This is a genomic window from Paracoccus maritimus (genome assembly GCF_025195095.1).
Classification (GTDB): Bacteria; Pseudomonadota; Alphaproteobacteria; order Rhodobacterales; family Rhodobacteraceae; genus Paracoccus; species Paracoccus maritimus.
Genome location: NZ_JANAVZ010000009.1, coordinates 56,615 through 113,838, shown reverse-complemented (window position 1 = coordinate 113,838; position 57,224 = coordinate 56,615). Strand labels below are relative to the sequence as shown.

Below are 57,224 nucleotides of genomic sequence, written 5' to 3'. Positions count from 1 at the left end.
CGCCCGATGCGGCCTGCCTCGACGCCCTTGAATTCGGCCTCGGTCGCGGCGACCAGCGGCAGCACCTGTTCGGCCAGCCGCAACAGCCGCATCCCCGCCGCCGACAGCCGCATCGGCTTGGCGCGCCGCACGAACAACTCGACCCCGGCCTGTTCCTCAAGCGCCTTGATCTGGTGCGACAGGGCCGACTGGGTGATGTGCAGCATGTCGGCGGCGCGGGCCAGCCCGCCCTCCTGATGGATCGCGCGGACGGTCCGCAGGTGACGCAGTTCCAGGTTCATATGAGCCGTTTTCAAGTTGATCTTGAAGATTATGAATTTGTCTCACGACGCCTGCCATGGCACAAGGCCCGAAAGGAAAGGAATCGTCATGCCCCGCCAGACCCCGAAGATCAGCTTCGAGTTTTTCCCGCCGAAGACGCTGGATGCCTCGTTCCGGCTGTGGGAAACCGCGCGCGCGCTGGCGCCCCTTGCGCCCGATTTCGTGTCCGTTACCTATGGCGCAGGCGGCACGACGCGCAAGCTGACGCACGAGGCGGTGACGACCATCAATCGCCATTACGGCCTGAACGTCGCCGCCCATCTGACCTGCGTCGAGGCGACCCGCGACGAGACCATGGAGATCGTGCAATCCTATGCCGACGCCGGTATCCGCGAAATCGTGGCCCTGCGCGGCGATGCGCCCAAGGGGCAGGACCGGTTCACCGCCCATGACGGTGGCTTCGCCAATTCGATCGAACTGATCGAGGCGATCCGCGCACGCGGCGACATGACCATCCGCGTCGGCGCCTATCCCGAACCGCATCCCGACAGCACCGGCACCGACGCCGATGTGGCGTGGCTGAAGCGCAAGATCGACGCCGGCGCGACCAGCGCGATCACGCAGTTCTTCTTTGAACCTGAAACCTTTTTCCGTTTTCGCGACAAATGCGAAAAGGCCGGCATCGACGCCCCGATCATTCCGGGCATCCTGCCGATCCAGGGCTGGGCGGGCGCGCGGCGTTTCGCGCAAAGCTGCGGCACGCAGATCCCGCAATGGGCCGAGGACGGGTTTGCCGACGCGATCCGTCAGGGCGGCGATGCGGAACGCAGCCTGGCCACCCGGATCTGCGTCGATCTGTGCCAGAAGCTGATCGAGCGCGGCGTGGACCGCCTGCATTTCTATACCCTGAACCGGCCCGACATGACCCGCGACGTCTGCGCCGCGCTTGGCATCCGTCCGTCGCGCGCGCTTGGCGAGGTCGCCTGACCGAGGGACCCTGGTCGTCATCAGACCGGCGTGACCGGTTCAGGCCCGCCCAACCTCGGTTCCATGCCGTTCGGACGCCGAAGCCGTATCGCGATCCTCGTCGATATCCGGTCGCACCGCCTGACCATTCCCCGGTCCCGCGCGCCGCCGGAACGGCAGCAGGCGGCGCTTGCGGCCCGTGTCGGGCGCCAGATGGCCGACCAGCAGCGCAGGCCCGTCATAGGTTTCTGGCGACAGGCCGGGATGCAGGGATTCTGTGGCATGACGCCCCGCGGTCCGCGGCGCGCGGGCCAGAAACAGCTTGCCCCAGAAACGCCAGCTTCCGATCGACGGCGCCTCCGGGTCGCAGTCCAGCCCCTCGCGCCACCCGGCGGGCAAGGGCAATCCGACCGCCTCGGCGTTTTCCAGCATCCAGACCAGCGGAATATTGGCCAGCGGGCGCGCGAATTCCAATCCGCGCAACTGGCCGCCGATATCGGAATGCGCGCCACGGAACCACATCTGTTCGATCCGGACGGCCTGACAATCGTCGTCCCACAGGATCGGCGCAAAGGCCGCCCGTGTCTCGTCCAGCGCCAGCGCCTGAAAGCCGTGTTCGACATCGCTGACCAGATGTGCGTCGTGAAACCGGAAACGCGGCTCTGACAGCATCCACAGGATCGGCAGGCGAACACCCAATGCCATCACCGTGTCGAAACAACCCAGCATCCGGATCGGCACAGCGGGCTGGCAGCGCCGCTGGCGGAACTGTTCAAGATAGCGGGGCGAACCGCCGCCGCGATAATAATTCCAGGCGGTGCGGATATGCCGTTCGGTGGCGGATTCCGCCCGCAGCAAACCGACCCGACCGATCATTCCCGCAAGGCTGCGCACCGCAAACGCACCGCGTGAATATCCAAGCAGAAAGATCAGGTCGCCGGGACGATAGCCCGAGGCAAGCCATCCATAGGCATCGACGATGCGCCGTTCCAGGGTGCGGCCCATCAGCAGTTCCGGCACCGTGCGCCAGCGGTTCCATTGCTGGCCCATCCCGTAATGCAGGCGCAGGCGCGGGCGCGTCGTCCCGCCGCCCTCCTGCGTGCCCACCGGTGCCTGCCGCGCGACGTCACGCAGCAGGCGGTGGATTCGTCCGATCGAACTGCGGCGGCCGTCCGCCAACGAGGCGAACGTGCCGTCCATCAGCACCACATGGATCGTCTTCGGGCGAATCGTTGACATCACCCAAGGCTAGCACGACGGGCTGAGGAAATGGTTAGCGCAGCGACATCACGGTCGCGTTGGTCAGTTCGCCGAACCCGTTGAAGCGGGTATTCGTCACCGTTGAATAGGCGCCCGCCCCGTGGAAGATGACATAGTCGCCCTCGGCGATGTTCTCGGGCAGGCTGAGCTCGCCGGGCAGGCGGTCCACCGAATCGCAGGTCGGACCGAACACGACCCGGCCCGCGGCCGCGCCGTCGCGCGGGCGGCCCTGCGGGTCCAGAACCTCGATCCGGTCCAGATTGCCGACGATCGGCATTTCCGCCAGACCGCCATAGACGCCGTCATTCAGGAAAACGCTGCCGCCGTCGCGCACCCCCTTCACCCGGGTGATCAGCGAGAACGCGTCAGCGCACATGCCGCGCCCCGGCTCGCAGACCAGCGCGGGCGCGTCATCGCCGAACGCCTCGGCCACCGTGTCGCCGATCTCGGTGAAGATCGAGGTCAGGTCCGGCTCGACCCCGCTGACGCGATGCGACGGAAAGCCGCCGCCGACATTCAGGCGTTTCGCACGCACCTCTGCGCTGTCGCAAATCTCGCGCGCCACGCTGATATAGCTTTCCCAGGCGATCGGATCGACGCATTGGGTGCCCGGATGGAAGGTCAGCGACGGGACATAGCCGCGATCGGCCACCAGACGCAGCAGGTCGGCGGCCAGTTCCGGCGTCGCGCCGAACTTCGATCCGAAATCATAGACCGCGCCCAGCACCGGCAGCTTGAAGCGCGGCGAGATCTCGACGCCCTGTCCGCCGATCTGCGTCGGGACCAGTTCGAACAGCTTCTCCAGCTCGCTGCGGCTGTCCACCGACCACGACGTGACGCCGGCCTGCACGGCATGAGAGATCTCGGATCTGGCGCGGACGGGGTTGTGGTAATGCCGGGCGGCCCGCGGCGCCATGCGGCCGATCAGGTCGATCTCGAAGGGCGAGGCGACGTCGAACCCGGTCACGCCTGCGGCCAGCAGGTTCTGGATCACGGCCTCGCCGGGATTGGACTTCACCGCATAGGTCACCAGTCCCGGAAACCCGTCCAGAAACCGCCGTGCCGTGTCCTGCAGGACTGTCGGGGCAAGGACCATCACCGGATTCTCGGGCTGAGTTTGACGGATCATTTCGGCCGGATTGTCCCAAACGGTCTTGTGATGTCCCATTGCGGTCCTTTCGCGCGTGCAGCTTCGTTTTGGCCGGATCGGCAGAAGCGGCCTTCTCAACCCAGAATGACGCTTTTGGTTTCCGATTTCACCGATGAAAAGGATGGAATCGCCATTCTGTCCGGTTAATATGCCGCAACCGATGACGATTTGACGAAACTGCCGGGGACCAAGCGCCGTGGACGAACTGGACCGCAACATCCTGACCCAACTTGCCCAGGATGCCCGCATGTCGGTCGCGGTCCTGGCGCGGCGGCTGAAGGTCGCGCGTTCGACGGTGCAGGCGCGGTTGGAACGGCTGGAAGGCTCGGGCGCGATCGCGGGCTATACGCTGCGCCTGGGCGAGGCGGTTCGCGCCAGCCGGATCCGCGCGACGGTGATGCTGGTGATCGAACCGCGCAGCCTGCCCGGCATCCTGGCGCGGCTGAAGACGCTGCCGCAGGTCGAACGGATCCATACCACCAGCGGTCGGGTCGATCTGCTGCTGCAGCTTGCGACCTCATCGACAGCCGAACTGGACGATCTTCTGGACCGGATTGGCGCGCTGGACGGGGTGCGGTCGTCGGAAAGCCTGATCCATCTGTCAACCAAGCTGGACCGTGCCGTTTAGGCCTCACGCCCAACGCTAACGCAGCCGGAACAGATCCACGAAACCCTGCGCCGCCGCCCTATCGCCAGCCAGCGCGACCACGCCGGACGCCACCAGTTCGGCCAGCGGCGTCGCGCCATAGACCGCACGCGCCAGCGCGTTGCCGCTGCCCTCCAGCACGAAATCGGCGTCGATCCGGCGCACCGCCTCGGGCCGGGCCACCCCGTCGCCCTGCAGCCGCATGATGAAACGATCCGACCCCAGCTGAAATCCACCGGTCGCCACCCGGCCCTGCGCGGCCGTCGCGTCGATCATCGCCGTCATCGACAGCATCAGCGCCGTCGGGCTGATGAAGCGGCGCGGATCATGGCCGGGATGCAACGCGCCCCATCGGCACATCGCCTGCAGCACCGGCAGCAGCGCCTGCCCTGAAGCTGTCAGCGAATACACCCCCAGATCCGGGTCATGGTCCACTACATCCGCCGCGCGCAGCTGCGTCAGCCGCTGGGTCAGCACCGCCGCCGTGATCCCCGGCAGCCCGGCGCGGATGGCCTGAAACCGCCGTGGCGTCAGCATCAGTTCGCGCACCACAAGCAGCGCCCAGCGGTCGCCGATCACGTTCAGCGCATGGGCGGCAAGACAGCCTTCGTCATATCGGATGCGCGTGGAGTCGCCAGTTTTGGTCATTTTTTAATACTATTAGTTGCTTTTAAATACTGCAAGCGCCATGCTGCGATTCGGATAAACCGATGGGAGGCCCAGATGACCTATTACTCCGGCTTCGTCGCAGCCGTTCCGACCGCCAACAAACAGGCCTATACCGATCGCGCGCGCGCATCCTGGCCGATGTTCAAGAAGCGTGGCGCGCGCCGCATGGTCGAATGCTGGGCCGAGGACGTGCCCCACGGCAAGCACACCGATTTCTACCGCGCCACGCAGGCAACCGATGACGAGACGCCGGTCTTCTCGTGGATCGAATGGCCCGATCGCGCCACCTGCGACGCAGCATGGCAGTCGATCATGGAAGACCCGGACATGCAGCAGATGGGCGACATGCCCTTCGACGGCAAGCGGCTGTTCTGGGGCGGGTTCGCACCGATCGTGGAAGTGGGCGAAAGTCGGCCCGGCAGCTATGTCCAGGGTTTCGTGCTGGCCGTGCCATCGGGCAACAAGCAGGCCTATATCGACATGGCGAAAAGCGCGACCGAGATGTTTCAGGGCTATGGCGCGACCCATCAGATCGAATGCTGGGGCGAGGATGTGCCCCACGGAACGCAGACCGATTTCTACCGCGCCGCCGACGCGAAACCGGACGAGGTGCCGGTCTTCTCGTGGATCGAATGGCCCGACCGCGCGACTTGCGACGACGCGGCCCGCAAGATGGAGGCCGACATGAAGGACATGGAATTTCCCGACATGCCCTTCGATGGCAAGCGGATGTTCTGGGGCGGCTTCACCCAGATCCTGGATCAAAGCTGAGAGAGGGCGCACATGGTGAAGATACATGGACGCCCAGTCTGGTACGAACTGGCCAGCCGCCCTGACGACCGCGCCGCGGCCGAGGATTTCTATGCCGCGCTGCTGGGATGGACGATCGCTGATTCCGGGATGGAAGGGTTCGACTATCATCTCGCGACATCCGGCCAGGACATGGTCGCGGGCATGATGCCGATGCCCGACGACATGCCCGACATGCCGCCGTTCTGGATGATCTATTTCGGTGTCGATGACGCCCACCAGGCGGTACAGGACGCGACCGAAGCCGGGGCAAGGGTTCACCGCCCGCCCGCCGACATTCCCGGCACCGGCCGCTTTGCCCTGCTGGCCGACCCGCAAGGCGCCGCGTTCGGCATCCTCGAACCGCTGCCGATGCAGGGTGAGGGTCAGGGTCAAGGCCATGCCTTCGACCAGGCAAAGGCCGGGCATGGCAACTGGCATGAATTGATGACCAGCGATCCGGACGCAGGGCTGAAATTCTATGCCCGCCTGTTCGGCTGGTCGAAATCCACCGCGATGCCGATGGGCGATATGGGAACCTATCAACTGTTCGCCCATGACGGCGCCGATATCGGCGGCATCCAGGGTCAGGGCAACGCGCCCTTTCCGCTGTGGCTGCCCTATTTCGGCCATGACGGCATCGACGACGCGGTGTCCCGCATCGCCGAACTTGGCGGCACCGTCGTCCACGGCCCGCAAGAGGTGCCCGGAGGCGCCTTCATCGCCATCGCACAGGACCGGCAGGGCGCGCATTTTGCCGTCGTCGGCCCGAAGGAGAAAAGCCGATGAACCCCACACAAGTCGTTCTGACGACCTATGACTGGGTGCCCGACATGCCGCGCGGTTATGTCCGCGACATCCGCATCCGTTGGCTGCTCGAAGAGATCGGCCGCCCCTACCGGGTCGAGACGGTGCCGCTGCGCGAAAAGACGGCCACCCATTTCGCCCGCCAGCCCTTCGGGCAGGTGCCGATGATTCAGGACGGCGACCTGTCGCTGTTCGAATCCGGGGCGATCCTGCTGCATCTGGCGCGGGGCACCGATCTGCTGCCCTCGGGCGATGACGGCGCCCGCGTCGCACAATGGGTGATCGCGGCCCTGAACAGCATCGAATCCTTCCTGATCCCATGGGCGGTCGCGAAATTCTTCGATCAGAACCAGGCCGCGGCGGCGCGGCAGGAGGAATTGCTGCGCCCCCGGCTGTCGCAATTGCAGGACGTGCTGCAGGATCGCGACTGGCTGGTGGGCGACAGGTTTACCGTGGCGGACCTGTTGATGGCCGAGATCCTGCGCATTCCGGCCGAGGCCGGTCTGCTGGACGATCTGCCGCGCCTGGCCGGGTATCTGGAACGCGCGACTTCGCGGCCCGCCTTTACCAAGGCACTGGCCGATCACATGGCGCATTGGCAGGCAGCCGATCAGACACAATCCGCCCCGGCATGATACCGGGTCTGGCGGCAATTTCGCTGATCCTCTGCGCGGCGGCGGCGTCGCTCGTGCCCGCCGCCGCCATGGCCGAGACGGTGACGATGGACGGGCACCGGGTCTGGTATCGCGTCGAAGGCGATCCCGCATCGGCGCACGCCCCGATCCTGCTGCTGCATGGCGGGATGATGAACACCGATCTGTCCTGGTCCGACATGATCCCTCGCTTGTCGCAGGACCGCGCCGTGATCGGGATCGACCAGCAAGGGCATGGCCACACCGCGGATCGCCCGACGCCGATCACGCTGGCCTCGATGCGCGCCGATACGCTGGCGGTGATGGACGCGCTTCAGATCGATCGGGCGCATGTCGTGGGATTCTCGCTTGGCGGCATGCTGGGTCTGGACATGGCGGTGAACGCGCCGGATCGGGTTGCCTCGCTCAGCGTCATCTCGGCCGGCCAGGACGGTGACGGCTTTCTGCCCGAACTGGTCCTGATGAACCGCGACCCCAGCCATGTCCCCTCGCCCGATCTGGTGCCGCTGCTGCCGTCGCCCAAGGATTTCCTGGACATGCGGCGTGGATATCAGGACCAGAACCCCGGCGGGTCCGGGGCGATGGTGCCGGTGATGCACAAGCTGGGCGCGCTGCTGAACTCCGACTGGGGGTTCAGCGACGACCAGATCGCCACGATCGGGATGCCGGTGATGGTGCTGATCGGCGATCGCGACTTCATCCGGCCCGCCCACGCCGTCCACATGGCCGAAACCATCCCGGACGCCTGGCTGGCGGTGCTGCCCGACAGCACGCATCTTGGGGTTCTCGACCGTCCCGAACTGCCGGGCCTGGTTCTGGACCTGATCACATCCGCGGAAGGAGACTGACATGATCGAACCCGGCAGGAACATCGCCATCAAGGTTCCGGCGCATCAATGGCAGGAGACGGTCGAATTCTATCGCGACCGTGTCGGCCTGCCCATCGCCCGGACGGTGCAGGACAGCGTCGGTTTCACCTTCGGCGCGCTGACGTTGTGGATCGACCGCGTGTCGCATCAAAGCCGCTCGGATGTCTGGCTGGAATTTTTCAGCGACGACCCGGACGCGGCTCTGGACCAGCTGCAAGGCCCGACCCGCGACGAACTGGAACCGCTGGACGGCGTGACGGGTCACTGGACCTCCGACCCGTCCGGCGTCGTGCTGCTGGTTCGCCAACCACGAAAGGACGAAAGATGGGCCTGACTTTCTACGGCCACCCGCTGTCCAGCTATTGCCACAAGGTGCTGATCGCGCTTTACGAACTGGGCGCCGACTTCACCTATCGCCAGATCGACCCGTCATCGCAGGCGGACCGCGACCTGATGGCCACGCTGACGCCGATGGGCAAGATGCCGGCGCTGCGCGATGACGCGGCGGGGGTGACGCTTGCGGAAACCTCGATCATCATCGAATGGCTGGACCGACATCACCCCGGCCCCGCCCCCTTGCTGCCACGCGACGCCGACGCGGCGCTGACGGCGCGGCAATGGGACCGGTTCTTCGACATCCACGTGATGAACACCGCCCAACCGATCGTCGATGCGCGGCTGTTCATGGCCGATGGCGCGGTCGATGTGGTCGCCCCTTGGGCACACAGCCAGCTTGACCGCGCCTATACCGCCGCCGACCGGCAGCTTACCGGTCGCGACTGGATCGCCGGCGATTTCGGCATGGCCGACTGCGCCGCCACGCCCGCGCTGTTCTATGCGGGGTTCCTGCACCCGTTCGACGCGCATCCGAACCTGTCGGCCTATTTCGAACGCCTGCTGGCACGGCCATCGGTCGCGCGGGTGCTGTCGGACGCCAAACCGTTCCTGCACTGGTTCCCGTTTGCAGATCTGATACCGGCACGGTTTCGCTGACACTTGGCCTTTGCCCCTGCTTTCGCTAATCCATCCCCCAAGTGAAGGGGATCTGCCGCGATGAGCATGGACAAGAGTTTTGACGCACGGGCCGCCGAGGCCCGGATCAGCGCCGAATGGGAACGCACGAACGCCTTCGCCGCCGGGGCGAATGCCTCGCGCAGCGAGACTTTCACGGTGATGATCCCGCCGCCCAACGTGACGGGCAGCCTGCATATCGGCCACGCCTTCAACAACACGCTGCAGGACATCCTGGTCCGCTGGCACCGCATGCGCGGCTTCGACACGCTGTGGCAGCCGGGTCAGGACCATGCGGGCATCGCCACGCAGATGGTCGTCGAACGGCGGATGGCGGAACGGCAGGAACCCGGACGGCGCCAGATCGGGCGCGAGGCCTTTGTCGAAAAGATCTGGGCCTGGAAACAGGAATCCGGCGACACGATCATCAATCAGCTGAAGCGTCTTGGCGCCTCCTGCGACTGGTCGCGCAACGCCTTCACCATGTCCGGCGCCCCCGGCGCGCCCGCGGGCGAGGAAGGCAATTTCCACGACGCCGTGATCCGCGTCTTCGTGGATCTCTATGACAAGGGCATCATCTATCGCGGCAAGCGGCTGGTGAACTGGGACCCGCATTTCGAGACCGCGATCAGCGATCTGGAAGTCGAGAACCGCGAGGTTCCCGGCCATATGTGGCATTTCAAATACCCGCTGGCGGGCGGCGAGACCTATGAATATGTCGAACGCGACGAAGACGGCCGCGTCACCCTGCGCGAGACCCGCGACTATATCGCCATCGCCACGACCCGCCCTGAAACCATGCTGGGCGATGGCGCGGTGGCGGTTCACCCGGGTGACGCACGCTATGCGCCCATTGTCGGCAAGCTGTGCGAAATTCCGGTCGGCCCCAAGGAACACCGCCGCCTGATCCCGATCATCACCGACGACTACCCCGATCCCGATTTCGGCTCGGGCGCGGTCAAGATTACCGGCGCGCATGATTTCAACGATTACGGCGTCGCAACCCGCAACGGCATTCCGCTATATGCGCTGATGGACACCAAGGGCGCGATGCGCGCCGACGGCCTGTCCTATTCCGAAAGCGCCGAAATCGCGGCGCGTGCCGCGCGCGGCGAGGATGTGGGCGATGTCAGCAACGTCAACCTGGTCCCCGAAGACCTGCGCGGACTTGATCGTTACGAGGCCCGCCAGCGGGTCATCGACCAGATCACCGCCGAGAAACTGGCCGTGACCTATCTGCACAAGGAAATCGACCAGGAAACCGGCGCCGAGCATCTGGAAAAGCGTCCGCTCGTCGACAACAAGCCGATCATGCAGCCCTTCGGCGACCGTTCGGGCGTGGTGATCGAACCGATGCTGACCGATCAGTGGTTCGTGGACACCCAGCGCATCGTCGGCCCCGCGCTGCAGGCCGTCCGCGACGGCCGCACGCAGATCCTGCCGGAACAGCACAAGAAGGTCTATTTCAACTGGCTGGAAAATATCGAACCCTGGACCATCTCCCGCCAGCTGTGGTGGGGGCATCAGATTCCGGTCTGGTACGGTCTGGATCTGCGCCCCCAAAGCTTCACCGATGACGAAGGCGACGGCGCGCTGGACGAGGTCGAACTGTTCGGCCTTCTGGTCGATGGTCTGGTCCATGCCGGTCACCGTCAGCATTGCGCCGCGGATTTCGACGCGGTCCGCAAGAAGTTCAGCGACGATATCGCGGGCCTGCCGCAACCGCTGGAAATCAGCCGTGTGGTCGAGGTCGCGGATCGCGAGGCCGCCATCGACATGCTGTCGCAAAGCCTGGCCGACTATAACCTGTCGCAGGACCCGACCCATCTGGTCTATCCGGTCTGGCGCGACCCCGACGTTCTGGACACCTGGTTCTCGTCGGGCCTGTGGCCCATCGGCACGCTGGGCTGGCCCGAAAAGACGCCCGAGATGGAAAGATATTTCCCCACCGACGTTCTGGTGACCGGGTTCGACATCATCTTCTTCTGGGTCGCGCGGATGATGATGATGCAGCTCGAGGTGATGGGCGACGTGCCCTTCCACACGGTCTATGTCCACGGGCTGGTGCGCGACGAAAAGGGCGCCAAGATGTCGAAGTCGAAAGGCAATGTCATCGACCCGCTGACGCTGATCGACGAATACGGCGCCGACGCCATGCGCTTTACCCTGACCAGCATGGCGGCGATGGGCCGCGATCCCAAGCTGGGCCCGAAACATGTCGAGGCGAACCGCAACTTCGTCACCAAGATCTGGAACGCGACGCGCTTTGCCGAAATGAACGGGGTGCGCGGCGGCGGCGCGCGGCCCCAGCCGCAGCATACCGTCAACCGCTGGATCATCGGCGAGGTGGCGCGCATCCGCATGGCAACCGATGCCGCGCTGGAAACCTATCGCTTCAACGACGCGGCAACGGGACTTTACGCCTTTGTCTGGGGCAAGGTCTGCGACTGGTATGTGGAATTTGCCAAGCCGCTGTTTGACGGCGATCATGCCCAGGAAACCCGCGCGACGATGGGCTGGGTGCTGGACCAGTGCTATCTGATGCTGCACCCGATCATGCCCTTCGTCACCGAAGAACTCTGGGCACTGACCGGGGATCGCTCGGGGATGCTGGTCCATGGCGACTGGCCCGACTGCGGCGCCGATCTGATCGACGCCGACGCGGATCGGCAGATGAACTGGGTCATCGCCCTGATCGAGGCGCTGCGCTCGGCCCGTGCCCAGATGGGCGTGCCCGCCGGTGCGCGGCTGGACCTGATCGTGACCGAGGCCGATGCGGACGCGCGCGCGGCGCTGGCCGCCAATGCGCCGCTGATCGAACGGCTGGCGCGGGTCAATGCGCCCGTCGATGGCGTGGCGGGCAAGGGAATGATCGCGGTGGCCGCCCAAGGCGCCAGCTTTGCGCTGCCGATCGGTGACGTGATCGACGTTCAGGCCGAAACCGCCCGGCTGCGCAAGTCGCTGGCGAAATCCGAAAAGGATGCCCAGGGGCTGCGCAAGCGTCTCGAAAATCCGAAATTCGTGCAGAACGCCGAACCCGAGGTGATCGAGGAAACCCGCGACAAGCTGGTCGCGCTGGACGACGACATCGCCCGCCTGAACGCGGCGCTGGCGCAGTTGGCGGCGATGTAGCATCGCGCGGGTCGCGGCACCGGCCAGCGCCGCCGGTGTTGCGCGGATGGGCAATGCGGCGTGCGCAAGCTGTGTACAGGCTGTGCACGCCCGGTGCTGCCCCTGTGCACGCGCGGTGCGACGCGAAACCCGGCATTTTCAGGGAATTCGCATCAGCCCCGGCGCATCCTGCGCCGGGATCGGACTCGGGCAACGCGCGCCCGTGTTGCGCAACATCTCGGCGCAGTTCGCATCAGGTCCCGCGCGGCTTTGCCCGTGTCGTCGGATCGGCCTCGGTCGGGTCCTCGGGCCAGGGATGACGCGGATACCGGCCGCGCATGTCCTTGCGCACATCGGCATAGGATGACGCCCAGAATCCCGGCAGATCCATGGTCACCTGCACCGGCTTGCCACCCGGCGACAACAGGCTGATCCGCAACGGCCGCCCGGCAACCGTCGGGTGCCGCGTGACGCCGAAAAGCTCTTGCAGTTTCAGTTCGATCGACGGGGTTTCATGGTCGTAGTCGATGGCCACCCTGCGCCCCAGCGGGGTGGTGAAATGGGCCGGAACCTCGGCCGCCAGACGCTGCTGGCCGTCCCAACCGATTCGCGCCTTCAGCGGTTCCGACAGGTCCAGCCCCCGCAGATCGGCCAGCGTCCGCGCCTTTCCCAGCCACGGCAACAGCCAGTCGCCATCGGCCAGCAGGCTGTCGTCATCGACCGGCCCCAGACCCTCGACCAGCGCGATCCGCGCGCGCAACCGCGCCGCCGTCCTGGTCCATGGCAACCCGTCCTGCCGCAGCCCTTCCAGCGCCGCTTGCGCCACCGCATCCTCGGGGGCCGAAGCCCAGATCCGATCCGACAGAACCAGCGCCCCGAAGCGCTCCTGCAGGCGCGTCAGGACACGCCCTTCCCGGCGCGACCATTCGCAGATCTCGACCTCGGCGATCCTGTCGCCATGCAGTTCGCGCAGCTCCGCCTCGGCCAGCACCGCCGCCATCCGGATGCGCGCCTCGCGCTGATCACCGTCCAGATCGACCGCGACGATCAGGCGCTGCCCGGCCAGGGCGTCGCCCGCATCCAGCGCCGCCCCCTTGCCGCCGGACAGCACGAATCGTGGCGACTCGCCCTTGCGGCGCAGGCCGATCCGGTCGGGATAGGCCAGTGCCGCCATGGCGCCGGACGACGATCCGCAGCCCCTTGCCGCGCCAGCGGCCGCCGGGGGGGCCGGGGGGCTGGCCCCCCGGCCGTCGCGGGACGCAATCATCCGGCGCAGGCGTCGCGCCTCGTCCCGGATCGCGTGCAGCGCCGGGCGGATCACGTCGTAAGGGTGCCGATCGGCAAAGGCCTTGGGATCGCGCATCGCCGCCAGCCGCAAGGACAGATCGGCGGGCGCGCCGCGCAGCGGATCGCGGCCCGACAGCAATGCCGCAAGATCTGCCGCCTCTGCACCCGACACAAGCAGCATATGCGCCAGCCGAGGATGCAGCGGCAACGCGGCCAGCGCCTTTCCGTGACCGCTGACGCGCCCGGCGTGATCCAGTGCGCCAAGCTGTGTCAGCAATGCGCGCGCCTCGCGCAGCGCCCCCTCGGGCGGCGGGGTCAGAAACGCCAGATCGCCGGGTTCCGCCCCCCATGCGGCCAGTTCCAGCGCCATCCCCGTCAGGTCGGCCACCGCGATCTCGGGCGGCGCGAATGACGGCAGGGCACCCTCTTCGGGGCGCGACCACATGCGATAACAGATCCCCGGCGCGACGCGGCCGGCACGTCCTCTTCGCTGATCGGCCTCGGCGCGGCTGACCCGTTCGGTCACCAGCCGCGACATGCCGCTGCCGGGATCGAACCGCGCCCGCCGCGCCCGTCCGGTATCCACCACGACCCGCACCTGCGGAATGGTCAGCGAGGTCTCCGCGATCGCGGTCGCCAGCACGATCCGCCGGTGCGCCCCCGGCTCGGCCAAGGCCGCGCGCTGCGCGCCGGCATCCAGCGCACCGTAAAGCGGCAGCACCTCGCAGCCGGTCTGATCCAGCAATCCGCTGACACGCCGGATCTCTGCCTCACCCGGCAGAAAGGCCAGCAGCGTGCCCCCCGTGTCGCGTGTCGCCGCCTCGGCGGCGGCGATCAGGCGCGCGGCCTCGGGGACCAGTCGCGCGCCAGCAGGCAGCGGTCGATCCAGCCAGATCGTCTCGACCGGATACGCCCGCCCCTCGGATCGGATCACCGGTGCATCGTCCAGAAGAGCCGCGACGGGTTCAGCCTCCAGCGTCGCGGACATCACGATGACGGCCAGATCCTCGCGCAGCGCCCCGCGCGCTTCCCAGACCAGCGCCAGCCCAAGATCCGCGTTCAGGCTGCGCTCGTGAAACTCGTCGAAGATGACGCAGCCGATACCGTCCAGCGCGGGGTCCGACTGGATCATCCGCGTCAGGATGCCCTCGGTCACCACCTCGATCCGGCTGCCCGCCACCGCGTCGCCCCGGATGCGATAGCCGACAAGGCCCCCGACCGCCTCGCCCAGCCCTTCGGCCAGCCGTTCAGCGGCAGCCCGCGCCGCCAGCCGTCGCGGCTCCAGCATCAGGATCCGGCCGGGCACAAGATCCAGCAACGCCAGCGGCACCCGTGTCGTCTTGCCCGCACCCGGCGGGGCCACCAGCACCGCACGCCCATGCGACGCCACCGCATCGCGCAAGGCGGGCAGGATCTCGTCGATGGGCAACCTTTCTGACATCGCAGGGTTATGCCAAAGCGCCGGGTCGTGGGAAAGGCCCGGACGGCCTATGAAAATCCCCGCGGCGTCCCTATCTTCGGGGCAACCAGAACCACGAGGCAGGCAGAATGGGTATCGGCAGCGATCTGATGGCGGGGCTTGGCCTTGGCGATCCAGTGATCCGGCTGGGCGTCACGGGGCTGTCGCGGGCGGGGAAGACCGTGTTCATCACCTCGTTGGTCGCCAACCTGATGGATCGCGGGCGCATGCATGCCCTGCGCGCCGCAGCCGACGGCAGTCTGAAGACCGCGTGGCTGCAACCCCAGCCCGACGACACCGTGCCGCGATTCGACTTCGAACGTCACCTCGCGGCGCTGACCGGTCCCGACCCGCACTGGCCCGACGGAACCCGCCATGTCAGTCAGTTGCGCCTGTCGCTGCGGATGGACGGGCGCGGGTTGTTTTCGGGGCTGACCGGGCCACGGACGATCCACCTGGATATCGTGGACTATCCCGGCGAATGGCTGCTGGATCTGCGGTTGATGGAACGTGACTTCGCCGCATGGTCCGACGAAGTGCTGGCGCGGATCGAGGGACGTCCCGGCGCCGATATCTATGCCGCCGCGCTGTCCGGGATCGACGCGGCGCGGTTCGACGAACCCATCGCGCAGAAACTGGCCGAAACCTATACCGCGCATCTGAACGCTGCACGCGATGCGGGGTTTTCGGACTGCACGCCGGGCCGGTTCCTGATCCCCGGCGAAATGGCCGGATCGCCCGCGCTGACCTTTGCGCCGCTGCCCGCCGACCTGCGCGACGGCAAGCTGGGGCGCGAATTCCGGCGCCGTTTCGATGCCTACAAGTCGCGTGTCGTCAAGCCGTTCTTCCGCGATCACTTTGCCCGGATCGACCGTCAGGTGGTGTTGGTCGATGTGCTGGGCGCGATCCATCAGGGGCCGCAGGCCGTCGAGGACATGCGCCGAGCGATGGCCGACATCCTGACCGCGTTCCGCCCCGGTCGCGCCGGTTGGCTGGCGCAGATCCTCGGCACGCGGCGGGTCGAACGCATCCTTTTCGCCGCGACCAAGGCCGACCATCTGCACCACATCCAGCACAACCGCCTGACGGCTATCCTGTCCGCGATGCTGCGCGAGGCGCGCGACCGTGCGGATTTCAGCGGCGCACGAACCGAGGCGATGGCGATCGCCGCGCTGCGCGCCACGACCGAGGACATGATCGCGCAGGGCAGCGACCAGCTGCCTGCCGTGCGCGGCCGGCTGCTGGATGGCCGGCAGGCGGCGTTCTATCCGGGCGAACTGCCCGCCGATCCCGCCGTGCTGCTGCAGCCCGCGCGCGCTGGATCCGAGGCCTGGCTGGACGGCGACTACGCGATCATGAATTTCGCGCCCGCCGCCAGCACCACCCGCCCCGGCGATGGTCCGCCGCATATCCGGCTGGACCGCGCCGCCGAATTCCTGATCGGAGACCGCCTGTGAGCGAAGACCAGAACCGCAGGCGCGGCCCCGTGCTGATCGAACTGGACGCGCCCGAGAAACCGACGACGGGCACCGGACCGCGTCACGAAAGCCGCGGCGACGGCCCCAACCCCGCCGATGCGCCCCCCATCGACGAGGCCAGCCTGACCCTGCCGCGCCCCCGCACGATGGAGATGGTGACGCGGCTGGTCGGACGCCCGCCCTCGGCGCTGACGCGGTTCTTCATCAACTCCGGCGTCGCGCTGTTCACCTTTCTTCTGTCCATCGCGGCACTGGATTTCATCAACCGGCTGCTGGACAGCTATCCCGTGCTTGGCTGGATCGGGATCGCGCTGTTTGCGATGTTCACCCTGGCCGCGCTTGGCATGGCGTGGCGCGAATACCGGGCGTGGGCGCGGTTCGCGCGGATCGACGCGATCCAGCGGCAGGCGGGTGCGGCGCTGGCCGATGACAGCATGGACAAGGCCCGCCAGGCGACCGATCAGCTTCTGGCCTTGTATCGCAAGCGTCCCGAACTGGAATGGAACCTCAAGCGACTGGCCGAGGCGCGCGGCGATGTCTTCGATGCGCGCAGTCTTCTGACCCTGGCCGAAACCGAATTGCTGGCCGCGCTGGATCAGGAAGCCCGTCGCGAGATCGAGGCCGCCTCTCGCACCGTCGCCGCGGCCACGGCACTGATCCCGCTGGCGCTGGCCGATGTCGCGGCGGCGCTGGCAGCCAATCTGCGGATGATCCGGCGGATGGCCGAAATCTATGGCGGGCGGGCCGGCGCGGTCGGCGGCTGGCGTCTGGCGCGCACCGTGATGACCCATCTGGTCGCCACCGGCGCAGTGGCGGCGGGCGACGACCTGATTCACACGGTCGCGGGCGGCGGCGTTCTGGCAAAGCTGTCGCGCCGCTTCGGCGAAGGCGTGGTAAACGGGGCGCTGACCGCGCGGGTCGGCATCGCCGCGATGGAGGTCTGCCGCCCCCTGCCCTTCATGGCCCAGCCCCGCCCCAAGGTCGGCAATCTGGTCACGCGCGGCCTGCGCGGGCTGTTCGGCTCTGACGCGCCGGACCGCTGATCCGCGCTGCGTTTCCGGCCTGCCGATCGGCGCTAGATGTCCGCGCCGCGCGTCAGGCGGTCGATGTGGGCCAGTTCCTCATCCAGCGCCGGCGTGGCGACTGACATTGCCTGCGCGATCCGCTTCAGGCTGTGCCGCCAGTCAAGCCGCTGCAGCGCCATGCGATGATTGTGCCGCGCCTGTTCGGATGTCCAGGCCGTGACCGCCTCGGCCACCGCCTGCATGTTGTGGCGCAGATCGATCCGGTCGAATTCCAGCGTCGCGCCCGGCCACAGGATGTTGCGATAGCTGCTGTCGCGCACCGGCTGCACGCCCGCGATCGAACATCCCGACGCCAGCGCATCGGTCCAGCGCGCGGTGATGTATTCCTTGGTCTTGTGGGTGTTCGGATCGACCGAGGTCAGGTTGGAATGCGCCACCAGATATTTCGCGCGGCCATAGGCGTCCATGATCCCGCGCAGGTTCTGCATCGGATCGGGGTGTTGGGGCGGCCGGCCCGCGAAGCTCAGCCCCATCTCGCGCGCGATCTCGGAGCTGCTTGCGTCGTCGTTCCACGCCTCGGGCTGCCGGCCCACCCGCAGCAGGTCCACCGGGCGATCAGGATTGTCGGTCCCCAGGCCCAGCACGTCCGCCCCCCAGTTCAGCGCCATCACGTCGCGGCCGGTCAACCGGCTGTAATAGTCGCGCTCTTCCTCGCGGATCAGGCACAAAAGATCGATGCCTCCGAATTCGAACCCGCGGACATTCGCATCTTCCCAGAAGGAATCGATGATCCAGCCGACCACGAATCGGTAATCGTCGCGGAACGCGGCGGCCTGGCGCAGCTTGGCGATGTCGGACGGGCCATAAAGCAGCGCCAGCAAACCGGCATCCTGCCGTCCGCGCGGCCGTGGCCGCAAACCCCACGCCTTTTTCAGCTTGCCGGGATATTCGGTCGGATAGTGAACGATCTGACCGCCGAACAGGCGCGCGGCAAGATTGGCAAGCCCCACGATGGGGGCCCAACCGGCGGCTGCGCCGGGCGGAATGGCAACGTCGATTCGGGTCATGAACTGGCTCGGCCTGGCTCGTCGGTGTTTTTGGCGAAGGGTCGGGTCGCGCGGTCATGAACCGCCCGTCGCGCATATGCTTGCATTTCCCGCCGCCCGCGTCTATATGCCTGCCTAACAGCGGTGCAGGCTTCCACCCCCTGCCCACCGGACGCATTCGCATGGGCCCGCTGCGGGCCCTTTTTCGTATCCGAAGGACCCCATGTCGAACGACCTGATTGCCAAGACCGCCATTGACCGGCGCCTGGCCGAGATCATCACCCCGGTGATCGAGGATCTGGGCTTCGAACTGGTGCGCGTTCGCTTGCAGGGCGGCAAGACGGCGACGCTGCAGATCATGGCCGACCGTCCCGAGGGCGGCATCAACGTGGACGATTGCGGCGAGATTTCGGTCGCGGTCAGCGCCACGCTGGATGTCGAGGACCCGATCGAGGACAACTATCATCTCGAGGTCAGCAGCCCCGGCATCGACCGTCCGCTGACCCGGCTGAAGGATTTCGCCGATTTCGAGGGCTACGAGGCCAAGCTGGAAACGAATCAGGCCATCGACGGGCGCAAACGCTGGAAGGGCGTGCTTGCGGGCGTGGAAGGCGACGAGGTTCTGGTGAACATCGAAGAGGCCGGCGAAGTGCAGACCATCGGGCTGAACTTCGACTGGCTCAGCGATGCCAAGCTGGTGCTGACCGACGACCTGATCCGCGAAATGCTGCGCCAGAAGAAAGAGGCCGGCGTCGAGATCGACAATCTGGACGAAAGCGCCTTCGACGCGGTCGAGACCGACGGCGATGGCGACACACAAGAACAGGAAGGCGCGAACGGCGCCCATACCAAGGAGTAAGTGATGGCGATCACCTCTGCCAATCAGCTGGAACTGTTGCAGACGGCCGAGGCCGTCGCGCGCGAGAAGATGATCGAGCCCGAGCTGGTCATCGAGGCGATGGAAGACAGCCTCGCCCGCGCCGCCAAATCGCGCTACGGCGCCGAGATGGACATCCGGGTCAAGATCGACCGCAAGACCGGCAACGCCAGCTTCACCCGCATCCGCACCGTGGTCGAAGATGACGCCGTGGAAAATTACCAGGCCGAACTGACGGTCGAGCAGGCCCGCCCCTATCTGGACGACCCCAAGGTCGGCGACGAGATCGTGGACGAGGTTCCGCCCGTCGAACTGGGCCGGATCGCCGCGCAGTCGGCCAAGCAGGTGATCCTGCAACGCGTCCGCGAGGCCGAGCGCGACCGCCAGTACGAGGAATTCCGGGATCGCGCCGGAACGATCATCAACGGCATCGTCAAGCGCGAGGAATACGGCAACATCATCGTCGATATCGGCCGCGGCGAGGCGATCCTGCGCCGCAACGAGAAGATCGGCCGCGAAAGCTATCGGCCGAACGACCGCATCCGCGCCTATGTCAAGGATGTGCGCCGCGAGACGCGCGGTCCGCAGATCTTCCTGTCGCGCACCGATCCGCAGTTCATGGCCGAGCTGTTCAAGATGGAGGTGCCGGAAATCTATGACGGCATCATCGAGATCAAGGCCGTGGCCCGCGATCCGGGTTCGCGCGCCAAGATCGCCGTCATCAGCTATGACAACTCGATCGACCCGGTCGGTGCCTGCGTCGGCATGCGCGGCAGCCGCGTGCAGGCCGTCGTCGGCGAATTGCAGGGCGAAAAGATCGACATCATCCCGTGGAACGAGGATCAGGCGACATTCCTGGTCAACGCCCTGCAGCCCGCCGAGGTCAGCAAGGTCGTGTTCGACGAGGAAGCCAACAAGATCGAGGTGGTCGTTCCCGACGAACAGCTGTCGCTTGCCATCGGTCGTCGCGGCCAGAACGTGCGCTTGGCCAGCCAGCTGACCGGCCTCGACATCGACATCCTGACCGAGGAAGAGGAATCCAAGCGTCGTCAGGCCGAATTCAACGCCCGCACCGGCCTGTTCATGGAGGCGCTGGACCTGGACGAATTCTTCGCCCAGCTTCTGGTCGCCGAAGGCTTCACCGATCTCGAAGAGGTGGCCTATGTCGAGCAGGACGAATTGCTGACCATCGACGGCGTGGACGAGGGCACGGCCGCGGAACTGCAGGCCCGCGCCCGCGACGTTCTGGAAGCCCGTGCCAAGGCTGCGCTGGACAATGCCCGCGCCCTTGGTGCCGAAGACAGCCTCATTGAATTCGAGGGGCTGACCCCCCAGATGGTAGAGGCACTTGCCAAGGACGACGTGAAGACGCTCGAGGATTTCGCCACCTGCGCCGACTGGGAACTTGCCGGCGGCTGGACCACGGTGAATGGTCAGCGCGTCAAGGATGACGGCCTGCTGGAACCGTTTGATGTCAGCCTGGAAGAGGCGCAGACCATGGTCATGACCGCCCGCGTGATGCTGGGCTGGGTCGATCCGACCGAGATGGAAGCCGACGCCGCCGAGGACGAGGCCGAAATGGCCGACTCCGATGAGGACGGCGAAGCCGGCAAGGAGGCCGGGGCGTGATGCCCCGGATCTTCCGGCTTGAGCCGTGGTGGACGCATAAAGGAACGCGATGAGCCCGAGCGGCGTTGCATCGCCACTGGCGAGGTGCAGCCCAAGCGCGGCCTGATCCGTTTCGTGGCAGGGCCCGACGGCGTGATCGTCGCGGATCTGGCAGAAAAATTGCCGGGCCGGGGGATCTGGGTCGCCGCTGATCGCGCGGCGATCGAGAAAGCCGCCGCAAAGGGGTTGTTTTCCCGCGCCGCCAAGGCGCAGGTGAAAGCCCCTGACGGCTTGGCCGACCTGGTCGAGGCCGCTTTGGCCAGGCGGGTCGTGGAACTGGTCTCGCTGGCCCGCAAATCCGGTCGCGCGGTGGCCGGTTTCGAAAAGGTAAAAGGCTGGCTGGCCGAGGGGCGCGCAAAGGTGCTGCTGCAGGCCAGCGACGGGTCGGAACGCGGCAAGGGCAAGCTGTGGACGCCCACGGGCGGACGCTGGTTCGGCTGCCTGACCGCATCAGAATTGGGTTTGTCCTTCGGGCGCGATCATGTCATACACGGCGCGCTTGCGGCGGGTGGCCTGACGGACAAGGTGATCTTGGAAGCCGGCAGACTGACGGGTCTGCGCGGGCATGACGACGGCAATACGGCCGTCGGGAAGGAATGAAGACGCAGATGAGCGACAAAGACGGAAAAAAGACCCTTGGTGTCGGCGGCACGGGCCGCTCGGGCCAGGTCAAGCAAAGCTTCAGCCACGGCCGCACGAAGAACGTGGTCGTCGAAACCAAGCGCAAGCGCGTCGTGGTTCCCAAGGCGGGTGCCGCGCAGGGTGGTGGTGCCGGTGACAAGCCGAAATCGCCGCTGGTTTCGAAGCATGCAGGTGATCCGTCCAGGCGTCCCGCAGGCATCTCGGAAGCCGAGATGGAGCGCCGGCTGAAGGCGCTTGCCGCCGCGAAGGCGCGCGAGGCCGACGAGGCTGCCGCACGCGCAGCCGATGAAAAGGCCCGCGAGGAAGAACGCGAACGCCGCCGCGCCGAGGCCGAGGCCAAGGAACGCGAAGATCGCGAACGCGAAGAGGCCCTGAAGGCCAAGGCCGAAGAAGAAGCCCGTCGTGCCCGCGAGGCCGAGGAAGCAACGCGCCGCAAAGACGAGCCGAAGAAAGAGGTCGCCAAGAAGGCAACCGCCTCTGCAGCCGCGCCTGCCGCCCCCGATCAGGCTGCGATCGAGGCTGCCGCCGCGCGCGCCGAGACCAAGGGCGTGACCGCCGCCGGTCCGCGCAAGACCGACCGCGACCGCGCGGATCGCGGCAACGACCGCGACAGCCGTGGCAAGGGCGGACGCGACGACAACCGCCGCTCGGGCAAGCTGTCTCTCAATCAGGCATTGTCGGGCGAAGGCGGGCGTCAGCGCAGCCTTGCCGCGATGAAGCGCAAGCAGGAACGCACTCGCCAGAAGGCGATGGGCCAGTCGGTTCGCGCCGAAAAGCAGGTGCGTGACGTTCAGTTGCCGGAAACCATCGTCGTGCAGGAACTGGCCAACCGGATGGCGGAACGCGCCGCCGACGTGGTCAAGTCGCTGATGAAGATGGGCATGATGGTGACCATGAACCAGCCGATCGACGCCGACACCGCCGAACTGGTGATCGAGGAATTCGGCCACAACGCCGTTCGCGTCTCCGATGCCGATGTCGAGCAGGTCATCGATTCGGTCGAGGACAAGGCCGAAGACATGAAGTCGCGCCCGCCGATCATCACGATCATGGGCCATGTGGACCACGGCAAGACCTCGCTTCTGGATGCGATCCGGCACGCGAATGTCGTGTCGGGCGAGGCCGGCGGCATCACCCAGCATATCGGCGCCTATCAGGTAACGACCGAAAGCGGTGCGGTGCTGTCTTTCCTGGATACGCCGGGCCACGCCGCGTTCACCTCGATGCGGGCGCGCGGTGCCAATGTAACCGACATCGTCGTGCTGGTCGTGGCTGCCGATGACGCGGTCATGCCGCAGACCATCGAGGCGATCAATCACGCCAAGGCCGCCAAGGTCCCGATGATCGTGGCGATCAACAAGGTCGACAAGCCCGACGCCGATCCCGACAAGGTGCGCAGCGCGCTGCTGCATCAGGAAGTGATCGTCGAAAAGCTGTCCGGCGACGTGCAGGATGTCGAGGTATCGGCCAAGACCGGCCAAGGCCTGGACGAATTGCTTGAAGCGATCGCGCTGCAGGCGGAGATCCTGGAATTGAAAGCCAACCCCGATCGCGCTGCACAAGGCGCCGTGATCGAGGCACAGCTGGATATCGGACGCGGCCCCGTCGCGACGGTTCTGGTCCAGCACGGCACCCTGCATCGCGGGGACATCTTCGTCGTCGGCGAACAGTGGGGCAAGGTCCGCGCCCTGATCAACGACAAGGGCGAGCGCGTCGAAGAGGCCGGTCCCTCGGTTCCGGTCGAGGTGCTGGGTCTGAACGGCACGCCCGAGGCAGGCGACGTTCTTAACGTCGTCGAAACCGAGGCTCAGGCCCGCGAGATCGCCGAGTTCCGCACCCAGCAGGCCAAGGACAAGCGCGCCGCAGCCGGTGCCGCGACGACGCTGGAGCAGCTGATGGCCAAGGCCAAGGCCGATGAAAGCGTCGCCGAACTGCCGGTCATCCTGAAAGCCGACGTGCAGGGCTCTGCCGAGGCGATCGTTCAGGCGCTGGAAAAGGTCGGCAACGACGAGGTTCGCGTGCGCGTGCTGCATTACGGTGTCGGTGCAATCACCGAATCCGATATCGGTCTGGCCGAAGCAAGCCAGGCACCGGTCATGGGCTTCAACGTCCGTGCCAACGCCCCGGCCCGCAATTCGGCCAATCAGAAAGGTGTCGAAATCCGCTACTACTCGGTCATTTACGACCTGGTGGATGACATCAAGGCGGCTGCATCCGGCCTGCTGTCGGCCGAGGTTCGCGAAAACTTCATCGGCTATGCCGAGATCCGCGAAGTCTTCAAGGTCACCGGCGTTGGCAAGGTTGCCGGCTGTCTGGTCACCGAGGGCGTTGCCCGCCGCAGCGCCGGCGTTCGCCTGCTGCGCGACAACGTAGTGATCCATGAAGGCACGCTGAAGACGCTCAAGCGCTTCAAGGACGAGGTCAAGGAAGTCCAGTCCGGCCAGGAATGCGGCATGGCATTCGAGAACTACGACGACATCCGTCAGGGCGATGTCATCGAGATCTTCGAGCGCGAGGAAGTCGAACGGACGCTGTAAGACGCGCGCCTTCCGGATTGGAAATGCGAAAAAGGGCGGCCTATGAGCCGCCCTTTTTCATGGCATGATCAATAGACGGGCCGGCAGGCAGCCCTGATCTTCTCGCGGATGGGCTTCTCAGCCCGAAATCGGCTTGCCTTCGTAGAACCGGCTGCCCACGCGGATGATGATGTTGCCGTTCGGCGTCAACCGCTCGAACAGGCCCTGCACGGAAATATAGCGTCCCAAAGAAATGGTGCGAATCATGTCAAGCTCTCCCTCTCCTCAAGGATCAGCCTGTCATGAAAAAGTTAACAAAGGTGTATTTTTTGGCAGACCCGCGACCTTTTGGGGCAACGCCAGCATCATCAAGGCCCGATCAGAGACATCAAAGCCACATCTGAAGGATCGGAATCAACGGAATATCTGCCGGTGGCATGGGGTAATCGCGCAAATCTGCGGCCCGCACCCATTTCAGGCCCTGCCCCTCGCGCGGCTGGACGATCCCCTGCCATTTGCGGCAGGCAAAAAGCGGCATCAGCAAATGGAAATCGTCATAGCCGTGACTGGCGAATGTCAGAGGCGCAAGGCACGACGCCCAGGTGTCGATGCCCAGCTCTTCCTGCAATTCGCGGATCAGCGCGGTTTCGGGCGTCTCGCCGGGCTCGACCTTGCCGCCCGGAAACTCCCAAAGACCAGCCATCGACTTGCCCTCGGGGCGCTGTGCCAGAAGCACGCGCCCGTCGGGGTCGATCAACGCGACGGCGGCGACCAGAACCGTCTTCACGACCGGTAATCGGCGTTGATGTCGATATAGCCGTGGGTCAGGTCGCAGGTCCACACGGTCCGCGCGCCCTGCCCCAGCCCCAGATCGACCGAGATCACCAGATCCTGGTTCTTCATGTAGGCACTGGCGGCGGCCTCGTCGTAGTCCGGTGCGCGCCAGCCGTTCTGGGCCAGGATCATGTCGCCGAAACGGATCGTCAGCCGGTCGCGATCGGCTTCGGCGCCCGATTTGCCGACCGCGGCCACGATCCGGCCCCAATTGGCGTCCTCGCCCGCGATGGCGGTCTTGACCAGCGGCGAATTGGCGATGGCCATTGCGACCTTCCTGGCGTCCGCATCCGATTCCGCGCCGGTCACGCGCACCTCGACGAATTTCGTCGCCCCCTCGCCGTCGCGCACGACAAGCTGGGCCAGTTCGCGCATGACGCCGTGCAGCGCCTTGACGAAGGCGATCCCGTCGACGGAGTCCAGCGAGGTGATTTCGGCGGCCGCGCTGCGCCCCGTCGCCGCACAGATCAGCGCGTCCGAGGTCGAAGTGTCGCTGTCCACCGTGATCGCGTTGAAGCTGGTCTCAAGCCCTGACGACAGCGCGTGCTGCAGCAACGACGCGGCGATCCTGGCATCGGTGAAGACATAGACCAGCATCGTCGCCATGTCGGGCGCGATCATGCCGGACCCCTTGGCGATGCCCGAGATGCGGATCTCTCCGCCTTCGGTTGCGACGGTCGCGGACGCGCCCTTGGGGAATGTGTCCGTGGTCATGATGGCGCGGGCGGCGTCGGCCACGCCCCCCTCGTCCAGCCCGCGCACCAGATCATCCACCACCGCCACGATCCGGTCATGGGGCAGCGGCTCTCCGATCACGCCGGTCGAGGATGAAAACACCCGTCCGGCCGGAACACCGGTTGCCGCGGCTACGGCGGCCGTCACGGCATCGACCGATTCCTGTCCGCGCGCGCCGGTAAAGGCGTTGGCGTTGCCGGAATTGACGATCACCGCCGCACCGTCAGGCGCATCGCCGCCCTGCGCAAGCTTGGCCTGGTTGTCCAGCACACAGGCGGCGCGGGTCGACGACCGGGTAAATGCGCCCGCCACGGTCGATCCGGGGGCGATGCGGATCAGGGTCACATCCGTGCGACCCTGATACTTGACGCCCGCGGCGGCACTGGCGAACTCGACGCCGGCGATGACCGGCAGGTCGGGAAAGCCGGCCGGGGCCAGCGGCGAAACCGGAAGTCCCGCCTTTCCCATCACTCGGCTCCCAGCAGGTCGCTGTTGTTCATCAGCGCGGGATCAAGGTCTTCGGTCTTCTGAACCTCGGCCTCGGTCACGATCTTCTCGATCTGCGCCTCGACCTTCTCGCGACGGACCAGTTGCACCAGCTGGTCGCGAACCTCGTCCATCTTCGGCGCCTCCTTGACGCGCGTGTCGTTCAGCTTGATGACATGCCAGCCGAAATCGGTCTGCACCGGGTCAGACACCTGGCCCTTTTCCATGGCCTGCACAGCCTCGGCAAAGGGGGGCACCATCTGGTCCGCGGTGAACCAGCCCAGATCGCCCTTGTTCGGGCCGCTGGGTCCGGTCGAATTCTCTTCGGCCAGCGTGCCGAAATCGGCGCCGTCATCCAGCTGCTGCTTCAGTTCCTTGGCCTTTTCTTCGGTCTCGACAAGGATATGGGCTGCCGAAAACTCGGTGCTCGGCTCGGCATTGGCAAACAGCTTGTCATAGGCCGCCTGGATCTCGTCGTCGGTGGGTTCCGGCTCGGCGATCTGGCTGACGGCGGCGGTGGCCAGGGTGTTGCGCCGCTGCAGTTCCAGCTGCGCGCGGGTGCCGGCGTTTTCCTTGCCGGTTTCGGCCACGGCGGTCTGGCGGATCAGCTGATCCAGCATCATGTCCCACAGCGCCTGATCGGGCAGGTTCGCCATCTGCGGATCCTGCACCGACTGTTTCATGACGATCATCTGACCAAGGGTGATGTCCTGACCGTTCACCGTGGCCACGACGGTTTCGGCGCCCTTGTCCTGCGCCAGCACGGCAACGGGCGCGGTCAGCGGGGCCGCGATCACGACGGCGGCCAGAATCGAACGTTTCAGCATGGAAAATCCTTTGCAAGTCATGCCCAGCCCCAAGACGGGACCGGGCCAGCGTTGACAGTCAGGCAGACGAGGCATACATCCCGACGCAACCGTGGAAGGCGCCGCCGCCGCCGCTTTCGTTCAGGCCTCTGATACGGCAATGCGGAAGGCAGGGGCAAGTGGCCCCCCTCTGACAGGCTTTCCCAACAACGTGATCGCGAAGGTAATATGCTGGGCATCGGAAATATGGCGAAGAAGGTCTTTGGCACGCCCAATGACCGCAAGGTGAAATCGACCCGCCCGCTGGTCGCCCGGATCAACGCGCTGGAGGACCAGTTTACCGCGCTGTCCGACGAAGGGCTGATCGAGAAGACGCACGAATTCCAGAAGCGGATCGCCGATGGAGAGTCGCTGGACGCGATCCTGCCCGAGGCGTTCGCGAACTGCCGCGAGGGCGCGCGACGGGCACTGGGCCTGCGGGCCTTCGACGTGCAGCTGATGGGCGGCATGTTCCTGCATCAGGGCAATATCGCCGAGATGAAGACCGGCGAAGGCAAGACGCTGGTCGCGACTTTCCCGGCCTATCTGAACGCGCTGACCGGCAAGGGCGTCCACATCGTCACCGTCAACGATTACCTGGCCAAGCGCGATGCCGAATGGATGAGCAAGGTCTTCTCCCAGCTTGGCATGACCACCGGCGTCGTCTACCCGTTCCAGCCGGAACCTGAAAAGCGTCAGGCCTATGCCGCCGACGTCACCTATGCCACCAACAACGAACTCGGCTTCGACTATCTGCGCGACAACATGAAGGGCAGCGTCGAGGAAATGGTCCAGCGCGGACATCATTTCGCGATCGTGGACGAGGTGGACAGCATCCTGATCGACGAGGCGCGGACGCCGCTGATCATCTCGGGGCCCAGCCAGGACCGCAGCGAACTGTATGTCACGCTGGACAAGTATATCCCGCTGCTGGCCGAGGATCACTACAAGCTGGACGAAAAGACCCGCAACGCCACCTTCACCGAAGAGGGCAACGAGGCTCTGGAACAGAAGCTGTGGGCCGACGGCATCCTGCCCGAGGGTCAGACGCTCTACGATCCCGAATCCACCACCATCGTCCACCACGCCAGCCAGGCCCTGCGCGCGCACAAGCTGTATCTGAAGGATCAGCACTACATGGTGCGCGATGGCGAGGTGATGCTGATCGACGAATTCACCGGCCGGATGATGAAGGGCCGCCGCCTGTCGGACGGTCTGCATCAGGCGATCGAGGCCAAGGAAGGCGTCGAGATCCAGCCCGAGAACGTCACGCTGGCCAGCGTCACCTTCCAGAACTATTTCCGGCTTTATGACAAGCTGGCCGGCATGACCGGCACCGCCAGCACCGAAGCCGAGGAATTCGCCGAGATCTACAAGCTGGGCGTGGTCGAGGTGCCGACCAACCGCCCAATCCAACGGCTTGACGAACATGACCGCGTCTATCGCACGGCGATGGAAAAATATTCCGCCGTGATCGAGGCCATCAAGGAGGCCCACGCCAAGGGCCAGCCGACACTGGTCGGCACGACCAGCATCGAGAAATCCGAGATGCTGTCGGAGCTGCTGAAAAAGGACGGCATCCCCCACAACGTCCTGAACGCCCGCCAGCACGAGGCCGAGGCGCAGATCGTCGCGGATGCCGGCAAGCCCGGCGTGGTCACGATCGCCACCAACATGGCCGGCCGCGGCACCGACATCCAGCTTGGCGGCAATGTCGAGATGAAGGTCATGGAGGCGCTGAACGCCGACCCCGACGCCAATCCCGACCAGCTTCGGGCCCGGATCGAGGAAGAGCACGCCGCCGACAAGCAGGCGGTGCTGGACGCGGGCGGGTTGTTCGTGCTGGGCACCGAACGCCATGAAAGCCGCCGGATCGACAACCAGCTGCGCGGCCGTTCGGGCCGTCAGGGCGATCCGGGACGATCGCTGTTCTTCCTGTCGCTGGACGATGACCTGATGCGGATCTTCGGCTCGGAGCGGCTGGATTCGGTCCTGTCCAAGCTGGGCATGAAGGAAGGCGAAGCGATCGTTCACCCCTGGGTCAACAAGTCGCTTGAACGCGCCCAGGCCAAGGTCGAAGGCCGCAACTTCGACATCCGCAAGCAGTTGCTGAAATTCGACGACGTGATGAACGACCAGCGCAAGGCGATCTTCAGCCAGCGCCGCGAGATCATGGACAGCACCGAAGTGGGCGAAATCGCCGCCGACATGCGTCACCAGGTAATCGACGACCTGGTCGATGATTTCATGCCGCCGAAATCCTATGCCGACCAGTGGGACACCGACGGGCTGAAGACCGCGATCCGCGAAAAGCTGAACATGAACCTGCCGGTCGCCGAATGGGCCGACGAAGAGGGCGTCGATCAAGAAGTGATGCGCGAGCGCATCGAAGAGGCGACCGATACCTACATGGCCGAGAAGGAGCAGGGCTTCGGCGTCGAGAACATGCGCATGATCGAAAAACAGGTCCTGCTGCAGATGATCGACCAGAAATGGCGCGAGCATCTGGTGACGCTGGAACATCTGCGCAGCGTCGTGGGCTTTCGCGGCTATGCGCAGCGCGATCCGCTGTCGGAATACAAGACCGAGGCGTTCCAGCTGTTCGAACTGCTTCTGGACGGGCTGCGCGGCGATGTGACCCAGCGCCTGGCCCAGATCCGTCCCCTGACCGACGCCGAGCGCGAGGAAATGCTGCGCCAGATGGCTCAGCAGCAGAAGGCCGGGCAGGAACATCTGACGATGGAGCACGGCGCCGAGAAGCAGTCCGAGGACGACGCAGACCGCCCCGTACCGCTGGTCGAGGGATTCGACGAGGCCGATCCCGCTACCTGGGGCAATCCGTCGCGCAACGACCCCTGCCCCTGCGGATCGGGCAAGAAGTTCAAGCACTGCCACGGCGCGATCTGAACCCGGCATCCCGCCGCCGTTCCGATTGCGTCCCGCGACGGCGTTCGCGCCCGCCGGGCGGGGGTTACCCCCGCCACGGGACGGGCGCGAAGGGCGGCTGCGCCGCCCTAGCCCAGTTGCGCCGGCAGGATCAGCCCCCGCAGAAGTTCATCCGCCGACATCGGTCTTTTGCCCGGTCGCTGTGCCTGGGTGATCTCGACCGCGCCATCGCCGCAGGCGACGCGGAATCCCCCCAGCACATCGCCCGGCGCGCCGGCGCCCGGAGCCAGCCGCGATCGCAGCAACTTCACACGCTCGCCCGCGATCTCGCACCACGCGCCCGGGACGGGTGACAGGCCACGAATCTTCCGATCGACCTCTGCGGCGGGCCGCGCCCAGTCGATCCGCGCCTCGGCCTTGTCGATCTTGCTGGCGTAGGTCACGCCGTCCTCGGGCTGCGCGACAGCCGGCAGCGGCAGCCTGGGCAACACGTCGGCAATCAGGTCGGCGCCCATCACCGACAACCGGTCATGCAGATCGCCGGTGGTGTCCTCGGCCCCGATCACTGTGCGCGCCTCGGACAGCACCGGCCCGGTGTCCAGCCCGGCCTGCATCTGCATGATCGCCACGCCGGTTTCGGCATCGCCCGCCATCACCGCCCGGTGGATCGGCGCCGCACCCCGCCAGCGCGGCAGCAACGAGGCGTGGATGTTGAGACAGCCCAAGCTTGGCGCATCCAAGACCGGCTGCGGAAGGATCAGCCCATAGGCGACCACCACCGCGACATCCGCGCCCAGATCCGCGAACCCGGCCTGTTCCACCGGCTCGCGCAGCTTCAGCGGCGTGCGGACCTCGATCCCCAACGCCTCGGCCGCGCGATGAACCGGCGACGGGCGCGGCTTCTGCCCGCGCCCCGCCGCACGCGGCGGTTGCGAATAGACGGCGACGACATCATGCGCCGCCGCCACCGCCCGCAAGGCGGGCACCGAGAACTCGGGCGTTCCCATGAAGATCACGCGCATCGCTGGCTCCTTCCTATTTTGCCCAGATACCCATCTGACCGGCGGGCGGAACAGCGGGGGGTGGGCGACGGTTTCCTGCGTCGAACGCAGCGGCCCATCAGGCCCTGCGGGCAAGCTTCGCAGCTTTCTGCACCAGCATCTTGCGGCGCAGCGGCGACAGGTGGTCCACGAACAGCCGCCCGTCCAGATGGTCGATCTGGTGCTGCACGCTGGTCGCCCACAACCCGACGAAATCCCTCTCTTCGGTCTCGCCCGCCGCGTTCAGGAACGCGACCGTGACCGCCCGTGGCCGGCTGATCCGCGCGGACACACCGGGCAGATTCGGGCTGGCCTCTTCGTGATCGCGTGACTGGATGCTGGCATGCAGGACACGCGGATTGGCCATCCGGACCGCCTGACCCCGCTTGTCCGAAGCATCGACCACGGCCAGCCGCAACATGATTCCGATCTGCGGCGCTGCCAGACCGACACCGGGCATCGCCTCCATCGTGTCGATCATGTCGTCCCAGATCATCCGCAACGTCTCGTTGACCTCACCGACGGGATCGGCCGGGATGTGCAGGCGGCGGTCGGAATAGGGCAGGACGGCACGGACGGTCACAGGAAATCCACGATCAGGCGGCCGTCCAGATGGTCGGCCTCGTGTTGGGCAACGCGCGCCGCCGATCCGTCCAGCGCGGCGCGCTGATGGCTGCCGTCCAGATCATACCAGGCCATCACGATCTCGACCGGGCGGGTCACCATGACGGGCTGGCCGGGGATCGACAGGCATTGCTCTTCGCCCGGCGCGTGGCGGTCCGATCGTGCGACGATCTCGGGGTCCAGCATGACCAGCGGGCGGGACGCGCCGTCCTTCCAGCCGACATCCATCACGAACACGCGGCGCAAGACGCCGAGCTGCGGCGCGGCCAGCCCGCGCCCGCCGGCCTCGTACATGCTGGCCATCAGATCCCTGGCCAGCCGGTGCAGTTCGGGCCCGGGCATATAGCCCGCCGGCTGCGAGATGTCGCGCAGCATCGGGTCGGGATGGATCAGGATGCGCCGCACATCGCCACCCGCAAGCGCCTTGGGCAGCGCAGGTCGCGGCAGGATCGGGGTTGCGCGATCAGCCACGCGCCCGCTCGCGCTTAAGCTTGACCATCTTGCGGGTGATCATCTGGCGCTTGATCGCGGACAGGTGATCGATGAACAGAACGCCGTTCAGATGGTCCAGCTCGTGCTGGGCGCAGGTCGCCCACAGGCCGTCGAAATCTTCCTCGTGGGTCTTGCCGTCCAGCCCCAGCCAGCGCATCCGGACCTCTGCGGGCCGGGTCACATCGGCATATTGATCGGGGATCGACAGGCAGCCCTCGTCATAGGTGTTCAGATCGTCCGACGACCACGCGATCTCGGGATTGATCAGCACCATTGGCCGGCGCTCGGCTTCGGGGTCGCGGGTGGCGTCCATCACGAAGATCCGCGACATGACGCCGACCTGCGGCGCGGCCAATCCGACACCCGGCGCATCGTACATGGTGGCCAGCATGTCATCGGCCAGCGCCTCGATCTCGGGCGTGACTCGGGCGACGGGCTCACACATCTTCTTCAGACGCGGGTCGGGATGGATCAGGATCTGACGCAGGCTCATGACAGCGATTTAGGCGATGGCTTCACCTGACGCAACAAGCGGCGTATTGAGAACCCGCAACAATGACGAGGCCCGCCATGACACAACCCGATTTCGACGAGGTCATCGACCGCATCGGCACGCATTGCTCGAAATGGGACGACATGCAGGGCGCATATGGCGTCTGCCCTGACGAAGGGGGGCTGGCGATGTGGGTCGCAGACATGGATTTCCGTCCGCCCCGGTCCGTCCAGCGCGCGGTCGAGGACGCGGCACGGCACGGCGTCTACGGCTATCCCGGCAGCAACGCACCGTATCATGAGGCAATCGCCTGGTGGATGGAACACCGCCACGGCTGGAAAATCGACCAGGGCTGGATCCTGACCGCCTCGGGCCTCGTCAACGGCGTGGCGATGGCGCTGGACGCCTATACGCAGCCCGGCGACGGCGTCATCGTCATGTCGCCCGTCTATCATGCGTTCGGGCGGGTGATCCGGGCTGCCGGACGTGAACTGGTGGAACTGCCGCTGGCCATCCGGGACGGTGGTTACCGGATGGACTGGTCGCGCTGGGAAACCATGCTGAACGGCAGCGAACGAATGCTGATCCTGTGTTCGCCGCATAATCCCGGCGGGCGCGTCTGGACCGAGGAAGAGCTGCGCGATGTCGCCGATTTCTGCACCCGCCACGACCTGATTCTGGTGTCCGACGACATCCACGCCGATCTGGTCATGCCGGGTCACAGGCACCGGATGATCGCCACCGTCGTCCCCGAGATCCGCGACCGGCTGGTGACCCTGACCGCCGCCACCAAGACCTTCAACATCGCGGGCGCCCATATCGGCAATGCGATCATCGCCGACGACGATTTGCGCGCCAGGTTCAAGGCGGCGCTGATGGCGCGCGGCGTCTCGCCCGGCTTTCTGGGCATGGATATGGTCGCCGCCGCCTATTCGCCCGAAGGCGCTGCATGGGTGGATGCGCTGGTCGACTATCTCGACGGCAACAGGCGGCTTTTCGACGACGGGGTGAACGCCATTCCCGGCGTGACCTCGATGCCGCTGCAGGCCACCTATCTGTCATGGGTCGATTTCTCTGGCACCGGGATGAGCACCGCCGAATTCACCGCGCGCGTGGAAAAATCCGCCCGGATCGCGGCCAATCACGGCACCAGCTTCGGTGTCGGCGGCGACAGCTTCCTGCGCTTCAACCTCGCCACGCCGCGCACCCGCGTGGTCGAGGCCGTGGCGCGGCTGCAGGACGCCTTCGCCGACCTGCAATGAGGCAGCTGGCGCGGCTGTTCTCGGGGCTGACGCTGGTCTTGCTGATCTGGGCCGGCTGGCTGATGCTGGCCCCGCAGCAGCCGGTCGTCACCCCACCCCCGCCCGACAGCGCCGCGTTGACCGGCCCGGTGGACCGCATCGAGATCCGGAAATCGGCCCGGCGCATGACCGTCTTCCGCGACGGGCAGCCACTGAAAACCTACCGGATCGCGCTTGGCTTCGCGCCGGTCGGCGACAAACGCCAGCAAGGCGACGGCAAGACCCCCGAAGGGCTGTTTCGGGTCGACCGCCGCAACGCCGCCAGCGCCTATCACCTGTCGCTCGGCCTTGATTACCCACGCCCGCAGGACCGCGCCCGGGCGGCCCGTCAGGGCGTCGATCCCGGCGGCGACATCATGATCCACGGCCAACCGAACCAGCGCCCGGACGGCGAGGTTCTGGGCGGCGACTGGACCGCCGGCTGCATCGCCATCGCCGATCCGCAGATCCGCGAGGTGTTCGCCGCCACCGCGATCGGCACCCCGGTCGAGATCCTGCCCTGATCGCTGCCCCCCTTCTTCTTTGCCCAAATACCCGCTCGCGTGCGGCCCGCGTTGCATTCCGACGCGTCCCCGCTCATATAGGGGCCGGAACGCCAACAGCCCCGGAGCCCCCGCGCATGGTCTATCTGGATTTCGAAAAGCCGCTGGCCGACATGGAAGGCAAGGCCGAGGAACTGCGCGCCATGGCCCGCAAGTCCGAGAACGCCGTCGATGTCGAGAAAGAGGCCGTCGCGCTGGACAAGAAGGCAGGCGACCTGCTGAAGGATCTCTACAAGAATCTGGACCCGTGGCGAAAGACCCAGGTGGCCCGCCACCCCGACCGGCCGCATTGCCGCAACTATATCGACGCGCTGTTCTCGGAATACACGCCCCTGGCCGGCGACCGCGCCTTTGGTGACGACCATGCGGTGATGGGCGGGCTGGCGCGCTTCAACGATGAACCCTGCGTGGTGATCGGCCACGAGAAGGGCAACGATACCAAGTCCCGCATCCACCACAATTTCGGCATGGCCCGGCCCGAAGGGTATCGCAAGGCGATCCGGCTGATGGACATGGCGCACCGGTTCGGCCTGCCGGTGATCACGCTGGTGGACACGCCTGGCGCCTATCCCGGCAAGGGCGCCGAGGAACGCGGGCAAAGCGAGGCGATCGCCCGCTGCACCCAGAAATGCCTGGATATCGGCGTGCCGCTGGTCAGCGTGATCATCGGCGAGGGCGGATCGGGCGGCGCCGTGGCCTTTGCCACCGCGAACCGGATCGCGATGCTGGAACATTCGATCTATTCGGTGATCTCGCCCGAGGGCTGCGCCTCGATCCTGTGGAAGGACGCCGACAAGATGCGCGACGCGGCCGAGGCGCTGCGGCTGACCGCGCAGGATCTGAAGAAGCTGGGTATCATCGACCGCGTCATCGCCGAACCGCTTGGCGGCGCGCAGCGCGACAGCAAGGCCGCGATTCAGGCCGTCGGCACCGAAATTGCCGCGATGCTGAAGGATCTGTCGGGCAAGAAACCCGCCGATCTGATCAAGGACCGCCGCCAGAAATTCCTGTCTATGGGGTCCAGATCGCTGGCCTGATCCGATTATGTCCTTGCCTCGCGCCCTGATGCGGCAGCTTTGTCGCAAACAGGCCCGGCAAGGACGCAAAATCGCCAGACCTGCGCGCGACCGCAGCTAACTCTGTCCCCGCAACGCACCACGCGCGCGAGGGGGAAATCCATGATTCATGTCCTGTCCGGCGTCTGGGCGCTGCTTGTCGGGATCGTGCTGATCATGCTGGGCAACGGCATGCATTTCACGCTGATCGGCCTGCGCGGTGGGATCGAGGGGTTCTCGTCGGTCGAACTGGCCGTCGTCACATCGGGCTATTTCGCGGGCTTCCTGTCGGGCGCGCGAATCACTCCACGGATGATCCGGCGCGTAGGTCATGTGCGGGTCTTCGCGGCACTGGGCAGTTTCATGTCCGCCGGTCTGATCGCCTTTCCCCTGCTGACCGAACCATGGGCCTGGACGCTGCTGCGCCTGCTGGTCGGGTTCTGCATGTCGGGGATCTATGTCGCTGCCGAAAGCTGGCTGAACGCCGCCGCCACGAACGAGACGCGCGGCAAGGTGCTGTCGGCCTACATGATCGCGCAGACGCTGGGGATCATCGGCGCGCAGGGCCTACTGACACTTGGCGACGCCGGAACCTCGGTCCTGTTTATCGGCGCCTCGATCCTGGTGTCGATCTCGTTCGCGCCGATCCTGCTGTCGGTGACGCCCGCACCGGTGGTCGATGTCGCCCGTCCGATGTCGCTGCGCGGCCTGTTCCGCGCCTCGCCCCTGGGCACAGTGGGGATCTTCCTGCTTGGCGCGGTCTATGCGACGCAATCCGGGATGGGCGCGGTGTTCGGCACGCAGATCGGCATGTCGGCGGCGCGCATCGCGCTGTTCGTGGCGATGCTGTTTGCCGGCGCGCTGCTGCTGCAATACCCGATCGGCTGGTTGTCGGACCGCATGGATCGCCGGCGGCTGATCTTCGGCGCGGCGCTTCTGGGGGCCTCATCCTGCGCCCTGGCCTGGATTGCCGGGGGCGGGCTGTGGGCTCTGATGGCGGCGGCGTTTCTGGCAGGCGGGGTGACGACGCCGCTTTATGCGCTGTTTCTGGCCTATACCAACGATTCGCTGCCGGTCGAGGACATGCCCGCCGCCTCGGGCGGGCTGGTCTTCACCTTTGGGCTGGGTGCCATCGCCGGTCCGATGGTCGCGGGCTGGGCGATGCAACGGTTCGGACCGTTCGCCTTCTGGCCCGCAATGGGATCGCTGTTCGCGGCGATTGCCGTTTATGCGCTGTATCGCATGACGCAAAGCACGACCCTGCCCGCCGATCAGACCGAAAGCTATCTGGGCGTCCTGCCCACCACCTCATCGGTCGCGGTCGAGGCCGCAGGCGTCTGGGCCGCCGAACAGGCCGAGGCTGGCTCTGACACTCAGCCCGCCGACGCGACGTGACGGCGGGCCATCGCCCGGTTGATGACGCCACGCAACGCCCACCGCGCGCGAGCTGTGTACACGCTGTGCACGGCCTGTGCCGCCGCGGTGCACGCTGTGTGAGGCGCAATTCCCAGCATTTCCCGGCATTTTCGACACATCGTCCCGATCGGCGGCATCACGCAACGCACGCAGATGTTGCGCGCAACACGTCCCCCACAAGGACTGTGGATCAGGTCGCGTCCTGCCGGAAACCGGCCTCGGCCATCAGGCGGTCGGAATTCACCTCGATCTCGGCCTGAAGCCGCGGCATGAAGGCCTGTCGCGGCATGTCCGGTTCGATCACCGGCAGAAACTCGACCACCGCACGTCCCGGCCTGACGCCCCAGCCCTTGCGCGGCCAGAACAGCCCGGTATTGACCGCCACCGGCACCACGCGCAGCCCCGTTGCGGCACGCAGCGTTCCGGTGCCGTGCTTGTAGTCGCGCCGCTCGCCCGGCCGCGTCCGCGTGCCCTCGGGATAGATGATAAGCTGGCCCAACCCCTCGGCCGAGGCGATGCGGCCGTTCACCTCGGTCGAGATCGCGCGCAGCGCATCCCGGCCGCGTGACCGGTCAATCGGAATGCAGCCGACCTTCCAGGCATACCAGCCCATCACGGGCACCCGCATCACCTCGCGCTTCATGATGAAGGCGCGCCGCGGCAGAGCATGGGCGATGACCAGAATATCAAGGAAACACTGATGCTTGGCCGCGACGATGCAATCGTCCGTCGGGGGTGTTCCGCGCACCTCGCAGGTGACACCCAGATGCAGACGCGCCGCCCACAGCATATAACCGATCCAGCGCGTCGCCACGGTATTCGCGGCCTGCCGGCCACGCACCGCCACGAAGGGCAGTCCGCACAGGCCGATCAACAGTGTCGCTACGCCGACATGCAGATAGTAGATCGCGTTCTGCAGATACTGCCATGGCCCCAGTCTGCCGGGCACGGGAGACGTCGAACGCGCGCTCATCTGACCGCCCCCAGCATCTTCAGTGCGGCCCACCTGGTTGCGAAGAAACCGACCCCGGCGGCGGTCACGGGGATCAGCAGCGGCAGAAGCCAGCCCCAGCCCTGAAATCCCAGCCCGGTCAGGAAGCCGCCAGCGGCATCCATGTCGGGCAGCACCGCAACCGCAGCCATCCCGAACAGCGTTCCCACCGCCCCGCCGATCGCGGCCCGGTGGGTGAACCGGCGCACGAAGGCCGTCGCGATGGTGATGTCCCGCGCCCCGATCAGACGCAGCACGCGGATCACCTGCCCGTTCGCGGCCAGTGCCGCCTTTGCGGCCAGCGTGATCATCGCCGCAGACGCCGCCGCGATCAGCAACAGCGAAATCACCCCAAGAACCCGCAGCCGGTTGGCCGCCGAAACCAGCGGGCGTCGCCACTGCGTGTGATCGTCCAGCACCGCGCCCGGCGCCTCGGCCTCAAGGCGCAGCCGCAGCCCATCGGAATCGAATTCGCCGTTGTCGATCGGCAGGTCGATCAGCGACGGAACCGGCAGCGCATCCACCGGCATGTCGGGGCCGAACCACGGCGCAAGAAGCTGCGCGACCTCGTCCTCGGGCATCAGATGCGGCGTGCCGGCGCCGGGTGTCGTCTGCAGGATCTGCATGACCGCCTGGGTCCGCGCGTCCTGTTCGGCGGCGGGCGCGCTGACGCGCACCGTGACCGACTGCGCCAGTTGCGAGGACCAGCGATCCGCCAGCCGCCCGGTCGCCAGCGCCAGCGCCAGCGCGAAGACCGCAAGAAACGCCATCGCCCCCGCCGCGAACAGCGTCAATTGCGCCGTGTAACCGGTCGGGGGGACAATTCGGTCGCCCTTGCCGCCATCGCTGCGCAGCAGCCCCTGCCAGAAGGCCCGCAGGTTCAGCGCCCTGAAATCCCGTCGCATCACAGATCCGCCCCCGCCAAGTGCAAGGTTCCGCCCGCGATCCGCAGAACCCGCGCCGCCACCTGCGCCTTGGTGGCGCGGATCAGGTTCAGGTCATGGGTCGCCACCAGAACGGTCTTGCCCGATTTGTTCAGTTCGATCAGCAACTGCATCAGCCGCATCGACATGTCCCAGTCCAGGTTGCCGGTCGGCTCGTCCGCCAGCACCAGATCGGGCGACAGGATCACCGCCCGGGCCAGCGCCGCGCGCTGCCGTTCGCCGCCCGACAGCGAAGGCGGCAACGCCCGCGCCTGCTGCGACAGTTGCACCCATCCCAGAAGATCGCGCAACGCCTCCATATCCACCGCCTGCCCCGATACGGTCAGCGGCATAGCGACGTTTTCGGCCACCGGCAGATGGTCCAGGAACTGCGGATCCTGATGCACCACGCCGACCCGGCGCCGCAGCATCGCGATGTCGTCGCGCCCCAGCCCCCGCAGATCCTGGCCGAAAACACCCATCTGCCCCGAACGTGGCAGCAGATCGGCGTAGCACAGGCGCAGCAGCGTCGTCTTGCCCGCGCCAGACGGCCCGGTCAGGAAATGGAACATTCCCGGCTGCAGGCTGAGCGTCATGTTCGACAACAGATCAGAGCCTCCGTGATAGCCGAAGCCGACTTCCTGCATCTCGATCAAGCGCCACCCCCTTTTTGTTGCGGGATCGTTCGCCGGCCGCTTGGAAGCCGGACCCGCGCTTGATAAAACAGCACACAGACGAATGCGAGGGTCGGCATGGCTGAAATAACGTTGATCTGTCCGGGCTGCGCCGCGGAATACCGGCTGCCGTCCTCGGCGATCCCCGAGAAAGGCCGCGAAGTCGAATGCGCGGCCTGCGGTCGGCTCTGGTTTGCGTCGCAGTCCGGACCGGCACGCGTTGCCGGCGCCGGTAACGGGCGCGAACCGGCCAAGCCCGTAAGGATGTCCTATACCGTGGCGTTCGGACCTGGCGCCACCGTCCGTCGCGAGGGCGGTCGGGACGAAGCGGACTCAGATCCGCAGGATCCCAAGCCGCTAAGTCGTCGCGTCCCGGAAAGCGTGCTGAACATTCTGCGCGACGAGGTCGAACACGAACGACGCGCCCGCATGGCCGAAACAGGCGGGTCAGAAAACATGTCGCCCCCCACCGCGGAACGGCCCATCGCGAAAATCGCCCAAACCGAACCCGATTGGCCCGCGACCACCGTCACCGTGCAAGGCGATGGGGACGCTTCGCCACGCAGCTCGGTGCCGCGCAAACGGGCTTCCCAATCGCAACCGCGCCGAAGCGAGGCGATGCAGCCCCCTCGCATCGCGCTTCCGCACCGGTCGCAGCCCGACATCCCCGAGGAACCGAAGCCAGTTGTCCCGGCCGGTGCGACAAGGGCGCTGGTCGGCGCCCCCGCGCCACAGCCCGATCCGGCTGCCGAACTGGACCTGCCGACAACGCATTCCCCCGCCGCCGCCACGGACACGCCAAAGGCCCCGACGATGCCTGCCGCTGGCGGTTACGGAACCGGCTTCGGCCTTGCCGCGATGATTGCCGCGATAGGGCTGGCGCTGTATCTGCTGGCGCCGGGCATGGCCGACGCCGGTGCACTGGGGGACGCATTGTCGCTGTTCCGGGAATCGGTCGATCAGGGCCGGATCTGGCTGCAATCATTGATCCGCTGACCCGAAGGGCGGAAACGATATCGTGCACGCGCCGGAAAGCCCTGCTTCCCGGCACGCCGACCGTCACAGATCCTTGACCAACCGCAGCGCGTCGTGGATTGCCGCGTGTGTATTTCGGGCAGCCACCGCATCGCCGATCCGGAACAGTCGGAACCGCCCGTCAGAGTTGCGCGTCACGGATTGCGGAGCGCCACCAGTCAACGCCTCGTAATCCACCTCGCCCAGATTCGAGGATAAGGGCTTCAGGTCGAAATAGATGTCGTCAAGCGGCCGGGTGCCGTGATTGACCACAACCTGATCGACCAGCCGATCTCGGGTCATGTCGCCATAGTCGCTGCCAAGCGTCGCGCGCAACAGGTTGCCGTCGCGCGCAACCGACATCAGCCGCCAGGTGACGGTGAAGGTCGCATCGCGCCGTTGCAGGCTGCGCATGTAGGGCACAAGGTTCATCGCCATGACCTCGGGCGCGAAGCTGCGATCCGGGGTCACGATCTCGACGCTTGCACCGGTAGCGGCGATCAGGTCGGCCGCCTGCAGGCCCGCGTGGTCGCCCGCATCGTCAAAGATCAGCACGTTCGCGCCCGGCTTGACGTCGCCCGACAGGATGTCCCAGGCCGAACAGACCAGATCGTTGCCATCGCGCAGCACCTCGGTATGCGGCAGGCCGCCCGTGGCGATGATCACGTCGTCGGGACGGGTCTTCAGCACGGTGTCCGCATCGGCGAAGCTGTTGAAATGAAACCTCACGCCGTGTTTTTCGCATTGCGCCATCCGCCACGCGATGATCGAGATCATTTCGCGGCGGCGTTCCTGCTGCGCGGTCAGGCGGATCTGGCCACCGGGCTGGTCCGCCGCCTCGAAGACCGTCACCTCGTGCCCGCGCTCGGCGGCGACGCGCGCGGCCTCCATCCCCGCAGGTCCGGCGCCGACGATGGTGATGCGACGGCCGCGCGCGGCTGACTGGATCGTCTGAGGCAGGGTCTGTTCGCGCCCAGTGGCAGGGTTGTGGATGCAGAACGCCATGCCGCCCTGATAGATGCGGTCAAGGCAATAATTGGCACCGACACAAGGCCGGATATCATCCTCGCGCCCCTCGATGACCTTGCGCACCAGATGCGGGTCGGCCATGTGGGCGCGGGTCATGCCGACCATGTCCAGCTTGCCCGAGGCAATCGCATGGCGCGCCGTGGCCACATCGGGGATCTTGGCGGCATGAAAGGTGGGAAACTGCGTTTCCGCGCGGATCCTTCCCGCGAAATCCAGATGTGGCGCATTGCGCATCCCCTGGATCGGAATCACGTCCGTCAGGCCCGGATCGGTGTCGATGTGACCCTTCACGACATTCAGGAAATCGACCAGCCCACTGTCTTTCAGCTTGCGGGAAATCGACAACCCGTCCTGGATGGTCAATCCGCCCGGCAGATCCTCGTCTCCGGTATAGCGCAGGCCGACGATGAATTCGTCACCGCAGCGTTCGCGAATGCGGCGCAGGATGTCGAAGGTGAAGCGCAGCCGGTTGTCCAGGCTGCCGCCATAGGGGCCATCAAGATCGTTGGTCAGTGGCGACCAGAACTGATCCATCAGGTGGCCATAGGCCTGCAGTTCGATCCCGTCGAGGCCCGCCGCCTGCATGCGTTCCGCGGCGTCGGCATAGTCCTCGATGATGCGGGCGATGTCCCAGTCTTCCATCTTCTTGGGAAATGCCCGGTGCGCGGCTTCGCGTTCGTGGCCCGGTGACACGACCGGCAACCAATCGGCCTTGTCCCAGCGCGTCCGACGGCCAAGATGGGTCAGCTGGATCATCACGGCACAGCCATGATCGTGGCACTCGTCGGCCAGCTGCTTCATCCAGCCGACCACCTCATCCTTCCAGGCGAGGATATTGTTGAAGACAGGCGGGCTGTCGCGCGACACCGACGCCGAACCGGCGGTCATGGTCAGCGCCACCCCGGCCCTGGCACGTTCGACATGATACGCGCGATAGCGGTCCTTGGGCATCCCGTCCTCGGGATAGGCCGGTTCATGGCTGGTGATCATGATCCGGTTGCGAAGCGTCAGATGCTTCAGCCGGTAGGGCTGAAGAAGGGGATCATTGGACATGGCCTGCCTCTTGCCGGTGGAACCGGCTTCCAGAAACATAAAATGTTCACTTATGTCAATTAATAAATCACTGATGAACATTTCCTGCGCACCTGCGGACATTTCAGTTGCCAGAGGCCCGGTCGCCCGCTACAGGATCGGGATGAAGAACCGGGTGGATGCGGACACGGGATGGCGCGGGTCGCGCCAAGGCTGGCTGGAGGCCGGCTATCAGGCATTGCTAGAAGGCGGCATCGACGCCGTGAAGATCCAGCCTCTGGCAAAGCAGCTTGGCCTGTCGCGAACAAGCTTCTACTGGTTCTTTCAGGATCGCGAGGCACTTCTGGCCGCACTGATCGACGGCTGGGAAGACAGGACGACCGCCCCGCTGTTCAAGGCCACATCAGACTATGCCGAAACCCCGACCGAGGCGATGCTGAACGTGCTGGCCTGTTTCCTGGCTGGCGATTTCGACGCAAGGCTGGAATTTGCGGTTCGCAGTTGGGCCCTGCAGGATCCTGCGGTCGCAAACCGCACCGAGGCTGCCGACGGGGCGCGGCTGGCGGCGTTGAGCGACATGCTGATGCGATGGGGTCACGCGGACGATGACGCCGATATCCGCGCCCGGACGATATATCTGACCCAGATCGGATATATCTCGATGCAGGCGCGCGAGGATCTGCCCACACGCCTTGCACGCATTCCGATCTATGTTCAGATCTTTACCGGCCGCCGTGCCGAACCGCGCGAGATCGCCCGCTTCAGCGCAAGGGTTCAGGACAGAGGCCGGTTGCCGGGCTGATCCGGCCCGCGCACCGTCAGTCCTGGGGTTTCACGTAGATGTCCAGCCGGTGGCTGACGATCTGAAAACCGAATTCCTGCGCGATCTTCTGCTGCAGACGTTCGATCTCATCGGACCGGAACTCGACCACCTCGCCGGTCTCGACATTGATGAAGTGATCGTGATGGGTCGGCGGTGCCGCCTCGTATCGCGCCCTGCCATCTGCAAAGCTGTGCTTTTCGACCAACCGATGTTCCGCCAGCGTGTTCACCGTTCGATAGACCGTCGCAAGATTGATGCCGGGTTCGATCTCGACCACACGACGGTGCAGCTCCTCGACATCCGGATGATCGTCCGATTCGGCCAGCACTTTCAGGATTGCCTGTCGTGGGCCGGTCAGCCGCAAGCCTGCCTCGCGGCATCGTTGCATCAGATTGCGACTTTCGCTTCTGGTCATGGTCTGAACCCCTGTCGGCTTCCGCTCCGCTCGAGGCGCGTTGTTAGGACGGCGAAGCGTCTGTCTAGCATGACTGACATGGGTCGTCACGCGGCGCGCCCCGCGCCAGATGCAAACAGATTGCACTTGAACTGCGGCAAAGGCATGTTATGTCCATCTGCAAATCACTTGCAACTAAGTCAGGCCCGCGAGGTCCCGACACGGGCCATCCGCGACGCGATCAGCAAAGGAAAGCGCATATGCCAGACACGTTCTCACGCCTGCTTGCAACGGTCGCCGCGACGGTGTTGGTCGCCGGACCGGCAGTCGCCGAAGATCGGATGAAGGTGGTGACCACGTTCACTGTTCTGGCAGACATGGCCAGCCAGGTCGCAGGCAATGCCGCCGACGTCGTGTCGATCACCAAGCCCGGCGCTGAAATCCACGGCTATGAACCCACCCCGCAGGACATCGTCCGCGCACAGGGCGCGGACCTGATCCTGTTGAACGGCATGAACCTTGAACTGTGGTTCGAGCAATTCATCTCCAATCTGGGTGACGTGCCCTCGGCAACACTGACCGACGGCATCGACCCCATCCCGATCGCGGCCGGCACCTATGAGGGCAAGCCGAACCCTCATGCCTGGATGGGTCTTGAGAACGCGATGATCTATATCGACAACATCGCCACCGCCTTTGCCGGTCAGGATCCCGAAAATGCCGAGACCTACAGAACCAACGCGCAGGCCTACAAGGAACAGCTGCGCAGCACGCTGGAACCACTAAAGGCCGAAATCGCCAAGATCCCCGAGGCTCAGCGCTGGCTGGTGACCTGCGAAGGGGCCTTCAGCTATCTGGCCCGCGATCTTGGACTGCAGGAGCTGTATCTTTGGCCGATGAACTCGGACCAGATGGGCACGCCCCGGCAGGTGCGCGATGTGATCGACGGCGTTCGCGAACACGAGATTCCCGCCGTGTTCTGCGAAAGCACCGTCAACACCGCTCCGGCACAGCAGATCGCGCGGGAAACCGGAGCGCGCTACGGTGGGGAACTTTACGTGGACAGCCTGTCCCAGCCGGATGGCCCGGTGCCCTCGTATCTTGATCTGCTGCGTGTGACGACGGATACCGTTGCCAAGGGATTGACCGACACAGCGGATTGACCCCCGCAGCACCGCCTGCCCCGCCGATATGCGTCAGGGCGTCAAGGCAGAGCGGGCCAGTACGCCATCCGACAGAAAGCGAGCAGAAATGCACCAGGAAGGCATCACCTCCACGGCGGACCAGCCGCAGGCCGATCCCAGTGGCGGGATCAGCGCGCGTGACGTCACCGTAACATATCGCAACGGACATACCGCACTGCGCAGCGCCAGCTTCGGCATTCCGAAAGGAACGATCACCGCGCTGGTCGGCGTCAACGGCGCCGGCAAGTCCACGCTGTTCAAGGCGCTGATGGGCTTTGTCACGGTGGCCAAGGGCGATATCCGCGTGCTGGGCATGTCGATCAAGGATGCGCTGAAGCGCAACCTTGTCGCCTATGTCCCGCAGGCCGAGGAGGTGGACTGGTCCTTCCCGGTTCTGGTCGAGGATGTGGTGATGATGGGGCGTTATGGCCATATGGGCTTTCTGCGTCGTCCCTCGCGGGCCGACCATCTGGCGGTGGACACCGCCCTGCGGCGGGTCAACATGCAGGAATTCCGCCATCGCCAGATCGGCGAATTGTCAGGCGGGCAGAAAAAGCGCGTCTTCCTTGCACGTGCGCTTGCCCAGGATGGGCAGGTGATCCTGCTGGACGAGCCGTTCACCGGCGTCGACGTCAAGACCGAGGACCAGATCATCGCCTTGCTGCGCGAATTACGGGCCGAGGGGCGGGTGATGCTGGTCTCGACCCATAATCTTGGATCGGTCCCCGAATTCTGCGACCGGGTCGTGCTGGTCAAGGGCACGGTGCTGAGCTACGGCCCGACCCAGACCACCTTCACCCGCGCCAATCTCGAGGCCGCGTTCGGTGGTGTGCTGCGCCATTTCACACTTGGCGGCGACGCGCTGCACGAAGATCAGGACGCCCGCAACGTGACCATCTTCAGCGACGATGAACGCCCGCTTGTTCATTACGGGGACCAGACACAGACCCGCGGAGCGCCCGAATGAACGTGCTGCTGGAGCCCTTTTCCTACGGCTACATGACGAACGCGATGTGGGTATCAGCGCTTGTCGGCGGGGTCTGCGCGTTCCTGTCCAGCTATCTGATGCTGAAAGGCTGGTCGCTGATCGGCGACGCCCTGTCCCATTCGGTGGTGCCGGGCGTCGCCGGCGCCTATATGCTTGGCCTGCCCTTCGCGGTCGGCGCCTTTCTGTCCGGCGGGCTTGCGGCGGCGGCGATGCTGTTCATGTCCGACCGGTCCGGACTGAAGGTCGATGTGGTGATCGGCCTGATCTTCACCTCATTCTTCGGCCTGGGCCTGTTCATGGTCTCGGTCAATCCGATGTCGGTATCCGTCCAGACGATCACCATGGGCAACATTCTTGCGATCACGCCCGAGGACACGCTGCAACTTGCCCTGATCGGCTTCCTGTCACTGGCGGTGCTGCTGGCCAAGTGGAAGGATCTGATGGTCGTTTTCTTCGACGAAAGCCATGCACGGTCGATCGGTCTGCGGCCTCGGCTGCTGAAGGCAGTGTTCTTTGTCCTGCTGTCCGCCAGCGTCGTGGCCGCGATGCAGACGGTGGGCGCGTTCCTGGTGATCGCCATGGTGGTGACGCCAGGCGCGACGGCCTATCTGCTGTGCGACCGCTTTCCCCGGCTGATCGCCCTGTCCGTCGCGATCGGGGCGATCACAAGTTTCCTCGGCGCCTATCTGTCCTATTTTCTGGACGGGGCGACCGGCGGGATCATCGTGGTTCTGCAAACGCTGATCTTTCTTGCGACCTTCATCTGGGCGCCGAAGCACGGCCTGCTGGCGGCAAGGGCCAAGGCGCGGGCCGCCATCGCCTCGGAAGGAGCGGCGTGATGTCCGAGCAGATCCTGCTGCCGTTCCAGTTCGCCTTCATGCAGAAGGCATTCCTGATCGCCGCGATCGTGTCCGTACCGACCGCGCTGCTGTCGTGCTTTCTGGTCCTGAAGGGCTGGGCGCTGATGGGCGACGCGGTCAGCCATGCCGTGCTGCCGGGTATCGTTCTGGCATATATCCTGGGGTTTCCGTTGATCCTTGGCGCCTTTGCGGCCGGGATGGTCACGGCGTTGGCGACCGGTTATCTGGCCGAAAACAGCCGGGTCAAGCAGGATACGGTGATGGGGGTGGTCTTCTCGGGCATGTTCGGTCTGGGCATTGTGATATATACGTCGATCTCGTCCGACGTGCATCTTGACCACATCCTTTTCGGAAACATGCTGGGCGTCGGCGCCGGCGACATCTGGACCTCGCTGCTGATCGCGATTCCCGTATCGGGCGCATTGCTGCTGAAATGGAAGGATCTGATGCTGCACGCCTTCGATCCGGCACAGGCGCGCGCTTCGGGCCTGCCCGTCAATCTTCTGCATTACGGCCTGCTGACCATCCTGTCGCTGACGATCGTGGCGACGATGTCGGCGACGGGGCTTATCCTTGCGGTCGGACTGCTGATTGCGCCGGGCGCCATCGCCTTTCTGCTGACCCGCAGCTTTGGCCGGATGCTGGCGGTGTCGGTCGTCGTCTGCATGGGCGCGATGCTGGCCGGGGTCTATGCAAGCTTTCACATCGACAGCGCGCCTGCGCCAACGGTGGTGCTGATCCTGACGGCGATCTTCCTGATGGCCTTCATCCGCCGGCTGAATCATCAGCGCCGGGTCTCTGCCGCCGCGCCGGACTGATCCCAAGACGCGTTTCCAGGTAACAGAAGCGCGGCGGATTTGGCGAATGGGTTTATACTGTCTGGACAAGGACGCCTGACCGCTTCAGCGTCGGCCCGTCCAAAGCCGGAACCGAATGCCCGTACCATGACTGATGTTTCGCCATTCCCAGCACTGCTAGAGACCCTGTCGGCGATACGGTCTCGCAAGGCGAAGGCGCTTTGTTTCTTTCTGGCCAACGACTTCAACACCTCGCATCGGGCCGAGAAGGTGGTTGACCTGCTGTGGCAGGACGCCGAGGCGACCCGCGCGGCCGCATCCTATCGTCAGGCCGTGCGGCAGATCCGCCGCGACATGCCCCCGGATTGCGGGCTGACGCTGAAAACCGAGATCGGACAGGTCTCGCTCGTCCTGTCCGACCAGCATGCCGGACGGGTAACGCTGAAGGACCATTTCAGGCAAACCGTCCTGGCCCAGGCCTGGGACGCGGATGCAGCCAGCAGCATCCGTGAATTGCTGGCCTATACCACGCAGCTGGAAGGCATCAGCGGATCTTTCGACAGTTGGCTTGCGATCACCCGTTCGGGGCTTTCCGCGACAATCCGCACCGCACTGGATGAACTGCTGGCCGGGGCCGAGACATCGCAGTTGTCGGCGCTGCGCCAACCGGCGGAACTGGCGGTGGAACTGGAACCCGCCAACGAAACCGCGGTGCGCCTGCTGATGAACCTGGACTGGCACAGCGGCCACGCCACGCGGGCGATCGAACGCTATGATCTTCTGTATCGATATCTGGACGAGGATTTCGATCAGGAACCCGAGGCCGAGACGATCGAGTTACTGGCCGCGATCAAGCTGAACCCGACACCCCTGCCCGCCCCTGTCAGGGCCGTGTCGCGACGGCCCGAGGTCAGCATCGCGGTCAATCTGCTGCCATCGCCCCAGCCGATCCCCGACGAAATGCGCGGTTTTGCCACGGTGTTGTATGCCGATCTGCGGATGCGGATGGGGCGGTTCCGGGAATGGCGCGTGCTGGACGACGACAGCGCCGAACCCGCGACCATCATGGTCAAGCTGCGGCCGGTCTTCGCGCTGGGTCGGTATCAGCTTTTCGCCGATGTCCAGACGGTCAGGGAAAGCCAGTTGCTGTGGTCCGAGGTGATCGACAGTCCCGAAACCGACTGGGAAGCCAAGGTCCGCCTGCTGCTGGCAAATCTGGCCAGCGCCCTGTCGGTTGCGGTGTCGGACCGTTCACTGTCTGATTCCGGGCTGGCGATCTATGACCGCTGGCTGAAGGCGCAGACACTGCTGGATACATGGTCCCCCGAGACCGAGGGCGAGGCCCTGGAAATGCTGGACGAGATCACGCGCGCCGCGCCTGATTTCGGTCCCGCTCACGCGGAACTGGCCGGTGCGCTGAATGTCAGGCATATCCTGCTGCCCGGCACGCGACAGACCGAAGAGGTCAAGTCCCGCGCCTTGCATCATGCCAACATGGCGGTAACCGTCGATCCGCTGGATACCCGCGCGCATCGGGTGGTCGGCTGGTGCTATTGCCACAAGCGCGCCTTCGGGCTGGCGGAATTCCACTTTGAACAGGCGCTGAATCTCAATCGCAGCAATCCGCTGACGCTTGCGTCTTGCGCGCTGGGTTTCGCGTTTTCGGGCAATCCGGATAGGGCACGCGGGCTGGTCGCAGAAGCGCGCCAGCACGATGCCGTCCTGAAACCCTTTCATCGCATCTATATCGCGATGGTCCACTATCTGCTGCAGGACTATGCCACCTCGGTTGCCGAATTCGAACAGGGCGCGGGGGTCATGCCGACCATCAGCGACGGATGGCACAGCCTGGCATTGTGGAAACTGGGCCGGCAGAACGAGGCCATGAAGTTCTTCGACCAGCACCTGATCACCGTCCGCAATGGCTGGCACGCTGCCACGGCGGCCGACAACGACAGCATCGTTGACTGGTTCGTGAACTGCTTTCCGCTGCGCGACGACGACACCTATCGGGATCTTTGTTCAACGACAACGAAGATCTTCGAGGCCTGCACAACGCGCCGCTAGCGGCAGGCGTTCGTGGCGTAGATCCCGACCGAGCGATGAAATGCCCTGACCGGGCTGCCCATGATCTCGTTCTTCACGTCATCCAGCGGTGCGCCCGTCGGGTCACGGAAGGTGCACCGGGCATCCACCGCGTCAGACATGTGGGTTTCCAGCGCGGCCTGCATGTCCTGGGTCCATCCCGGCACCCCCTTGGCCGCGAACTCGCGCGCGATCTCGACCAGTTCGGATTTCAGGCTGGCCATAAGCAAGGCCTTGTCCATCTCGTAGGACAGCGGCGGGCGGAAGCCCTTCGAATCCCCCTGCGACCTGATCAGCTTGTCCGCGACGTCCAGCGTCTCGTCGCACGGCACGATCAGCAGGCGGATATTGCGGTCGGCATGACCATCCAGCCGATAGCGCGGCTCGAACTGGATCTTGACGCGGGTCCGGTCAAGGATCTGCTGACGTTCGCTGTCCGACAGCGGTGCATTGCCGGTCCGAACCGAGAAATCCTGAACGGTCAACGCATATTTCAGTTGATCTTCCAGCTCCATCAGTTCGGCTTCCGAGACGTTCTCGGGACCGCGACGGGACAGATCGACCATCAGCTTGCCGACAAATTCGACGTTCAGCGGCTGGCCGTCGGCGCCTTTGTCCCGGTCGATGCGTCCGTCGTCGTGCAGGAAATATTCGGCCTGATCGACCTCGGAGCCAACGATCACATACTTGCTGTCACTCATGGGATCATACCTTTCTGACTAGTTCTATGAGTTTCATCATCGTTTCGGGGCGCGGAAGATCCTTGGCCTCCTCACGCTCGGGCGCCAGGATCACCCTGTTGATCGACCCGGCGATCGAACCGCGCAGCAGCGCGCTGCCAAGCGGCCCCAACCCACCCTTTTGGCCGTGAAGCTGCGCCTCGATCATGACGGCCTGGAACAGCGGCCCCCACTCGATCATCTCGGAGGTTACGCGCACCGGCGACGCCGGATGCCGGGCCTGGAAATCCTGTGCGATCGCCTGCGGTGTCAGACGCGCTGGCCACGGATCTGGCAGTCTTGCGATCGCCGCCTCGATCTTGTCGTTGCCTGCGCGCAGCGGGCGCACATCGATGGCGGTCGTGTTGTCCAGCGCGATCACTGCGGCGGCGGACACGGGCGCGCGCAACTCCGGGGCAACGCTGGCCGAAAGCCCGGTGCGGGGCCCACCCGGCCGTTCGCCGAAGAACAGCGGCCAGTCGATCACCCAATCGCTTTCCGCCTCGCTGATCTCGTATCCCGCCTTCAGCAGATCGGCCAGATTGTGAACCCCGTGGCGCCCAAGGTCATAGGCCGCCAGCGGCAGTGAATGGAAAGCCCGGAACAACCCGTGCAGCAAGGTCGTCTCATCCAGTTGCCATTCGGGTGGCAGATCTTCTTCCGGGATCGCCGCGATATCGGGATGCAGGAAGCGCGGCAGGACATCGTCACGGACAATTCCATGCCAGACCCGAACGACATGGGCACGCACCATGGCATAGGCCATGAAGGGGCTGGCCCCGTTGGCCATCAATGTCCGGGCGCAAAGATTGTGAAACTGCATCCACGCAACCGCCAGTTCGTGCAGCATCAGCGTGTCGCGGTTGCGTTCGTCATACAGTGCGCGGATCGGGCGGTCATCGCTGCTGGACAACGGGTCGTGGCTGGCGCGATAGACACGCGCCAGTCTTGCGCCGGGCGTCAGACGGAACAGCATCGTATCGGGGTCGTACAGATGCGACAGCATCATCGGCCCCGGCCCGTAGACCGTTTCCAGCGTCAGGGGATTGTCGATCAGGTTATAGCGCCTTGGCCCCAGGATCGAGACCGCATCGGTCGCCTCGGCGCGCTGGACATGCGGCACGCTGGACAACGCGACGCTGCTGCCCATGTCATGGCCCATCAGCTGTCCAAGATAGGTATAGGCCGACGGGATATGCGCGGCCTCGGTCAGGCACTGCCGCCGCCACTCGGGCGTGGTGCGCAGCAGGATCTGGGGTGGTTGGCGCGTCACATAGGCCGCGCCATCGGTAGGGTCGGCGTTCGGCTGAACGCCCCGGATGGAAACACGAGCCGGCACGCGCAGCGCCGGTGCCGGGCCAGGGGCGCAGCCGTAGCGGCAATCCTCAAGCTCGTGAAGGTCGGGACCCTTCGGCATGTGCAGTACCTCCTTCGCCTCGATCTACAGATAGGGCAGCCCGGTTCCGGCGTCATCGTCATGATGCGCCAAGATCGGCCTGCAAATCCAGACATTTATGGGACCGCCCTGGGGGGTGATGTCGCGCAGTTCGGCCTCGCCTCCGAACCAGTTGCGCGCACCGTCGATGCTGATCTCTGCCGCCTCGTGCCATGGCGGTGCCCAGTCGGCGCCGGGCGGCAGCAGGGCCGGACAGCGACGGCCGTAGGTCGCAATTTTTTCGCCCACAACCCGAAGTGGATCGCTGACGCCCGAGTTTCGCGCAGCAAGCAGTTCCATCAGGTTCATTTCCATCAGGAACGCCTCGCGCAGTGCCTTGCGCGCAGCCCTGGCGGGACAGGCAGCGGCGCCGAACCCCAGGATCAGGTTCTGGCCTTCAGGGCTCATGCTGCGACAGATCATGACATGCGGGCAATCGGCATCGGTCTTGATCCGCCACCAAGCGGTGCGCCGTTTCAGCGCCGCACCATGCCGTGCCTGTAACAGATGCGACGTCAACCCGATCTGTTGCAGCCAGGTGTCGGGGACTTGCGCGGCGGCGCGCCTGCCGTACCACCATTCATGCGCCGCGAACCGCTCGAATGCTTCCAGCATCGCATATCCCTGCGCCTTTCCTGCGTCGATATGCGCGGCGATTCCGACCATTGACGTATCGATCTGCTCGTCCAGCTCCTGCAGGGCATGAAGCTCGGCCGTTTCCCCAAGGCATCGCCGGAAGGCGCTTTCGCGTGTGGATCCGGCGCCGCTGGCGGTCCGTCCCGCTGCGGTCAGTGCCTGCAAGATCGAGATGCCGGGCGCAAAAAAGCTTTCGCGCCAGTCGTAGCGTGTCCAGTAAGCCAGAAGATCGTTTGGCTCTTGTCTCAAATCATTCATGTCCAAGCCGCTTCAGATTTTGTTAACTGGGTATCTGCAACGTGTGAAAAAAATGTGAGTGACCGACAGAATGGCCGGTCCCGGGCGGAAACGACAAGTTTCACGACGGCAGACGATCACGACACACGCGAATATCAGTTGCCGACCGCCATGAATTCGCACACGATTCGTTCATCACGACCTGTTGCCACGGAAATGCCGGTGCTGATCACCCCGGCCGGAGAACTTGATGCGCGTTCTGAATGCCCTTGCCGGTCTGGTCGTGCTTGCCGCAGCGGCGGCAGGCGGGCTGTATCTGACCGATCGCATTCTGGCCGCATCCGATCCCCAGGCCGAGGATCGGGGCAATAACAGCGCCGCGATCCGCGTCGAAACGATTTCCCCGCAGATCGCCACATTTCAGGACAGCGTGCGGGCGGTCGGCACGGCACGGGCAAGGCACGCGATCGAGATCACCCCCGAGGCGGACGGTCGGATCGACGAAATCACGTTCCAGCCAGGCGCACAATTGGCCGCGGATGCGGTGCTGATCCGCCTGGACGACCGCGCGGCCCAGGCCGACCTGAAGGCGGCCGAGGCGACGCTGGCCGAGGCAGAGGCGGCGTTTCAGCGTCAGGAACAGCTGAATCGCAGCGGCAGTTCGTCGGATGCCGCGTTTCAGACCGCCCGCGCCGCGCTGCTGCGCGCCGAGGCCGAACGCGACCGCGCCCAGATCGCGCTCGAAGATCGCACGATCCGCGCCCCGTTCCCCGGCGTCGTCGGGCTGACCGATCTTGTCGAAGGACAGATGATCGACACCGGCACGGTCATCGCCACTCTTGACGATCTTGAGGTGATCGAGGTCGATTTCAGCGTGCCCGAAACATTGTTGCCGCAGCTAAGGGTTGGCCAGCGCGTCGCCCTGACGTCTTCTGCATGGCCCGATCGCGTTTTCGACGGCCGGATCAGCCGGATCGATACACGCGTCGATGCTGCCACCCGCTCGATTGCACTGCGGGCCGAGGTGCCCAACGATGACAGGGCAATCGCCGGCGGGATGTTCATGCAGGCCGAACTTGTTCTTGCCGAACGCCAAAGCGTCTCGGTCCCTGAACGCGCGATCACCGTCAGCGGCGACCGCAATCTGGTTCTGGTGGCTCAGGACGGCGTGGCGCGGCAGGTTCAGGTCCGGATGGGCCGGCAGCACGGCGATCTGATCGAAATTCTGGACGGGCTTTCCACGGATGCGCGGATCATCATGACCAATCTGCACCGCGTCCAGCCCGGCATGACGGTCGATCCGGTTCCAAGCGCAAGGTCCGCCGCGGCCCCCTCGGCCGACGGGATCGAAGGATGAACCTGCCCAATCTGTCCCTGCGCCGCCCCGTCCTTGCAACCGTTATGAACCTGCTTCTGGTGCTGCTCGGTGCGTTCGCGATGACACGTCTGCCGGTGCGCGAATTGCCGCAGGTCGAGGCGGCTGAGGTGACAGTCCGGGTCAGCTATACCGGCGCGGCACCAGATGTCGTGGACAGTCAGGTGACCACCATCGTCGAAGGCGCGCTGGCCGGGATCAGCGGCCTGGAATCGATGTCCACCGAATCGGAACGGGGCAGCATGCGCACCGTTCTGACCTTCGATCCGTCGCGCGACATCGACGGCGCGGCGAACGATGTCCGCAACGCCATCGACCGGGTCACCAACGATCTTCCCGACGCCGCCGGCCAGCCGCGCGTGGACAAGAACGACAGCGAAGGCGATCCGGTGCTGCGTCTCAGCCTGTCCAGCCCGGACATGACGCCGCTGGAATTGTCGGACTACGCCTCTCGCTTCCTGACCGATCGGTTGGCACGGCTGCCCGGTGTCGCGAACACGGCGATCTATGGCGAACGTGCCCCGGCCATGCGGATCTGGCTGGATCAGACGCGGATGGCAGCCTACGGCATCACGACCGGTGACATCATCTCGGCGCTGCAGGCAAACAATGTCGAATTGCCCGCTGGTGAGATCGAAACCAGCGCGCGCCAGTTGCAGGTTCTGGCGCAGACCCGGTTCACCTCGGCGGACACGTTCCGTCAGATGGTCGTCCGCGACGGGGGCAGCCGCCCACTTCGCCTGGGGGATGTGGCCCGGATCGAACAAGGCCCCGAGGACAGTGAAACGATTTTCCGGACCAACGGCCAGATCGCGCTGGGGATGGGCGTGCAGCCACAGGCTCAGGCCAATACAGTCGCCATCTCGGGCGCAGTCCGCCGGGAAGTGGATCGCATCCGCCCCACCCTGCCGGACGGCATGCAGTTGCAGATCACCACCGACGAAGCGGTCTTTATCCAAAGTTCGATCCAGCAGGTCGCAAAGGTCTTTGCCGAGGCCGTGGCGCTGGTTACCGCGGTGATCTTCCTGTTCCTCGGCTCGGCCAGACTGGCCATGGTGCCCGTCGTGACGATCCCCATTTCCGCCTTTGGGGCGGGGCTGGCGATGATGGTGCTGGGCTTTTCCATCAACATCCTGACCTTGTTCGCTCTGATCCTGGCCATCGGGCTTGTGGTGGACGACGCCATCGTCGTGCTGGAGAACATCCAGCGGCATCGCGCCAGAGGCGAAACCCGGGCCGAGGCCGCCCGCAAGGGTGCCGGACAGGTGGGCTTTGCGGTCATCGCGACGACCGCCGTGCTGATCGCGGTCTTCGTGCCCGTCAGCTTCATGGAAGGCGAGATCGGCCAGCTGTTCGCGGAGTTCGGCATCGTTCTGGCGGTCGCGGTCGCGGTATCGGGTTTCGTCGCGCTGACACTGTCGCCGGTCCTTGCCTCTTTGGTCATGCCACGAGAGAATCGGCCCAATCTTCTGACCCGCAGCGTCGACCGCGTGATCGGCATGCTGGAACGTGGCTATGGCGCGGTGCTGACATGGATGTTCCGCAGGCCGCTGCCGATCCTTGCCATCACCGCCTTCATCATGGCCTCGGCCTTCGCGATCCATCAGAACCTGCCGCGTCAATTGACCCCGGACGAGGATCGAGGCCAATTCCGCATCTATGTCGCGGCGCCGCAGGGATCGAACCTGGCCTATACCGACGCAGCGACACGCAAGATCGAAGCGACGCTGGAGCCGATGCGCGAGGCCGGTCTTGTCCGCAACGTCACCGCAATCGTGGGGATCTGGGGCGAATTGCGGCGTTCGCTGATATTCGTCAACCTGGCGCCATGGGACCAGCGCGATGTCAGCGTCGATGAGGTCATCGCTGATCTGCGGACCAAGCTTGCGGATGTCACCGAAGTGTCGGTGTTCCTGCGTCCGTCAGGCGGCCTGGGTCTGGGCGGTTCCGGTGGCAGCATCCGATGGATGGTCGGCGGCCCTGATCTGGATCGTGCAGCGGACTGGTCCGAACAGATGGCCGAAACCCTGGAAGGCGATCCCCGCCTTGCCTCGGTAGAGGTTGGGTATGATGCCAACCAGCCGGGCGCGACATTGTCGATCGATCGCGCCCGTGCGCAGGATCTGGGGCTGGATTCGGAAACCGTCGCACAGACCATGCAGGTTCTGTTCGCATCGCGAACGGTCGGCGAATACAGCAACGACGGACGCCAATATCCCGTCATCCTGCAGGCCGCACGCGAGGATCGCGACTCCGTCGCGGACATGATGTCTGTGTTGCTGCGAAACGACCGCGGCGATCTGGTGCCGCTGTCAGCCTTCGCCGAGGTGCAACAGGGCGCGACTGTGCCGGCGATCAACCGCTATGATCGCCTTGTCTCGGTCGAGATGGAGGCCGACATCGCCCAGGACGTGGATCTGGCGCAGGCCATGGCGGCCGTCGAAGATGCGGCTGCCGATCTGCCTGCGGGCGCGACACTGGCGTGGGAGGGGCAGGCACGCGACTACCTGGAAAGCTCGGGCGGGGTCGCGATGGTCTTCGCGATGGCGCTGTGCATCGTCTTTCTGGTCTTGTCTGCGCAGTTCGAAAGCTTTCGCACACCGTTGACGATCATGCTGACCGTTCCCCTGGGGCTGGCAGGCGCGGTGGTCACGCTGCTGATCACCGGTGCATCGCTGAACATATTCTCTCAGGTCGGAATGATCCTGCTGATCGGGATCATGGCCAAGAACGGCATCCTGATCGTCGAATTCGCCAACCAGTTGCGCGACCGCGGAATGCCCCTGATCGAAGCTGCGCGCGAAGGCGCGGTGACGCGGCTGCGACCGGTGATGATGACCACCATTGCCACCATACTGGGCGCGGTGCCGCTGGCGATCGCTTCGGGCGCGGGTGCCGAAAGCCGGCGCGCCATCGGGTCGGTCATCGTCGGAGGTCTCAGCCTGGCCTTCGTGCTGACGCTGCTGCTGACACCGGTCGTCTATGTGCTGATCGAGGGGCTGCGCCGGGGCGAACCTGAACCGGACCGCCAGGCTGCAAACCCGGCGGAATAGGCCCGCCGGGCCGACCGCCCGCTACCTGCCACCCTT

52 protein-coding genes (2 of these 52 running past the window's edge) are annotated in these 57,224 nt (G+C 65.5%); 29 read left to right on the top strand and 23 right to left on the bottom strand.

Going from position 1 to position 57,224, the window contains the following annotated elements; translation table 11 throughout:
- On the bottom strand, positions 1-281 hold the beginning of the coding sequence (locus MU516_RS15355) for a LysR family transcriptional regulator (protein ID WP_260278155.1). 625 nt of this gene lie to the left of the window's left edge; the window shows 281 of its 906 coding nt (coding positions 1-281); it begins with the start codon at positions 279-281; its stop codon lies off the left edge, out of view.
- Positions 282-369: 88 nt separating this feature from the next.
- Here MU516_RS15355 and metF point away from each other — a divergent pair, with 88 nt between their 5' ends.
- A complete protein-coding gene (gene metF / locus MU516_RS15350; protein ID WP_260278154.1) occupies positions 370-1,248 on the top strand; it encodes a methylenetetrahydrofolate reductase [NAD(P)H] in 879 nt (292 codons plus the stop codon).
- 39 nt (positions 1,249-1,287) lie between these two features.
- Here metF and MU516_RS15345 read toward each other — a convergent pair whose 3' ends face one another.
- Both MU516_RS15345 and MU516_RS15340 read right to left on the bottom strand, forming a co-directional pair.
- The gene (locus MU516_RS15345) at positions 1,288-2,466 is read right to left on the bottom strand and encodes a DUF2235 domain-containing protein (RefSeq protein WP_260278153.1); all 1,179 of its coding nucleotides are present in this window, start codon (positions 2,464-2,466) and stop codon (positions 1,288-1,290) included.
- Between the two features lie 34 nt (positions 2,467-2,500).
- Positions 2,501-3,655, bottom strand: a complete 1,155-nt coding sequence (locus MU516_RS15340; protein ID WP_260278152.1) for a type III PLP-dependent enzyme — start codon at positions 3,653-3,655, stop codon at positions 2,501-2,503.
- A 178-nt stretch (positions 3,656-3,833) separates the two neighbouring features.
- On the opposite strand from MU516_RS15340, the gene MU516_RS15335 reads away from it, so the two are divergent.
- Entirely contained in the window at positions 3,834-4,265 is a 432-nt protein-coding gene (locus MU516_RS15335; RefSeq protein ID WP_209057805.1) for an Lrp/AsnC family transcriptional regulator, read from the top strand.
- 15 nt (positions 4,266-4,280) lie between these two features.
- On the opposite strand, the gene MU516_RS15330 is transcribed toward MU516_RS15335, so the two are convergent.
- Positions 4,281-4,931, bottom strand: coding sequence for a winged helix-turn-helix transcriptional regulator (locus tag MU516_RS15330; RefSeq protein ID WP_260278151.1), 651 nt, complete (start codon positions 4,929-4,931; stop codon positions 4,281-4,283).
- Positions 4,932-5,006: 75 nt separating this feature from the next.
- Between MU516_RS15330 and MU516_RS15325 the strand changes: the two genes are divergently transcribed.
- From MU516_RS15325 to MU516_RS15295, 7 genes are read left to right on the top strand one after another with little or no spacing between them, the layout of a single operon-like run.
- Entirely contained in the window at positions 5,007-5,723 is a 717-nt protein-coding gene (locus MU516_RS15325; protein WP_260278150.1) for a DUF1428 domain-containing protein, read from the top strand.
- Between the two features lie 12 nt (positions 5,724-5,735).
- Positions 5,736-6,530 carry a VOC family protein gene (locus tag MU516_RS15320; protein WP_260278149.1) on the top strand — a complete coding sequence of 265 codons (795 nt, stop codon included), beginning with the start codon at positions 5,736-5,738 and terminating at the stop codon, positions 6,528-6,530.
- Positions 6,527-7,183: a glutathione S-transferase family protein gene (locus MU516_RS15315; RefSeq protein ID WP_260278148.1), complete on the top strand. Its 657-nt coding sequence runs from the start codon at positions 6,527-6,529 to the stop codon at positions 7,181-7,183. Before MU516_RS15320 ends, MU516_RS15315 begins: the two co-directional genes overlap by 4 nt.
- Positions 7,180-8,049, top strand: a complete 870-nt coding sequence (locus MU516_RS15310; RefSeq protein ID WP_260278147.1) for an alpha/beta fold hydrolase — start codon at positions 7,180-7,182, stop codon at positions 8,047-8,049. Before MU516_RS15315 ends, MU516_RS15310 begins: the two co-directional genes overlap by 4 nt.
- A gap of 1 nt (position 8,050) precedes the next feature.
- Positions 8,051-8,404, top strand: coding sequence for a hypothetical protein (locus MU516_RS15305; RefSeq protein ID WP_260278146.1), 354 nt, complete (start codon positions 8,051-8,053; stop codon positions 8,402-8,404).
- Positions 8,395-9,063, top strand: coding sequence for a glutathione S-transferase family protein (locus MU516_RS15300; protein WP_260278145.1), 669 nt, complete (start codon positions 8,395-8,397; stop codon positions 9,061-9,063). Before MU516_RS15305 ends, MU516_RS15300 begins: the two co-directional genes overlap by 10 nt.
- A gap of 60 nt (positions 9,064-9,123) precedes the next feature.
- The gene (locus MU516_RS15295; protein WP_260278144.1) at positions 9,124-12,213 is read left to right on the top strand and encodes a valine--tRNA ligase; all 3,090 of its coding nucleotides are present in this window, start codon (positions 9,124-9,126) and stop codon (positions 12,211-12,213) included.
- 232 nt (positions 12,214-12,445) lie between these two features.
- Here MU516_RS15295 and hrpB read toward each other — a convergent pair whose 3' ends face one another.
- Entirely contained in the window at positions 12,446-14,920 is a 2,475-nt protein-coding gene (hrpB, locus tag MU516_RS15290) for an ATP-dependent helicase HrpB (RefSeq protein WP_260278143.1), read from the bottom strand.
- A gap of 107 nt (positions 14,921-15,027) precedes the next feature.
- On the opposite strand from hrpB, the gene MU516_RS15285 reads away from it, so the two are divergent.
- Both MU516_RS15285 and MU516_RS15280 read left to right on the top strand, forming a co-directional pair.
- Entirely contained in the window at positions 15,028-16,395 is a 1,368-nt protein-coding gene (locus MU516_RS15285; protein ID WP_260278142.1) for a YcjX family GTP-binding protein, read from the top strand.
- Entirely contained in the window at positions 16,392-17,459 is a 1,068-nt protein-coding gene (locus MU516_RS15280) for a YcjF family protein (RefSeq protein WP_260278141.1), read from the top strand. Before MU516_RS15285 ends, MU516_RS15280 begins: the two co-directional genes overlap by 4 nt.
- Positions 17,460-17,491: 32 nt before the next feature.
- On the opposite strand, the gene MU516_RS15275 is transcribed toward MU516_RS15280, so the two are convergent.
- Positions 17,492-18,508, bottom strand: coding sequence for a hypothetical protein (locus MU516_RS15275; protein WP_260278140.1), 1,017 nt, complete (start codon positions 18,506-18,508; stop codon positions 17,492-17,494).
- Between the two features lie 202 nt (positions 18,509-18,710).
- On the opposite strand from MU516_RS15275, the gene rimP reads away from it, so the two are divergent.
- From rimP to infB, 4 genes are read left to right on the top strand one after another with little or no spacing between them, the layout of a single operon-like run.
- The gene (gene rimP / locus MU516_RS15270) at positions 18,711-19,346 is read left to right on the top strand and encodes a ribosome maturation factor RimP (RefSeq protein WP_209057790.1); all 636 of its coding nucleotides are present in this window, start codon (positions 18,711-18,713) and stop codon (positions 19,344-19,346) included.
- A gap of 3 nt (positions 19,347-19,349) precedes the next feature.
- Positions 19,350-20,993, top strand: coding sequence for a transcription termination factor NusA (gene nusA, locus MU516_RS15265; RefSeq protein ID WP_260278139.1), 1,644 nt, complete (start codon positions 19,350-19,352; stop codon positions 20,991-20,993).
- An 18-nt stretch (positions 20,994-21,011) separates the two neighbouring features.
- Complete coding sequence (locus tag MU516_RS15260) at positions 21,012-21,632, top strand: RNA-binding protein (RefSeq protein ID WP_260278138.1); 621 nt, start codon at positions 21,012-21,014, stop codon at positions 21,630-21,632.
- A gap of 8 nt (positions 21,633-21,640) precedes the next feature.
- Positions 21,641-24,211 (top strand): translation initiation factor IF-2, encoded by a 2,571-nt coding sequence (gene infB, locus MU516_RS15255; protein WP_260278137.1) that lies wholly within the window; start codon positions 21,641-21,643, stop codon positions 24,209-24,211.
- A 117-nt stretch (positions 24,212-24,328) separates the two neighbouring features.
- Here the strand turns inward: infB and MU516_RS15250 are convergent, their stop codons facing one another.
- The 4 genes from MU516_RS15250 to MU516_RS15235 all read right to left on the bottom strand — a co-directional run bounded on the left by MU516_RS15250 (position 24,329) and on the right by MU516_RS15235 (position 27,072).
- Positions 24,329-24,457, bottom strand: coding sequence for a hypothetical protein (locus MU516_RS15250; RefSeq protein ID WP_260278136.1), 129 nt, complete (start codon positions 24,455-24,457; stop codon positions 24,329-24,331).
- A gap of 121 nt (positions 24,458-24,578) precedes the next feature.
- Positions 24,579-24,977: an 8-oxo-dGTP diphosphatase MutT gene (mutT, locus tag MU516_RS15245; protein WP_260278135.1), complete on the bottom strand. Its 399-nt coding sequence runs from the start codon at positions 24,975-24,977 to the stop codon at positions 24,579-24,581.
- On the bottom strand, positions 24,974-26,227 hold the full coding sequence (gene argJ, locus MU516_RS15240) for a bifunctional glutamate N-acetyltransferase/amino-acid acetyltransferase ArgJ (protein WP_260278134.1): 1,254 nt from the start codon (positions 26,225-26,227) through the stop codon (positions 24,974-24,976). Before argJ ends, mutT begins: the two co-directional genes overlap by 4 nt.
- The gene (locus MU516_RS15235) at positions 26,227-27,072 is read right to left on the bottom strand and encodes a peptidylprolyl isomerase (RefSeq protein WP_260278133.1); all 846 of its coding nucleotides are present in this window, start codon (positions 27,070-27,072) and stop codon (positions 26,227-26,229) included. The genes argJ and MU516_RS15235 overlap by 1 nt, the downstream gene beginning before the upstream one ends.
- A 207-nt stretch (positions 27,073-27,279) precedes the next feature.
- Here MU516_RS15235 and secA point away from each other — a divergent pair, with 207 nt between their 5' ends.
- Positions 27,280-29,997, top strand: coding sequence for a preprotein translocase subunit SecA (secA, locus tag MU516_RS15230; RefSeq protein ID WP_260278132.1), 2,718 nt, complete (start codon positions 27,280-27,282; stop codon positions 29,995-29,997).
- A gap of 107 nt (positions 29,998-30,104) precedes the next feature.
- Here the strand turns inward: secA and fmt are convergent, their stop codons facing one another.
- The 4 genes from fmt to def (MU516_RS15210) all read right to left on the bottom strand — a co-directional run bounded on the left by fmt (position 30,105) and on the right by def (MU516_RS15210) (position 32,625).
- Complete coding sequence (fmt, locus tag MU516_RS15225) at positions 30,105-30,998, bottom strand: methionyl-tRNA formyltransferase (protein ID WP_260278131.1); 894 nt, start codon at positions 30,996-30,998, stop codon at positions 30,105-30,107.
- A 97-nt stretch (positions 30,999-31,095) separates the two neighbouring features.
- Complete coding sequence (gene def / locus MU516_RS15220) at positions 31,096-31,599, bottom strand: peptide deformylase (RefSeq protein WP_260278130.1); 504 nt, start codon at positions 31,597-31,599, stop codon at positions 31,096-31,098.
- The gene (locus MU516_RS15215; protein WP_260278129.1) at positions 31,596-32,111 is read right to left on the bottom strand and encodes a peptide deformylase; all 516 of its coding nucleotides are present in this window, start codon (positions 32,109-32,111) and stop codon (positions 31,596-31,598) included. Before MU516_RS15215 ends, def (MU516_RS15220) begins: the two co-directional genes overlap by 4 nt.
- Positions 32,104-32,625 (bottom strand): peptide deformylase, encoded by a 522-nt coding sequence (def, locus tag MU516_RS15210; protein WP_260278128.1) that lies wholly within the window; start codon positions 32,623-32,625, stop codon positions 32,104-32,106. Before def (MU516_RS15210) ends, MU516_RS15215 begins: the two co-directional genes overlap by 8 nt.
- A gap of 77 nt (positions 32,626-32,702) precedes the next feature.
- Here def (MU516_RS15210) and MU516_RS15205 point away from each other — a divergent pair, with 77 nt between their 5' ends.
- From MU516_RS15205 to MU516_RS15190, 4 genes are all read left to right on the top strand, one after another.
- Complete coding sequence (locus MU516_RS15205) at positions 32,703-33,887, top strand: MalY/PatB family protein (RefSeq protein WP_260278127.1); 1,185 nt, start codon at positions 32,703-32,705, stop codon at positions 33,885-33,887.
- A complete protein-coding gene (locus tag MU516_RS15200) occupies positions 33,884-34,429 on the top strand; it encodes a L,D-transpeptidase family protein (RefSeq protein WP_260278126.1) in 546 nt (181 codons plus the stop codon). Before MU516_RS15205 ends, MU516_RS15200 begins: the two co-directional genes overlap by 4 nt.
- Positions 34,430-34,545: 116 nt before the next feature.
- Entirely contained in the window at positions 34,546-35,505 is a 960-nt protein-coding gene (locus tag MU516_RS15195) for an acetyl-CoA carboxylase carboxyltransferase subunit alpha (protein ID WP_260278125.1), read from the top strand.
- 141 nt (positions 35,506-35,646) lie between these two features.
- Positions 35,647-36,918, top strand: a complete 1,272-nt coding sequence (locus MU516_RS15190) for an MFS transporter (RefSeq protein WP_260278124.1) — start codon at positions 35,647-35,649, stop codon at positions 36,916-36,918.
- Between the two features lie 211 nt (positions 36,919-37,129).
- Here MU516_RS15190 and MU516_RS15185 read toward each other — a convergent pair whose 3' ends face one another.
- The 3 genes from MU516_RS15185 to MU516_RS15175 are packed head-to-tail and all read right to left on the bottom strand — an operon-like array spanning position 37,130 to position 39,509.
- A complete protein-coding gene (locus MU516_RS15185) occupies positions 37,130-37,912 on the bottom strand; it encodes a lysophospholipid acyltransferase family protein (protein WP_260278123.1) in 783 nt (260 codons plus the stop codon).
- Positions 37,909-38,838, bottom strand: a complete 930-nt coding sequence (locus tag MU516_RS15180; RefSeq protein ID WP_260278122.1) for a cell division protein FtsX — start codon at positions 38,836-38,838, stop codon at positions 37,909-37,911. The genes MU516_RS15185 and MU516_RS15180 overlap by 4 nt, the downstream gene beginning before the upstream one ends.
- Positions 38,835-39,509: a cell division ATP-binding protein FtsE gene (locus tag MU516_RS15175; protein WP_209057764.1), complete on the bottom strand. Its 675-nt coding sequence runs from the start codon at positions 39,507-39,509 to the stop codon at positions 38,835-38,837. Before MU516_RS15175 ends, MU516_RS15180 begins: the two co-directional genes overlap by 4 nt.
- A 96-nt stretch (positions 39,510-39,605) precedes the next feature.
- Between MU516_RS15175 and MU516_RS15170 the strand changes: the two genes are divergently transcribed.
- Positions 39,606-40,523 (top strand): zinc-ribbon domain-containing protein, encoded by a 918-nt coding sequence (locus MU516_RS15170; RefSeq protein ID WP_260278121.1) that lies wholly within the window; start codon positions 39,606-39,608, stop codon positions 40,521-40,523.
- A gap of 63 nt (positions 40,524-40,586) precedes the next feature.
- Here MU516_RS15170 and hpbA read toward each other — a convergent pair whose 3' ends face one another.
- The gene (hpbA, locus tag MU516_RS15165; RefSeq protein ID WP_260278120.1) at positions 40,587-42,623 is read right to left on the bottom strand and encodes an N-methyl-L-proline N-demethylase HpbA; all 2,037 of its coding nucleotides are present in this window, start codon (positions 42,621-42,623) and stop codon (positions 40,587-40,589) included.
- 142 nt (positions 42,624-42,765) lie between these two features.
- Between hpbA and MU516_RS15160 the strand changes: the two genes are divergently transcribed.
- Complete coding sequence (locus tag MU516_RS15160) at positions 42,766-43,404, top strand: TetR/AcrR family transcriptional regulator (protein ID WP_260278119.1); 639 nt, start codon at positions 42,766-42,768, stop codon at positions 43,402-43,404.
- Between the two features lie 16 nt (positions 43,405-43,420).
- On the opposite strand, the gene MU516_RS15155 is transcribed toward MU516_RS15160, so the two are convergent.
- Entirely contained in the window at positions 43,421-43,840 is a 420-nt protein-coding gene (locus MU516_RS15155) for a Fur family transcriptional regulator (RefSeq protein ID WP_209057759.1), read from the bottom strand.
- A 239-nt stretch (positions 43,841-44,079) separates the two neighbouring features.
- Here MU516_RS15155 and MU516_RS15150 point away from each other — a divergent pair, with 239 nt between their 5' ends.
- The 5 genes from MU516_RS15150 to MU516_RS15130 all read left to right on the top strand — a co-directional run bounded on the left by MU516_RS15150 (position 44,080) and on the right by MU516_RS15130 (position 49,715).
- Positions 44,080-44,982, top strand: coding sequence for a metal ABC transporter substrate-binding protein (locus MU516_RS15150; protein WP_260278118.1), 903 nt, complete (start codon positions 44,080-44,082; stop codon positions 44,980-44,982).
- Positions 44,983-45,070: 88 nt separating this feature from the next.
- Positions 45,071-45,970, top strand: coding sequence for a manganese/iron ABC transporter ATP-binding protein (locus MU516_RS15145; protein WP_260278117.1), 900 nt, complete (start codon positions 45,071-45,073; stop codon positions 45,968-45,970).
- Positions 45,967-46,830: a metal ABC transporter permease gene (locus tag MU516_RS15140; protein WP_260278116.1), complete on the top strand. Its 864-nt coding sequence runs from the start codon at positions 45,967-45,969 to the stop codon at positions 46,828-46,830. Before MU516_RS15145 ends, MU516_RS15140 begins: the two co-directional genes overlap by 4 nt.
- Entirely contained in the window at positions 46,830-47,669 is an 840-nt protein-coding gene (locus MU516_RS15135; RefSeq protein WP_260278115.1) for a metal ABC transporter permease, read from the top strand. Before MU516_RS15140 ends, MU516_RS15135 begins: the two co-directional genes overlap by 1 nt.
- Positions 47,670-47,795: 126 nt before the next feature.
- On the top strand, positions 47,796-49,715 hold the full coding sequence (locus tag MU516_RS15130; protein ID WP_260278114.1) for an AfsR/SARP family transcriptional regulator: 1,920 nt from the start codon (positions 47,796-47,798) through the stop codon (positions 49,713-49,715).
- Here MU516_RS15130 and MU516_RS15125 read toward each other — a convergent pair.
- The 3 genes from MU516_RS15125 to MU516_RS15115 are packed head-to-tail and all read right to left on the bottom strand — an operon-like array spanning position 49,712 to position 52,781.
- On the bottom strand, positions 49,712-50,434 hold the full coding sequence (locus MU516_RS15125) for a hypothetical protein (RefSeq protein WP_209057752.1): 723 nt from the start codon (positions 50,432-50,434) through the stop codon (positions 49,712-49,714). The genes MU516_RS15130 and MU516_RS15125 overlap by 4 nt on opposite strands.
- Before the next feature lie 4 nt (positions 50,435-50,438).
- On the bottom strand, positions 50,439-51,869 hold the full coding sequence (locus MU516_RS15120; RefSeq protein WP_260278113.1) for a peroxidase family protein: 1,431 nt from the start codon (positions 51,867-51,869) through the stop codon (positions 50,439-50,441).
- A gap of 24 nt (positions 51,870-51,893) precedes the next feature.
- Complete coding sequence (locus tag MU516_RS15115) at positions 51,894-52,781, bottom strand: YcaO-like family protein (protein ID WP_260278112.1); 888 nt, start codon at positions 52,779-52,781, stop codon at positions 51,894-51,896.
- A 229-nt stretch (positions 52,782-53,010) separates the two neighbouring features.
- Between MU516_RS15115 and MU516_RS15110 the strand changes: the two genes are divergently transcribed.
- Positions 53,011-54,117 (top strand): efflux RND transporter periplasmic adaptor subunit, encoded by a 1,107-nt coding sequence (locus tag MU516_RS15110; RefSeq protein ID WP_260278111.1) that lies wholly within the window; start codon positions 53,011-53,013, stop codon positions 54,115-54,117.
- Positions 54,114-57,188 (top strand): efflux RND transporter permease subunit, encoded by a 3,075-nt coding sequence (locus tag MU516_RS15105; protein WP_260278110.1) that lies wholly within the window; start codon positions 54,114-54,116, stop codon positions 57,186-57,188. Before MU516_RS15110 ends, MU516_RS15105 begins: the two co-directional genes overlap by 4 nt.
- A gap of 21 nt (positions 57,189-57,209) precedes the next feature.
- Here MU516_RS15105 and MU516_RS15100 read toward each other — a convergent pair whose 3' ends face one another.
- Positions 57,210-57,224 carry the final stretch of a DEAD/DEAH box helicase gene (locus MU516_RS15100; RefSeq protein WP_260278109.1) on the bottom strand. It continues 1,923 nt past the right edge of the window, so 15 of the gene's 1,938 nt are visible here — the last part of the coding sequence; its start codon lies beyond the right edge, outside the window; its stop codon occupies positions 57,210-57,212.

What these genes read in the sequence shown, in the direction of transcription:
- metF (WP_260278154.1), top strand. Translation starts at nt 370, where the DNA reads ATGCCCCGCCAGACCCCGAAGATCAGCTTCGAGTTTTTCCCGCCGAAG.
- MU516_RS15345 (WP_260278153.1), bottom strand. Translation starts at nt 2,466, where the DNA reads ATGTCAACGATTCGCCCGAAGACGATCCATGTGGTGCTGATGGACGGC.
- MU516_RS15340 (WP_260278152.1), bottom strand. Translation starts at nt 3,655, where the DNA reads ATGGGACATCACAAGACCGTTTGGGACAATCCGGCCGAAATGATCCGT.
- MU516_RS15330 (WP_260278151.1), bottom strand. Translation starts at nt 4,931, where the DNA reads ATGACCAAAACTGGCGACTCCACGCGCATCCGATATGACGAAGGCTGT.
- MU516_RS15325 (WP_260278150.1), top strand. Translation starts at nt 5,007, where the DNA reads ATGACCTATTACTCCGGCTTCGTCGCAGCCGTTCCGACCGCCAACAAA.
- MU516_RS15320 (WP_260278149.1), top strand. Translation starts at nt 5,736, where the DNA reads ATGGTGAAGATACATGGACGCCCAGTCTGGTACGAACTGGCCAGCCGC.
- MU516_RS15315 (WP_260278148.1), top strand. Translation starts at nt 6,527, where the DNA reads ATGAACCCCACACAAGTCGTTCTGACGACCTATGACTGGGTGCCCGAC.
- MU516_RS15310 (WP_260278147.1), top strand. Translation starts at nt 7,180, where the DNA reads ATGATACCGGGTCTGGCGGCAATTTCGCTGATCCTCTGCGCGGCGGCG.
- MU516_RS15305 (WP_260278146.1), top strand. Translation starts at nt 8,051, where the DNA reads ATGATCGAACCCGGCAGGAACATCGCCATCAAGGTTCCGGCGCATCAA.
- MU516_RS15300 (WP_260278145.1), top strand. Translation starts at nt 8,395, where the DNA reads ATGGGCCTGACTTTCTACGGCCACCCGCTGTCCAGCTATTGCCACAAG.
- MU516_RS15295 (WP_260278144.1), top strand. Translation starts at nt 9,124, where the DNA reads ATGAGCATGGACAAGAGTTTTGACGCACGGGCCGCCGAGGCCCGGATC.
- hrpB (WP_260278143.1), bottom strand. Translation starts at nt 14,920, where the DNA reads ATGTCAGAAAGGTTGCCCATCGACGAGATCCTGCCCGCCTTGCGCGAT.
- MU516_RS15285 (WP_260278142.1), top strand. Translation starts at nt 15,028, where the DNA reads ATGGGTATCGGCAGCGATCTGATGGCGGGGCTTGGCCTTGGCGATCCA.
- MU516_RS15275 (WP_260278140.1), bottom strand. Translation starts at nt 18,508, where the DNA reads ATGACCCGAATCGACGTTGCCATTCCGCCCGGCGCAGCCGCCGGTTGG.
- rimP (WP_209057790.1), top strand. Translation starts at nt 18,711, where the DNA reads ATGTCGAACGACCTGATTGCCAAGACCGCCATTGACCGGCGCCTGGCC.
- nusA (WP_260278139.1), top strand. Translation starts at nt 19,350, where the DNA reads ATGGCGATCACCTCTGCCAATCAGCTGGAACTGTTGCAGACGGCCGAG.
- infB (WP_260278137.1), top strand. Translation starts at nt 21,641, where the DNA reads ATGAGCGACAAAGACGGAAAAAAGACCCTTGGTGTCGGCGGCACGGGC.
- MU516_RS15250 (WP_260278136.1), bottom strand. Translation starts at nt 24,457, where the DNA reads ATGATTCGCACCATTTCTTTGGGACGCTATATTTCCGTGCAGGGCCTG.
- argJ (WP_260278134.1), bottom strand. Translation starts at nt 26,227, where the DNA reads ATGGGAAAGGCGGGACTTCCGGTTTCGCCGCTGGCCCCGGCCGGCTTT.
- MU516_RS15235 (WP_260278133.1), bottom strand. Translation starts at nt 27,072, where the DNA reads ATGCTGAAACGTTCGATTCTGGCCGCCGTCGTGATCGCGGCCCCGCTG.
- secA (WP_260278132.1), top strand. Translation starts at nt 27,280, where the DNA reads ATGCTGGGCATCGGAAATATGGCGAAGAAGGTCTTTGGCACGCCCAAT.
- fmt (WP_260278131.1), bottom strand. Translation starts at nt 30,998, where the DNA reads ATGCGCGTGATCTTCATGGGAACGCCCGAGTTCTCGGTGCCCGCCTTG.
- def (WP_260278128.1), bottom strand. Translation starts at nt 32,625, where the DNA reads ATGAGCCTGCGTCAGATCCTGATCCATCCCGACCCGCGTCTGAAGAAG.
- MU516_RS15205 (WP_260278127.1), top strand. Translation starts at nt 32,703, where the DNA reads ATGACACAACCCGATTTCGACGAGGTCATCGACCGCATCGGCACGCAT.
- MU516_RS15200 (WP_260278126.1), top strand. Translation starts at nt 33,884, where the DNA reads ATGAGGCAGCTGGCGCGGCTGTTCTCGGGGCTGACGCTGGTCTTGCTG.
- MU516_RS15195 (WP_260278125.1), top strand. Translation starts at nt 34,546, where the DNA reads ATGGTCTATCTGGATTTCGAAAAGCCGCTGGCCGACATGGAAGGCAAG.
- MU516_RS15190 (WP_260278124.1), top strand. Translation starts at nt 35,647, where the DNA reads ATGATTCATGTCCTGTCCGGCGTCTGGGCGCTGCTTGTCGGGATCGTG.
- MU516_RS15185 (WP_260278123.1), bottom strand. Translation starts at nt 37,912, where the DNA reads ATGAGCGCGCGTTCGACGTCTCCCGTGCCCGGCAGACTGGGGCCATGG.
- MU516_RS15170 (WP_260278121.1), top strand. Translation starts at nt 39,606, where the DNA reads ATGGCTGAAATAACGTTGATCTGTCCGGGCTGCGCCGCGGAATACCGG.
- hpbA (WP_260278120.1), bottom strand. Translation starts at nt 42,623, where the DNA reads ATGTCCAATGATCCCCTTCTTCAGCCCTACCGGCTGAAGCATCTGACG.
- MU516_RS15160 (WP_260278119.1), top strand. Translation starts at nt 42,766, where the DNA reads ATGAAGAACCGGGTGGATGCGGACACGGGATGGCGCGGGTCGCGCCAA.
- MU516_RS15155 (WP_209057759.1), bottom strand. Translation starts at nt 43,840, where the DNA reads ATGACCAGAAGCGAAAGTCGCAATCTGATGCAACGATGCCGCGAGGCA.
- MU516_RS15150 (WP_260278118.1), top strand. Translation starts at nt 44,080, where the DNA reads ATGCCAGACACGTTCTCACGCCTGCTTGCAACGGTCGCCGCGACGGTG.
- MU516_RS15145 (WP_260278117.1), top strand. Translation starts at nt 45,071, where the DNA reads ATGCACCAGGAAGGCATCACCTCCACGGCGGACCAGCCGCAGGCCGAT.
- MU516_RS15140 (WP_260278116.1), top strand. Translation starts at nt 45,967, where the DNA reads ATGAACGTGCTGCTGGAGCCCTTTTCCTACGGCTACATGACGAACGCG.
- MU516_RS15135 (WP_260278115.1), top strand. Translation starts at nt 46,830, where the DNA reads ATGTCCGAGCAGATCCTGCTGCCGTTCCAGTTCGCCTTCATGCAGAAG.
- MU516_RS15130 (WP_260278114.1), top strand. Translation starts at nt 47,796, where the DNA reads ATGACTGATGTTTCGCCATTCCCAGCACTGCTAGAGACCCTGTCGGCG.
- MU516_RS15125 (WP_209057752.1), bottom strand. Translation starts at nt 50,434, where the DNA reads ATGAGTGACAGCAAGTATGTGATCGTTGGCTCCGAGGTCGATCAGGCC.
- MU516_RS15120 (WP_260278113.1), bottom strand. Translation starts at nt 51,869, where the DNA reads ATGCCGAAGGGTCCCGACCTTCACGAGCTTGAGGATTGCCGCTACGGC.
- MU516_RS15115 (WP_260278112.1), bottom strand. Translation starts at nt 52,781, where the DNA reads ATGAATGATTTGAGACAAGAGCCAAACGATCTTCTGGCTTACTGGACA.
- MU516_RS15110 (WP_260278111.1), top strand. Translation starts at nt 53,011, where the DNA reads ATGCGCGTTCTGAATGCCCTTGCCGGTCTGGTCGTGCTTGCCGCAGCG.
- MU516_RS15105 (WP_260278110.1), top strand. Translation starts at nt 54,114, where the DNA reads ATGAACCTGCCCAATCTGTCCCTGCGCCGCCCCGTCCTTGCAACCGTT.